General features: G+C 72.6%; 50 protein-coding genes and 2 pseudogenes (2 of these 52 running past the window's edge). 18 read left to right on the top strand and 34 right to left on the bottom strand.

The genetic code is table 11. The features are described from left to right. From treS to glgB, 3 genes are all read left to right on the top strand, one after another. A protein-coding gene (gene treS / locus AC3EVP_RS12420) for a maltose alpha-D-glucosyltransferase (RefSeq protein ID WP_335974589.1) crosses the window boundary here: on the top strand, positions 1-1,123 show its 3' portion. The gene continues 578 nt to the left of window position 1, outside the view; only the last 1,123 of its 1,701 coding nucleotides appear in the window; the start codon falls outside the window, past its left edge; it ends in the stop codon at positions 1,121-1,123. 236 nt (positions 1,124-1,359) lie between these two features. Further along, positions 1,360-2,835 carry a maltokinase N-terminal cap-like domain-containing protein gene (locus tag AC3EVP_RS12415; protein ID WP_435129191.1) on the top strand — a complete coding sequence of 492 codons (1,476 nt, stop codon included), beginning with the start codon at positions 1,360-1,362 and terminating at the stop codon, positions 2,833-2,835. Next, on the top strand, positions 2,784-5,360 hold the full coding sequence (glgB, locus tag AC3EVP_RS12410) for a 1,4-alpha-glucan branching enzyme (protein WP_435129427.1): 2,577 nt from the start codon (positions 2,784-2,786) through the stop codon (positions 5,358-5,360). The genes AC3EVP_RS12415 and glgB overlap by 52 nt, the downstream gene beginning before the upstream one ends. 49 nt (positions 5,361-5,409) lie before the next feature. Here the strand turns inward: glgB and AC3EVP_RS12405 are convergent, their stop codons facing one another. Beyond that, positions 5,410-6,435: an ATP-dependent 6-phosphofructokinase gene (locus AC3EVP_RS12405; protein ID WP_335974603.1), complete on the bottom strand. Its 1,026-nt coding sequence runs from the start codon at positions 6,433-6,435 to the stop codon at positions 5,410-5,412. Between the two features lie 88 nt (positions 6,436-6,523). Then, complete coding sequence (locus AC3EVP_RS12400) at positions 6,524-7,522, bottom strand: 2-hydroxyacid dehydrogenase (RefSeq protein ID WP_435129188.1); 999 nt, start codon at positions 7,520-7,522, stop codon at positions 6,524-6,526. A gap of 295 nt (positions 7,523-7,817) precedes the next feature. On the opposite strand from AC3EVP_RS12400, the gene pta reads away from it, so the two are divergent. The 3 genes from pta (at position 7,818) to pyk (ending at position 12,541) form a co-directional block, all read left to right on the top strand. After that, positions 7,818-9,899, top strand: coding sequence for a phosphate acetyltransferase (gene pta / locus AC3EVP_RS12395; protein ID WP_335974610.1), 2,082 nt, complete (start codon positions 7,818-7,820; stop codon positions 9,897-9,899). Next, positions 9,896-11,047 (top strand): acetate kinase, encoded by a 1,152-nt coding sequence (locus AC3EVP_RS12390; RefSeq protein ID WP_335974615.1) that lies wholly within the window; start codon positions 9,896-9,898, stop codon positions 11,045-11,047. Before pta ends, AC3EVP_RS12390 begins: the two co-directional genes overlap by 4 nt. Positions 11,048-11,122: 75 nt before the next feature. After that, entirely contained in the window at positions 11,123-12,541 is a 1,419-nt protein-coding gene (gene pyk, locus AC3EVP_RS12385; RefSeq protein WP_335974618.1) for a pyruvate kinase, read from the top strand. A gap of 99 nt (positions 12,542-12,640) precedes the next feature. Here the strand turns inward: pyk and AC3EVP_RS12380 are convergent, their stop codons facing one another. The 4 genes from AC3EVP_RS12380 to AC3EVP_RS12365 all read right to left on the bottom strand — a co-directional run bounded on the left by AC3EVP_RS12380 (position 12,641) and on the right by AC3EVP_RS12365 (position 16,920). Then, on the bottom strand, positions 12,641-13,972 hold the full coding sequence (locus AC3EVP_RS12380) for a hypothetical protein (RefSeq protein WP_435129183.1): 1,332 nt from the start codon (positions 13,970-13,972) through the stop codon (positions 12,641-12,643). Then, positions 13,962-14,579 (bottom strand): DUF6114 domain-containing protein, encoded by a 618-nt coding sequence (locus AC3EVP_RS12375; protein WP_435129180.1) that lies wholly within the window; start codon positions 14,577-14,579, stop codon positions 13,962-13,964. The genes AC3EVP_RS12380 and AC3EVP_RS12375 overlap by 11 nt, the downstream gene beginning before the upstream one ends. Before the next feature lie 115 nt (positions 14,580-14,694). Continuing rightward, entirely contained in the window at positions 14,695-15,324 is a 630-nt protein-coding gene (locus tag AC3EVP_RS12370; RefSeq protein WP_335974628.1) for a DUF6230 family protein, read from the bottom strand. 621 nt (positions 15,325-15,945) lie between these two features. Beyond that, on the bottom strand, positions 15,946-16,920 hold the full coding sequence (locus AC3EVP_RS12365) for a tetratricopeptide repeat protein (RefSeq protein ID WP_435129176.1): 975 nt from the start codon (positions 16,918-16,920) through the stop codon (positions 15,946-15,948). 280 nt (positions 16,921-17,200) lie between these two features. Between AC3EVP_RS12365 and AC3EVP_RS12360 the strand changes: the two genes are divergently transcribed. Next, positions 17,201-17,833 carry a TetR/AcrR family transcriptional regulator gene (locus AC3EVP_RS12360; RefSeq protein WP_335974635.1) on the top strand — a complete coding sequence of 211 codons (633 nt, stop codon included), beginning with the start codon at positions 17,201-17,203 and terminating at the stop codon, positions 17,831-17,833. A gap of 25 nt (positions 17,834-17,858) precedes the next feature. On the opposite strand, the gene AC3EVP_RS12355 is transcribed toward AC3EVP_RS12360, so the two are convergent. The 9 genes and pseudogenes from AC3EVP_RS12355 to AC3EVP_RS12315 all read right to left on the bottom strand — a co-directional run. After that, positions 17,859-18,089 carry a DUF397 domain-containing protein gene (locus tag AC3EVP_RS12355; RefSeq protein ID WP_435129173.1) on the bottom strand — a complete coding sequence of 77 codons (231 nt, stop codon included), beginning with the start codon at positions 18,087-18,089 and terminating at the stop codon, positions 17,859-17,861. Positions 18,090-18,209: 120 nt separating this feature from the next. After that, positions 18,210-19,910 carry a coenzyme B12-dependent isobutyryl-CoA mutase large subunit gene (gene icmA / locus AC3EVP_RS12350; RefSeq protein WP_435129170.1) on the bottom strand — a complete coding sequence of 567 codons (1,701 nt, stop codon included), beginning with the start codon at positions 19,908-19,910 and terminating at the stop codon, positions 18,210-18,212. A 135-nt stretch (positions 19,911-20,045) separates the two neighbouring features. After that, positions 20,046-20,390: a DUF3817 domain-containing protein gene (locus tag AC3EVP_RS12345; RefSeq protein WP_335974645.1), complete on the bottom strand. Its 345-nt coding sequence runs from the start codon at positions 20,388-20,390 to the stop codon at positions 20,046-20,048. Between the two features lie 250 nt (positions 20,391-20,640). After that, entirely contained in the window at positions 20,641-21,147 is a 507-nt protein-coding gene (locus tag AC3EVP_RS12340; protein WP_335974648.1) for a MarR family winged helix-turn-helix transcriptional regulator, read from the bottom strand. Between the two features lie 73 nt (positions 21,148-21,220). Further along, positions 21,221-21,703 carry a MarR family winged helix-turn-helix transcriptional regulator gene (locus AC3EVP_RS12335; RefSeq protein WP_335974652.1) on the bottom strand — a complete coding sequence of 161 codons (483 nt, stop codon included), beginning with the start codon at positions 21,701-21,703 and terminating at the stop codon, positions 21,221-21,223. An 88-nt stretch (positions 21,704-21,791) separates the two neighbouring features. Next, the gene (locus AC3EVP_RS12330) at positions 21,792-22,487 is read right to left on the bottom strand and encodes an AIM24 family protein (RefSeq protein WP_335975238.1); all 696 of its coding nucleotides are present in this window, start codon (positions 22,485-22,487) and stop codon (positions 21,792-21,794) included. A 41-nt stretch (positions 22,488-22,528) separates the two neighbouring features. After that, positions 22,529-23,179, bottom strand: coding sequence for an AIM24 family protein (locus AC3EVP_RS12325; protein ID WP_335974653.1), 651 nt, complete (start codon positions 23,177-23,179; stop codon positions 22,529-22,531). Further along, complete coding sequence (locus AC3EVP_RS12320; RefSeq protein ID WP_335974656.1) at positions 23,179-23,817, bottom strand: AIM24 family protein; 639 nt, start codon at positions 23,815-23,817, stop codon at positions 23,179-23,181. Before AC3EVP_RS12320 ends, AC3EVP_RS12325 begins: the two co-directional genes overlap by 1 nt. Positions 23,818-23,997: 180 nt before the next feature. Beyond that, positions 23,998-24,750, bottom strand: a pseudogene (locus tag AC3EVP_RS12315) (DUF2127 domain-containing protein); the annotation flags it as partial. Between the two features lie 277 nt (positions 24,751-25,027). Between AC3EVP_RS12315 and AC3EVP_RS12310 the strand changes: the two are divergent. Then, positions 25,028-25,417 carry a DUF3817 domain-containing protein gene (locus tag AC3EVP_RS12310; protein ID WP_335974660.1) on the top strand — a complete coding sequence of 130 codons (390 nt, stop codon included), beginning with the start codon at positions 25,028-25,030 and terminating at the stop codon, positions 25,415-25,417. After that, positions 25,414-25,707: an MTH1187 family thiamine-binding protein gene (locus AC3EVP_RS12305; RefSeq protein WP_335974666.1), complete on the top strand. Its 294-nt coding sequence runs from the start codon at positions 25,414-25,416 to the stop codon at positions 25,705-25,707. The genes AC3EVP_RS12310 and AC3EVP_RS12305 overlap by 4 nt, the downstream gene beginning before the upstream one ends. 84 nt (positions 25,708-25,791) lie before the next feature. On the opposite strand, the gene AC3EVP_RS12300 is transcribed toward AC3EVP_RS12305, so the two are convergent. Further along, positions 25,792-26,781: an ArsR/SmtB family transcription factor gene (locus AC3EVP_RS12300; protein ID WP_335975242.1), complete on the bottom strand. Its 990-nt coding sequence runs from the start codon at positions 26,779-26,781 to the stop codon at positions 25,792-25,794. A gap of 70 nt (positions 26,782-26,851) precedes the next feature. On the opposite strand from AC3EVP_RS12300, the gene AC3EVP_RS12295 reads away from it, so the two are divergent. Beyond that, positions 26,852-28,168 carry an MFS transporter gene (locus AC3EVP_RS12295; RefSeq protein WP_335974670.1) on the top strand — a complete coding sequence of 439 codons (1,317 nt, stop codon included), beginning with the start codon at positions 26,852-26,854 and terminating at the stop codon, positions 28,166-28,168. A gap of 96 nt (positions 28,169-28,264) precedes the next feature. Here the strand turns inward: AC3EVP_RS12295 and meaB are convergent, their stop codons facing one another. Next, complete coding sequence (meaB, locus tag AC3EVP_RS12290) at positions 28,265-29,230, bottom strand: methylmalonyl Co-A mutase-associated GTPase MeaB (protein ID WP_335974673.1); 966 nt, start codon at positions 29,228-29,230, stop codon at positions 28,265-28,267. Between the two features lie 52 nt (positions 29,231-29,282). Further along, positions 29,283-30,494, bottom strand: a complete 1,212-nt coding sequence (locus AC3EVP_RS12285) for an acetyl-CoA C-acetyltransferase (protein ID WP_335974677.1) — start codon at positions 30,492-30,494, stop codon at positions 29,283-29,285. Positions 30,495-30,631: 137 nt separating this feature from the next. Here AC3EVP_RS12285 and mce point away from each other — a divergent pair, with 137 nt between their 5' ends. From mce to AC3EVP_RS12260, 5 genes and pseudogenes are all read left to right on the top strand, one after another. Beyond that, a complete protein-coding gene (gene mce, locus AC3EVP_RS12280; protein ID WP_335974682.1) occupies positions 30,632-31,081 on the top strand; it encodes a methylmalonyl-CoA epimerase in 450 nt (149 codons plus the stop codon). Positions 31,082-31,322: 241 nt separating this feature from the next. After that, the gene (gene scy / locus AC3EVP_RS12275; RefSeq protein WP_435129160.1) at positions 31,323-34,880 is read left to right on the top strand and encodes a polarized growth protein Scy; all 3,558 of its coding nucleotides are present in this window, start codon (positions 31,323-31,325) and stop codon (positions 34,878-34,880) included. Positions 34,881-34,985: 105 nt separating this feature from the next. Then, a complete protein-coding gene (locus AC3EVP_RS12270; protein ID WP_335974688.1) occupies positions 34,986-35,924 on the top strand; it encodes a coiled-coil domain-containing protein in 939 nt (312 codons plus the stop codon). A 101-nt stretch (positions 35,925-36,025) separates the two neighbouring features. Beyond that, positions 36,026-37,003, top strand: a pseudogene (locus AC3EVP_RS12265) (ABC transporter ATP-binding protein); the annotation flags it as partial. A 262-nt stretch (positions 37,004-37,265) separates the two neighbouring features. Next, positions 37,266-38,039: an ABC transporter permease gene (locus tag AC3EVP_RS12260; protein ID WP_335974691.1), complete on the top strand. Its 774-nt coding sequence runs from the start codon at positions 37,266-37,268 to the stop codon at positions 38,037-38,039. Positions 38,040-38,101: 62 nt separating this feature from the next. On the opposite strand, the gene AC3EVP_RS12255 is transcribed toward AC3EVP_RS12260, so the two are convergent. Continuing rightward, positions 38,102-38,413 (bottom strand): ATP/GTP-binding protein, encoded by a 312-nt coding sequence (locus AC3EVP_RS12255; RefSeq protein WP_335974695.1) that lies wholly within the window; start codon positions 38,411-38,413, stop codon positions 38,102-38,104. A 218-nt stretch (positions 38,414-38,631) separates the two neighbouring features. On the opposite strand from AC3EVP_RS12255, the gene AC3EVP_RS12250 reads away from it, so the two are divergent. After that, on the top strand, positions 38,632-39,657 hold the full coding sequence (locus AC3EVP_RS12250) for an LLM class flavin-dependent oxidoreductase (RefSeq protein ID WP_335974698.1): 1,026 nt from the start codon (positions 38,632-38,634) through the stop codon (positions 39,655-39,657). 214 nt (positions 39,658-39,871) lie between these two features. On the opposite strand, the gene AC3EVP_RS12245 is transcribed toward AC3EVP_RS12250, so the two are convergent. After that, entirely contained in the window at positions 39,872-40,264 is a 393-nt protein-coding gene (locus tag AC3EVP_RS12245) for an SCO5389 family protein (protein ID WP_335974700.1), read from the bottom strand. Positions 40,265-40,490: 226 nt separating this feature from the next. Here AC3EVP_RS12245 and nucS point away from each other — a divergent pair, with 226 nt between their 5' ends. After that, complete coding sequence (gene nucS / locus AC3EVP_RS12240; RefSeq protein ID WP_335974704.1) at positions 40,491-41,153, top strand: endonuclease NucS; 663 nt, start codon at positions 40,491-40,493, stop codon at positions 41,151-41,153. A 126-nt stretch (positions 41,154-41,279) separates the two neighbouring features. Here the strand turns inward: nucS and AC3EVP_RS12235 are convergent, their stop codons facing one another. The 3 genes from AC3EVP_RS12235 to AC3EVP_RS12225 all read right to left on the bottom strand — a co-directional run bounded on the left by AC3EVP_RS12235 (position 41,280) and on the right by AC3EVP_RS12225 (position 46,203). Then, positions 41,280-44,588, bottom strand: coding sequence for an ATP-binding protein (locus AC3EVP_RS12235; protein ID WP_435129153.1), 3,309 nt, complete (start codon positions 44,586-44,588; stop codon positions 41,280-41,282). Positions 44,589-44,901: 313 nt separating this feature from the next. After that, positions 44,902-45,201 (bottom strand): STAS domain-containing protein, encoded by a 300-nt coding sequence (locus AC3EVP_RS12230; protein WP_335974715.1) that lies wholly within the window; start codon positions 45,199-45,201, stop codon positions 44,902-44,904. 153 nt (positions 45,202-45,354) lie between these two features. Further along, complete coding sequence (locus AC3EVP_RS12225) at positions 45,355-46,203, bottom strand: 3-hydroxyacyl-CoA dehydrogenase family protein (protein ID WP_435129149.1); 849 nt, start codon at positions 46,201-46,203, stop codon at positions 45,355-45,357. A 194-nt stretch (positions 46,204-46,397) separates the two neighbouring features. On the opposite strand from AC3EVP_RS12225, the gene AC3EVP_RS12220 reads away from it, so the two are divergent. Next, entirely contained in the window at positions 46,398-46,970 is a 573-nt protein-coding gene (locus AC3EVP_RS12220; protein ID WP_335974726.1) for a cob(I)yrinic acid a,c-diamide adenosyltransferase, read from the top strand. 30 nt (positions 46,971-47,000) lie between these two features. On the opposite strand, the gene AC3EVP_RS12215 is transcribed toward AC3EVP_RS12220, so the two are convergent. The 11 genes from AC3EVP_RS12215 to AC3EVP_RS12165 form a co-directional block, all read right to left on the bottom strand. Then, positions 47,001-47,450 (bottom strand): DUF2550 domain-containing protein, encoded by a 450-nt coding sequence (locus AC3EVP_RS12215; protein WP_435129423.1) that lies wholly within the window; start codon positions 47,448-47,450, stop codon positions 47,001-47,003. Between the two features lie 184 nt (positions 47,451-47,634). Next, a complete protein-coding gene (locus AC3EVP_RS12210) occupies positions 47,635-48,009 on the bottom strand; it encodes a F0F1 ATP synthase subunit epsilon (RefSeq protein WP_335974732.1) in 375 nt (124 codons plus the stop codon). 153 nt (positions 48,010-48,162) lie between these two features. Beyond that, positions 48,163-49,605 (bottom strand): F0F1 ATP synthase subunit beta, encoded by a 1,443-nt coding sequence (gene atpD / locus AC3EVP_RS12205; protein WP_335974734.1) that lies wholly within the window; start codon positions 49,603-49,605, stop codon positions 48,163-48,165. A gap of 4 nt (positions 49,606-49,609) precedes the next feature. Then, positions 49,610-50,554, bottom strand: coding sequence for a F0F1 ATP synthase subunit gamma (locus AC3EVP_RS12200; RefSeq protein ID WP_435129144.1), 945 nt, complete (start codon positions 50,552-50,554; stop codon positions 49,610-49,612). Positions 50,555-50,558: 4 nt separating this feature from the next. Next, positions 50,559-52,130 (bottom strand): F0F1 ATP synthase subunit alpha, encoded by a 1,572-nt coding sequence (gene atpA, locus AC3EVP_RS12195; RefSeq protein ID WP_335974741.1) that lies wholly within the window; start codon positions 52,128-52,130, stop codon positions 50,559-50,561. 84 nt (positions 52,131-52,214) lie between these two features. Beyond that, the gene (locus AC3EVP_RS12190; protein WP_335974745.1) at positions 52,215-53,030 is read right to left on the bottom strand and encodes a F0F1 ATP synthase subunit delta; all 816 of its coding nucleotides are present in this window, start codon (positions 53,028-53,030) and stop codon (positions 52,215-52,217) included. After that, entirely contained in the window at positions 53,027-53,587 is a 561-nt protein-coding gene (locus AC3EVP_RS12185) for a F0F1 ATP synthase subunit B (RefSeq protein WP_435129139.1), read from the bottom strand. Before AC3EVP_RS12185 ends, AC3EVP_RS12190 begins: the two co-directional genes overlap by 4 nt. 42 nt (positions 53,588-53,629) lie before the next feature. Further along, the gene (atpE, locus tag AC3EVP_RS12180) at positions 53,630-53,875 is read right to left on the bottom strand and encodes an ATP synthase F0 subunit C (RefSeq protein ID WP_037913419.1); all 246 of its coding nucleotides are present in this window, start codon (positions 53,873-53,875) and stop codon (positions 53,630-53,632) included. A 78-nt stretch (positions 53,876-53,953) separates the two neighbouring features. Further along, positions 53,954-54,760 (bottom strand): F0F1 ATP synthase subunit A, encoded by an 807-nt coding sequence (atpB, locus tag AC3EVP_RS12175; RefSeq protein WP_435129135.1) that lies wholly within the window; start codon positions 54,758-54,760, stop codon positions 53,954-53,956. A 285-nt stretch (positions 54,761-55,045) separates the two neighbouring features. Beyond that, positions 55,046-55,507, bottom strand: coding sequence for a Cg1360 family ATP-synthase-associated protein (locus AC3EVP_RS12170; RefSeq protein ID WP_335974757.1), 462 nt, complete (start codon positions 55,505-55,507; stop codon positions 55,046-55,048). Between the two features lie 301 nt (positions 55,508-55,808). Next, on the bottom strand, positions 55,809-56,785 hold the 3' portion of the coding sequence (locus AC3EVP_RS12165) for an MraY family glycosyltransferase (RefSeq protein ID WP_435129131.1). The gene runs 376 nt beyond the window's last position; 977 of the gene's 1,353 nt are visible here — the last part of the coding sequence; the start codon falls outside the window, past its right edge; its stop codon occupies positions 55,809-55,811.

Here is a 56,785-nt window from a genome sequence, read left to right as displayed (position 1 = left end):
CCCGGCCGTGCAGGAGGAGATCCTCGCCGCCCTGAAGTTCTGGCTGGACCTGGGCATCGACGGCTTCCGGCTGGACGCGGTGCCCTACCTGTACCAGGAGGAGGGCACCAACTGCGAGAACCTGCCGCGCACCCACGGCTTCCTGAAGAAGGTGCGCGCCGAGATCGACGCGCACTACCCGGACACCGTGCTGCTCGCCGAGGCCAACCAGTGGCCCGAGGACGTGGTCGACTACTTCGGCGACTTCCCGGCCGGCGGCGACGAGTGCCACATGGCGTTCCACTTCCCGGTGATGCCGCGGATCTTCATGGCGGTGCGCCGCGAGTCGCGCTACCCGGTCTCCGAGGTGCTGGCCAAGACCCCGGCGATCCCGGCGAACTGCCAGTGGGGCATCTTCCTGCGCAACCACGACGAGTTGACGCTGGAGATGGTCACCGACGAAGAGCGCGACTACATGTACGCGGAGTACGCCAAGGACCCGCGGATGCGCGCCAACATCGGCATCCGCCGCCGGCTGGCCCCGCTGCTGGACAACGACCGCAACCAGATCGAGCTGTTCACCGCGCTGCTGCTGTCGCTGCCCGGCTCGCCGATCCTCTACTACGGCGACGAGATCGGCATGGGCGACAACATCTGGCTCGGCGACCGCGACGGGGTGCGCACCCCGATGCAGTGGACCCCCGACCGCAACGCCGGGTTCTCCTCCTCCGACCCCGGCCGCCTCTACCTGCCGACGATCATGGACCCGGTCTACGGCTACCAGGTCACCAACGTCGAGGCGCAGATGAGCTCCCCCAGCTCGCTGCTGCACTGGACCCGGCGGATGATCGAGATCCGCAAGCAGAACCGGGCGTTCGGCGTCGGCTCCTTCACCGAGCTGTCGTCGAGCAACCCGGCGGTGCTCGCCTTCCTGCGCGAGGACGGCGACGACCTGGTGCTGTGCGTGAACAACTTCTCCCGCTTCGCCCAGCCCACCGAGCTGGACCTGCGGCAGTTCGCGGGCCGGCACCCGGTGGAGCTGATCGGCGGGGTGCGCTTCCCGGCGATCGGCCAGCTGCCGTACCTGCTCACGCTCGCCGGGCACGGCTTCTACTGGTTCCGGCTGCGCCGCGACCCGTCCTGACGGCGGGGGGCCGGCCGGACCGGCCCCTCGGCCTGACCCGCCGTCCGAGGTGCGCGGGCACCGCACCTTTGGGACGATCGAGCGAAACCCGCAGCAGCCCGTACGGCGGTTTCCTGTCACCCGCCCGGGGCAGGCTCCCCGTGTCGCCGGACAGCCCGTACCCGTCATCCGGGAGGCTGGCGCATCCGCCGCTCCACCACCGCGGCCGGTGCGCGACTCCCCGGGGAAAGGACGTCATGTCGGACAGCTCCTGGACCCGCGTTCCCGCCACCACCGGCCGCGCTGTCGTGCCGGGACTGCTGCGCTCCCTCGATCCGCTGCTGCGGCGCTGGCTGCCGCGGCAGCGCTGGTTCGCCGGCAAGGGCCTGCCGATCGGCGACTTCCGGCTGGCGGCGGCGACCGAGCTGGTTCCCCCGGGTGGCCGACTCGGGCCGCTCGGCCTGCTGCACATCCTGGTCGACGTGGAGCAGCCCGGGCGGCCGCCGGACTGCTACCAACTGCTGCTCGGCGCGCATCCGCTGCTGCCGTCCGCACTGGTGCGCGCCGCGCTCGGCCCGGCCGTCGGCGGCCCCTACGACGGGCTGACCCTCTACGACGCGCCGCACGACCCCCGGATGGCGGCACTGCTGCTGGAACGCCTCAAGCTCCCCGGCCGCACCGGGAACCTGCGCTTCACCACCGAGCCGTCCGCGCAGTTCCCGCCCGGGCTGACCCCGCGGGTGTCCACCGCGGAGCAGTCCAACACCTCCGTGGTGTACGGCGACCGGTACATCCTCAAGCTCTTCCGCCGGGTCTCGCCCGGCAGCAACCCGGACCTGGAGCTGTCGCTCGCGCTGGCCCGGGCCGGGTCCCGCCGGGTGGCGGAGCCGGTGGCGTGGTTCGAGGCGCTGGACGCCGACACCGCCGACGCCATGGACGCCATGGACCCCAAGGACGCCGCCGGCACCGGCGGCCCGGCCGCCGCGCCGCCGGGCGGCCGGGAGCCGATCACCCTCGGGGTGCTCCAGCGCTTCCTGCCCGGCTCCAGCGACGGTTGGGCGCTCGCCCTGGCGTCCGTGGCCGAGGACGGCGACTTCCGCGCCGAGGCCGCGGCGCTGGGCCGGGCCACCGCCGAGGTGCACCGCGCGCTGGCCGACGCGCTGCCGGTGCGCCGGCTGGACGGCGGCACCCTGGAGCGGGTCGCCGCGGCGATGACGCGCCGGCTGGAGGAGACCGCCGCCGAGGTGCCCGGGGTCCGCCCGTTCACCGGTGCGCTGCGCGCCGCCTACGACGACCTCGCCAAGCTCGGCGCGGGCACCGGGCCCGGCGGGGCGGTGTTCGCCCAGCGCATCCACGGCGACCTCCACCTCGGGCAGGCGCTGCGCGGGCCGGACGGCGCGTGGGTGCTGATCGACTTCGAGGGCGAGCCGGCCCGCCCGCTCGCCGACCGGCGCCGCCCCGCGCCGCCGGTCCAGGACGTCGCGGGCATGCTGCGCTCCTTCGACTACGCCGCCCACCACAGCGGCAACGGCCCCTGGGCCGCCCGGCACCGCGCCGCCTTCTGCACCGGGTACGCCGCGGTGGCGGGCACCGACCCCCGTGAACAGCCCGTGCTGATACGGGCCTTCGAAACCGACAAGGCGGTGTACGAAGCCCGGTACGAGGCCCGCCACCGCCCGGCCTGGCTGCCCATCCCGCTGTCCGCCCTCGCCCGCCTGTCCACGACCCCCTGACGAGACCCCGAGGAGTGCTTGCCGTGACCCCCGCCGCACAGCCACCGCGCCAACCGTCACCCGGTGACGGCGCCCTCCCGGAAGCCGCCGCCCGCGGCTACGACGCGACGACGCCGCACCCGGCGGCCTCGGGTACGGCGCCCAAGGAGCGCGATGCGCCCCACTCCACGCCGGTGGTGCGGGGCGAACCAGGCGGCCCCACCCGGCCGGTGAGGGACCGCGGCGCCGTCGCGGCCGGTCGCGCAGTTCTTCCCCCAGAGCCTGGCCTGGGAGGTACCCCCAGCGCCGCTGGGTCTTCCGGGGACGCCCCCGAACGCAGCGGCGGCCGCAACTGCGGGGGGACCGGGCTCAGCGCCGAGGAGAGGGGGCGGCTGGTGGGGGGCACCCATCACGACCCGCACGCGCTGCTCGGCGCGCATCGCGAGGCGGAGGGCGTACGGGTGCGGGCGCTGCGCCCGTTCGCCCGCGCCGTGGCGGTCGTGCTGGACGGCGAGCGCACCGAACTGGCGCCGGAGGGCGACGGGTTGTTCTCCGCGCTGCTCCCGCTGACCGAGATCCCCGCGCGGTACCGGCTGGCGGTGTCCTACGACGCGGGCGAGACGGTGGTCGACGACCCGTACCGCTTCCTGCCGACGCTGGGGGAACTGGACCTGCACCTGATCGGCGAGGGGCGGCACGAGCAGCTGTGGAAGGTGCTCGGCTCGCACCCGATGACGCACGGCGGGGTGCCCGGCACGCGCTTCGCGGTGTGGGCGCCGAACGCGCGCGGGGTGCGGCTGGCCGCGGACTTCACGTACTGGGACGGCTCCGGGCTGCCGATGCGCTCGCTCGGCTCGTCCGGGGTGTGGGAGCTGTTCGTCCCCGGGGTCGGCCCAGGTACGGCGTACAAGTACGAGATCATCCGGCCCGACGGCTCGCGCGGCATGAAGGCCGACCCGATGGCGCGCGCCACCGAGGTCCCGCCGGCCACCGCGTCGATCGTCACCGAGTCGTCGTACGCGTGGGGAGACGCGCAGTGGATGGCGCACCGCGCGGACGTCCCCGTGCACCGCGCGCCGCTGTCGGTGTACGAGGTGCACCTGCCGTCCTGGCGGCCGGGTCTGGACTACCGGGGCCTGGCCGAGCAGTTGCCCGCCTACGTGCAGGAACTGGGCTTCACCCACGTGGAGTTGATGCCGGTCGCGGAGCACCCGTTCGGCGGCTCGTGGGGCTACCAGGTCACGTCGTACTACGCGCCGACCTCGCGGCTGGGCTCGCCGGACGACTTCCGGTACCTGGTGGACGCGCTGCACCGGGCGGGCATCGGCGTGATCATGGACTGGGTGCCGGCGCACTTCCCGAAGGACGAGTGGGCGCTGGCCCGGTTCGACGGCGAGCCGCTGTACGAGCCGGCCGACCCGCGCCGCGCCGAGCACCCGGACTGGGGCACCCTGGAGTTCGACTTCGGCCGCACCGAGGTCCGCAACTTCCTGGTGGCCAACGCGGTGTACTGGTGCGAGGAGTTCCACATCGACGGTCTGCGGGTCGACGCGGTCGCCTCGATGCTCTACCTCGACTACTCCCGTGAGCACGGGCAGTGGCTGCCGAACGCGTACGGCGGCCGGGAGAACCTGGACGCGGTGGCCTTCCTCCAGGAGATGAACGCCACCGTCTACCGGCGCTGCCCGGGCGTGGTCACCATCGCCGAGGAGTCCACCGCGTGGGACGGGGTGACCCGGCCCACCCACCAGGCCGGCCCGACCGGCTTCGGCGGCCTCGGCTTCGGCCTGAAGTGGAACATGGGCTGGATGCACGACACGCTCCAGTACATGGCGCACGAGCCGGTGCACCGCAAGTACCACCACGACGAGCTGACGTTCTCGATGGTGTACGCGTACAGCGAGAACTACGTGCTGCCCATCTCGCACGACGAGGTGGTGCACGGCAAGCGGTCGCTGGTGGAGAAGATGCCCGGCGACTGGTGGCAGCGGCGGGCCGGCGCCCGCGCGTACCTGGGCTACATGTGGGCCCACCCGGGCAAGCAGCTGCTGTTCATGGGGCAGGAGTTCGCGCAGGGCGCGGAGTGGTCGCACGACAGCGGCCCGGACTGGTGGCTGCTCGCGCCGGACTACCCCGCGGCCGGCGACCACCGCGGGGTGCGCGACTGGGTGCGCGACCTGAACGCGGTGTACGGCGCGACGCCCGCGCTGTGGCAGCGCGACACCGACCCGGGCGGCTTCGAGTGGATCGACGGCGGCGCCGCCGAGGACAACACGCTGTCCTTCCTGCGCCACGACACCGCGGGCAACCCGCTGATGTGCGTCAGCAACTTCTCCCCCGTGGTGCGCCGGGACTACCGGATCGGCTGCCCCGAGGGGGTGTGGGTCCAGGTGCTCAACAGCGACGAGACCCGCTACGGCGGCAGCGGCGTGTCGGTCGGGGGGCCGGTCAAGAGCGAGCCGACGCCCTGGCACGGCCGCCGGCACAGCATCACGCTGACCGTGCCGCCGCTGGCCACGGTCTGGCTGCGGCCGGCCGCGGGCTGAGCCGCGGCGGCCGGTCGCGGCTCGGCCCGCGACCGGCCGGGCGGGGCTCTCAGAAGACCGACTCGGCCTCCTCCATCCGGTCCTCGGGCACCGTCTTGAGGTGGGTGACGGCGTCGGCGAGCGGCACCATCACCACGCGGGTGCCGTGCAGCGCCGTCATCTGCCCGAAGGAGCCGGCGTGCGCGGCCTCCACGGCGTGCCAGCCGAACCGGGTCGCCAGCACCCGGTCGTAGGCGGTGGGGACGCCGCCGCGCTGGACGTGGCCGAGGATGACCGGGCGGGCCTCCTTGCCCAGCCGCCGTTCCAGCTCGCGGGCGAGCGTGGTGCCGATGCCGTTGAACCGCTCGTGGCCGTACTTGTCGATCGCGCCGACGCCGTACTCCATGGTGTCCTTCGCCGGGTGGGCGCCCTCGGCGACGCAGACCACCGCGAAGCGCTTGCCGCGGGCGAAGCGCTTCTCGACCATGTCCACCAGGTCGGCCGGGTCGAAGGGCCGCTCGGGCACGCAGATGCCGTGCGCGCCGCTGGCCATGCCCGCCTCCAGGGCGATCCAGCCCGCGTGGCGGCCCATCACCTCCACCACCATGACCCGCTGGTGCGACTCGGCGGTGGTCTGGAGCCGGTCGATCGCCTCGGTGGCGACGGTGACGGCGGTGTCGAAGCCGAAGGTGCGGTCGGTGCCGTTGATGTCGTTGTCGATGGTCTTGGGCACGCCGACCACCGGCATGCCGGCGTCGGAGAGCATCCGGGCGGCGGTCAGGGTCCCCTCGCCGCCGATCGGGATGAGGACGTCGATCCCGTACTGGGCGCACAGCTCGTCGGCGTTGTCGGCGGCCTCGCGCAGCCGGGCCCGCTCCAGCCGGGCCGAGCCGAGGATGGTGCCGCCGCGGGCCAGGATGCCGCTGACGGAGTTGAGGTCGAGTTCGCGGAAGCGGCCTTCCAGCAGCCCGACGAAGCCGTCCTCAAAACCGATCACCTCGTCGGTGTGGCCGGTCAGCGCGCGGTGGACGACCGAGCGGATGACGGCGTTGAGGCCGGGGCAGTCGCCGCCGGCGGTGAGCACTCCGATACGCATGGCGATCTCCAGGAGACACGGGTAGCGGGTCGCGGACCGGGTGCGGGTCCGCGCCGCCGCACGGGCCGGGCGGGCCGGGCCCCCGGTGTCACGGGGACTTCGGGATCAGCGTGCACTCAGTGATCCGCCCCGCGAGGTAGTCGTCCACATTGCGGACGGTGGCCGTGGCGATCTCCTCGACCGCGTCCACCGTGAAGTACGCCTGGTGCGAGGTGATCAGCACGTTGGCGAAGGTCAGCAGCCGGGCCAGGGTGTCGTCGGTCATCACCTCCAGCGACTTGTCGTAGAAGAAGACCCCGGCCTCCTCCTCGTACACGTCCAGGCCGACGCCGCCGAGCCGGCCCTCGCGCAGCGTGGCCACCAGCGCGTCGGCGTCGATCAGCGCGCCGCGGCCGGTGTTGACCACGATCGCGTCGTCCTTCAGCTCCGCCAGCCGCCGCGCGCCGAGCAGGTGGTGGGTGGAGGGCATCAGCGGCACGTGCAGGCTGATCAGGTCGGACTCGCGCAGCAGCCGGTCGAGTTCGACGTACTCCAGGCCCATCTCCTGGCACTGCGGGTTGACCGAGATGTCCCAGCCGAGCAGCCGCATGCCGAAGCCGCGGGCGATCGCGGTGAAGGCCGCGCCGATCCGCCCGGTGCCCACGATCCCGGCGGTGCGGCCGTGGAAGTCGCGGCCGAGCAGCCCGTCCAGCCGGAAGTCGAAGTCGCGGGTGCGCGAAGCGGCCCGCACGATACGGCGGTTGAGCGCCATCGCCAGCGCCCACGCGAACTCCGCCACCGCGTACGGGGAGTAGCGGGCCACCCGGGCCACGGTCAGCCCGAGCCGCTCGGCGTGCGCGAGGTCGATGTTGTTGTAGCCGGTGGAGCGCTGGGTGATCAGCCGGGTGCCGCCGCGCACCAGCGCCTCCAGCGCGGGCGCGTCCAGGGCCGCGTTGACGCTGGTGGACACCGCTTCGTAGCCCGCGGCCAGCGGCAGCGTGTCGGCGGTCAGGACGGTCTCCAGGCAGCGCACGTCGTGCCGCGGCGCGAACGCGCGCTCCAGCAGGGGCCGTTCGTCACGCTGCACTCCGGTAGCCAGGACCTCCATGGCACCGCCCTCCGTCTCCGATCTGCCCTCACTGTACGGGTACGGCCCGTTCCGTCCGGTGGACCCGCCGAACCGGCCGCGCCGCGCTGCCGCGCGCTGCCCGAACGGCCCAGAAACGCATCCCGCGCACCGCGTGTCCGCCGACGCGACGTCGGCACGCCCCGCCCTCGTCGGGCATTCGCCCGGTTGGCGCGTTAGCGTCTGCTGTGCGCACGCACGTACGCACTTCCCGCGCCCCGCGGGCCGGCAGCGGTCCGCGGCACGGGGTTCGGCAGCACAGGAACGGAGCACAGGGGTGACGCGCAGCGTCTATGTCACGGGCATCGGCCGTGGCGACGGCCGTCAGGTCGTGGAACTCGGAATGATGGAGCTGCTGACCCGCCAGGTGGACCGGGTCGGCCTCTACCGCCCGCTGGTCCACGACGCCCCGGACCGGATCTTCGAGCTGCTGCGCGGCCGCTACCGGCTCGCCCAGGACCCGGCGACGTACTTCGGCCTGGGGTACGAGGAGGCTGCCGCGCTCCAGGCCGAGCAGGGCGAGGCGGCGCTGATCGGGCGGCTCGTCGAGGGCTATCTGCGGGTCGCGGAGAGCTTCGAGACGGTGCTGATCCTCGGCTCGGACTTCGCCGCCACGAACCTGCCGGCCGAGTTGGGGGTCAACGCCCGGCTGGCGAACGAGTGCGGCGCCTCGGTGCTGCCGGTGGTCGGCGGCCGGGACCAGAACGCCGAGTCGGTGGTCGCGGAGGTCCGCAACGCCCACCACGCCTACACCAACCTCGGCTGCGACGTCATCGCGATGGTCGCCAACCGGGTGGCCCCGGACCAACTGGAGGCGTCCACCGAGCAGTTGCGGCGCAGCCTGGACGTGCCGGTGTACGTGCTGCCGGACGAGCCCGCGCTGTCGGCGCCGACGGTCCGGCAGATCGTGCAGACGCTCGGCGCGGAGGTGCTGCTCGGCGACGACGCGGGGCTGGCCCGCGACGCGCTGGACTTCGTCTTCGGCGGCGCGATGCTGCCGACGTTCCTGCCCGCGCTGACCCCCGGGTGCGTGGTGGTCACCCCGGGCGACCGCGCCGACCTGATCATAGGAGCGCTGGCCGCGCACTCGGCCGGGTCGCCGCCGATCGCGGGCGTGCTGCTCACGCTGGGCGAGAAGCCCGGCCAGGACATCCTGCAACTGGCCGAGCGGCTGGCCCCGGGCACCCCGGTGGTGGCGGTGCCGACCGGCTCGTTCCTCACCGCCACCGAACTGTTCGGGCTGGACGGCAAGCTGGGCGCGGGCACCCCGCGCAAGGCGGAGACCGCGCTCGGCCTGTTCGAGACGCACGTGGACACCACCGAGCTGACCGAGCGGCTGTCGGTGGCCCGCTCGGCCCGGGTCACCCCGATGATGTTCGAGCACGCGCTGCTGGAGCGGGCCCGGAGCAACAAGCGGCGGATCGTGCTGCCCGAGGGCGCCGAGGAGCGCATCCTGCGGGCCGCGGAGGTGCTGCTGCGCCGGGGCGTGTGCGAGCTGACCCTGCTCGGCGAGGAGGACGCGGTCCGCAAGAAGGCGGGCGACCTCGGCATCGCGCTGGACGACCCGGCGCTGGACATCCTGGACCCGCACACCTCACCGCTGCGGGACCGTTTCGCCGCCCTGTACGCCAAGCTCCGCGCGCACAAGGGCGTCAGCTACGAGCTGGCCTACGACGTGGTCGCCGACGTGTCGTACTTCGGCACGCTGATGGTCCAGGAGGGCCTGGCCGACGGCATGGTGTCGGGGGCGGTGCACTCCACGGCGGCCACGATCCGCCCGGCGTTCGAGATCATCAAGACCCGGCCGGGCGCGGCCATCGTCTCCTCGGTGTTCTTCATGTGCCTGGCCGACCGGGTGCTGGTCTACGGCGACTGCGCGGTCAACCCGGACCCGGACGCCGAGCAGCTCGCGGACATCGCGATCCAGGCGGCAGGCACCGCGGCCCGCTTCGACGTGCAGCCGCGGGTGGCGATGCTGTCGTACTCCACCGGCACCTCCGGCTCGGGCGCGGACGTGGACAAGGTGCGGGCGGCCACCGAGCTGGTCCGGCAGCGCCGGCCCGACCTGCTGGTGGAGGGCCCGATCCAGTACGACGCGGCGGTCTCCCCGGTGGTCGCCGCCGCGAAACTGCCGGGTTCGGCGGTGGCCGGGCGGGCCACGGTGCTGGTCTTCCCGGACCTGAACACCGGCAACAACACCTACAAGGCAGTCCAGCGCTCGGCGGGCGCGGTCGCGGTCGGCCCGGTCCTGCAAGGACTGCGCAAGCCCGTCAACGACCTGTCGCGCGGCGCGCTGGTGCAGGACATCGTCAACACGGTCGCGATCACCGCGATCCAGGCCCAGGGGGACCCACGGTGACCGCCGCGACCCATGTACTCGTGCTCAACTCCGGCTCCTCGTCGGTGAAGTACCAGCTGCTCGACATGGCCGACGGGGCCCGCCCCGCGTCCGGGGTGGTGGAGCGGATCGGCGAGGAGGGCGGCGTCGCCGACCACGCCGAGGCGCTGCGCCAGGTCGCCCGCGAACTGGACGGGCAGGGCCTGGGCCTGGACTCGCCGCGGCTGGCGGCGGTCGGGCACCGGGTGGTGCACGGCGGCACCCGCTTCACCGAGCCGACCCTGATCACCGACGAGGTGGTCGCGGAGATCGAGAAGCTGGTGCCGCTCGCCCCGCTGCACAACCCGGCGAACATCACCGGCATCAAGGTCGCCCGCCAGTTGCGCCCGGACCTGCCGCAGGTGGCGGTCTTCGACACCGCCTTCCACGCGAGCATCCCGGAGGCGGCCGCCCGCTACGCGATCGACGCGGCCACCGCCGAGCGGTACGGCATCCGCCGCTACGGCTTCCACGGCACCTCGCACGCCTACGTCTCCCGGGCGACGGCCGCGCTGCTCGGCAAGGAGCCCGCCGAGGCCAACGTGATCGTGCTGCACCTGGGCAACGGCGCCTCGGCGTCGGCGGTGCGCGGCGGGGTGTGCGTGGACACCTCGATGGGGCTGACCCCGCTGGAGGGGCTGGTGATGGGCACCCGCTCCGGCGACATCGACCCGGCGGTGGTCTTCCACCTCCAGCGGGTGGCCGGGATGCCCACCGACGAGATCGACACGCTGCTCAACAAGCGGTCCGGGCTGCTGGGCCTGTGCGGCGCCAACGACATGCGGGAGATCGGCCGCCGGATGGGCGCGGGCGACAAGGACGCGCAGTTGGCCTTCGACGTCTACGTGCACCGGCTGCGCCGCTACATCGGCGCGTTCACCGCGGTGCTGGGCCGGGTGGACGCGGTGGCGTTCACCGCGGGCGTGGGCGAGAACTCCGCCGCGGTGCGCGCCGCTGCGCTGGACGGGCTGGCGGGTCTGGGCATCGAGCTGGACCCGGTGCGCAACGCGGTGCGCGCCTCGGGCGGCCGGCTGGTCTCGGCCGCGACCAGCCGGGTGGCGGTGGCGGTGGTCCCCACTGATGAGGAGTTCGAGATCGCACGGGATACTTATGCCTTGGCGCGCGCTTAAGGACCTGACGCCGAAGGCACCAGCAACGCAGCCCCACATTATTCCGGAGCGGAACAAACCGATAGGATAGTGCCCATGCGCCGAGCCAAGATCGTCTGCACCCTGGGTCCCGCCGTCGACTCGTACGACCAGCTCAAGACGCTGGTCGACGCCGGTATGAACGTGGCCCGCCTCAACTTCAGCCACGGCAGCCACGCCGAGCACGAGAGCCGCTACCAGCGCGTGCGCAAGGTCGCCGAGGAGACCGGCCGCGCGGTCGGCATCCTCGCCGACCTCCAGGGGCCGAAGATCCGGCTGGCCACCTTCGCCGACGGGCCGGTGGAGCTGGTGGCCGGCGACGAGTTCGTCATCACCACCGAGGACGTGCCCGGTGACCGCACCATCTGCGGCACCACCTACAAGGGCCTGCCCGGCGACGTCTCGCAGGGCGACCCGATCCTCATCAACGACGGCAACGTGGCGCTGCGCGTCATCGAGGTCGAGGGCGCCCGGGTCCGCTCGCTGGTGGTCGAGGGCGGTGTGATCTCCGACCACAAGGGCATCAACCTGCCCGGCGCCTCGGTGAACGTGCCCGCGCTGTCCGAGAAGGACATCGAGGACCTGCGCTTCGCGCTGCAGATGGGCGTCGACATGGTCGCGCTGTCCTTCGTCCGGGACGCCAAGGACGTGCGCGACGTGCACCGGGTGATGGACGAGGAGGGCCGCCGGGTCCCGGTCATCGCCAAGGTGGAGAAGCCGCAGGCGGTGGAGAACATGGAGGACGTCGTCATGGCGTTCGACGCCGTGATGGTCGCCCGCGGCGACCTCGCGGTGGAATACCCGCTGGAGAAGGTGCCGGTGGTGCAGAAGCGGCTGATCGAGCTGTGCCGCCGCAACGCCAAGCCGGTGATCGTGGCGACCCAGATGATGGAGTCGATGATCACCAACTCCCGGCCGACCCGCGCCGAGGCGTCCGACGTGGCCAACGCGATCCTGGACGGCGCGGACGCGGTCATGCTCTCGGCGGAGTCCTCGGTCGGCAAGTACCCGATCGAGACGGTCAAGACGATGGCGCGGATCGTGGAGGCGGCCGAGCAGGAGCTGCTCTGCCGGGGCCTCCAGCCGCTGGCGCCGGGCAAGAAGCCCCGCACCCAGGGCGGCGCGGTGGCCCGCGCGGCCGCCGAACTGGCCGACTTCCTCGACGCGCGCACCCTGGTGGCGTTCACCAAGTCCGGTGACACCGCCCGCCGGCTGGCCCGCTACCGCGTGCCCGAGCCGGTGGTGGCCTTCACCACCGACCCCGCCACCCGCAACCAGCTGGCGCTGACCTGGGGTGTGGAGACGTTCGTGGTCGAGCACGTGGACAACACCGACGCGATGGTGGAGCTGGTCGACCGGGAGATGCTCAAGCTCTCGGAGTACGCCAAGGGCGACACCGTGATCATCACGGCCGGCTCCCCGCCCGGCGTGCCCGGCACCACCAACCTGGTCCGGGTGCACCACCTGGGGAACTGACCCGCCCCGCACGAGCAGCGGCCACGTACCCCTGTGGGAGGGGGTGCGTGGCCGCTTCGTGCGTCCTGCCGCGCGGCCGGGGCCGCGCGCGGGGTGCGGTCAGGGCTGGCCGGGCAGCACCTGCATGCCCGGCACGTGCAGGTTGCCGCCGAACTGGCCGGCGTTGATGACCGTCACGTTGGTGAAGAACAGCTCCGGCAGCGTCAGCGGCGGCGGGGACTTCGGCGTGAAGGTGATCGGGATCAGGCCGAGCAGGTTGCCGCTGAGCGACTCGGTGTAGAGCGTCGTGGTGCCGCCGGTGATCGTGGACGTGGAGCCCTTGGCGGCCTTGACCTCGGTATGGCCCTTGCCGCGCGGGCCGACCACGAACTGGTCGAGGTCGCCGATGTCGATACCGGTGGTGGTGAACTTCAGGACGTCCTTGACCTCGCCGCTGGCGGTCTTCACCTGCACGATGCCGTCGTAGTTCAGGCCGTGCAGGGTCAGGATGCTGCTCTTGAGGGTCCACGGCTCGTCGGGCAGCAGCGGTATGCCGCCCTCGGTCTTCGCGTCCGCGAGCGCCTTGGCGTCGTAGGTCGGGCAGGGGTAGCCCTGCTTGCCGTCGGAGGCCGTGGTGGACGGCGACGGGGTGGCCGTCGCCTTCGGGGTCGCCGTGGCGTCCGTGAGGCCCTTGACGGCCTTCTCGACGGTGTCCGTGGTGGACTTGGTGTCCTTGCTGTCCTTGGTGCCCGTGCTGCTCTTGCTGCTCGTCGTGCCGCTGCCGGACGTCTTGGACGTGGACGTCGGGTCGGGGGCCGGCGTGGTGGCGCTCGCCGTCGGCGTGGGGTCGGCCGTGGTGGGCGTCGCCGTCGGCGTCGGGTCGCTCTTCTTGCCGCCGAGCAGCCCGCTCAGCAGGTCGCCCAGCCCCAGCGGGTCGAGCGGGTTGTACGACGAGGTCGCCGTCGGCGTCGGGCTCGCGGTGGCGGCCGGCGTGGACTTCTTGGCCGAGTCACCGGACGTGGCGGTCGGGCTCGGGCTCGCGGTCGCGGCCGGCCGGTCGCCCTCGGGGCTGGCCGTCGGCGTCGGGGTGGCGGTACCGGACGTGCTGTCCTGGTCCGCCTTCTTGGTGCTCTTCGCGCTGTCCTTGGCGCTGCTCTTCGAGCTGTCCTTCGTGTCCTGCCCGGAAGCCGTCGGGGACGGCGTCTCGGACTGGGAGACGCAGGCGCCGGGCGCGAACGACGGCGTCGAGGGCTCGTCGGCCTGCGCGAGATGCGGGGTCAGGCCCATGCCCATCAGCACCGCCGTGGGCATCGCGGCGAGCGCCACCGCCTTGCCGGCGGGGACATGCAGCTTGGTCAGCAGCGACTTGCGCGGAGCCGCGTGGCGCGGCCCCGAGGTCGCCCTGGCGCGTGGCCCGTCGCTCGTGGCCGGCTGAGCGTCGTCACCCAGCACGGTGCCTCCCGTTCTTCTCCTTGGTGGTCTCTTCGTCGCCGCGTCCGCCGGCCAGTACCGGCTCCTCGGCGCGTTGCGGCGTCTCGCCCCGCGGCTGGGCGGGCACGAACGGGTCGCCCGGACGCGCGCCGCCGGGGGCGCCCTCGTCCTCGCCGGCCGGTCCCGGGTCGCCGTCGGGCAGTTCCGCCTTCTCACCGGGCTCGTCCGCCGCCGGGACGCCGGGCGCCCAGGAGACCGCGAGCGCACCGCCGAGCAACGCGAGCACGAAGCCCATCAGGAAGCCGCCGACGTTGGAGACCGGCAGCGACACCAGCGCGAGCAGGATCGAGGCGACCCCGGCGAAGATCCGTACCGCGGACTGGAACCACATGGTCAGCCCCAGCACGAACAGCAGCACGCCGATGATCAGCGAGGCGGACCCGGTGGTGGTGGACATCCGCACGGTCAACTGGCCGAGCGTGAGGTTCTCGTACGGGAAGTACGCGATGGGCAGGCCCGCGATGAGGGTCAGCAGTCCGGCCCAGAAGGGGCGTTGCCACCTCCAGTGACGGAACGCCAGACGTCCTTTCCGGAACCCGGCACGCAGTCCTGTCGACTCGGCGCTCATCGAAAACAGCTCCCTGGGACTGGCTTGGTGCGGTGGAAATACGTACGGCGGCCTGGGCGAGCCGCGTCCCGCGCGACTCGCCCGCGGCCACACGGCGCGGCTCTCGCCTGATCGCCTAGTAGCACTCGACTCCGGAACCGGAGCCCTTCTTCACGCTCATGCTCAGCCCGGCGAGCTTGAAGGTGCCCGCGCTGGTCGCCCAGGCGGTCTGGTCCACGTTCGTCAGGACGGCCCGGTCGGCCTCCTGCGCGAACGACCCCGGGTCGGCCTTGTCGCCCGCCGCGACGCCAGGGCCCTTCTGGCTGTCACCCGCCGCGACACCGATGTTGATGTCGTAGAAGGTGGCGTCGGCGTTGAGCTGGTTCAGGTCGATGTAGAGGTTGCTGGCCTTGACCTTCTTGCCGTTGTTGCCGGCCGTCAGCTTCAGCGTCACGTCGCCGACCAGCGGGATCTTCGGCAGGACCACCGACTGGCACAGCCCGGTGATGGTCGCCGACTTGAAGGCCGAGACCGCGACCGGCTGCGCGGTGCCGCCGTGCTGGACGTCGACCGCGCCGTACTGGATGAACCCGGTGCCGTTCAAGGTGTCGGCGTGCACCTTGAACTCCTGGCCCGACACGCTGAAGGACGCGGCCAGCGCCCCCTGGGCCAGCGCCACGCCTATCGCCGCGGTGGCCGCGACGCTCGGCACCATGACGACGGCGAACCGCCGCCATCTGGTACCGCCACGAACGATCGACTCCATACTTCCTCCTTCTCGGACGTACATCTCCGGCCGGGTCGTTCGGGCCCGGCCCGGGATGGGAGAAGTGCTACGTCCTCGGGAAGGAGAGCGCCGGTGGTCGGGAGGCCGTCCCCTCCCGGGGGAGTCGCGGACGGCGCTGTCCGAACGTCGGCGATCACCCCCGAGCGACAACCACTGGCCACGCTCTCGCGCAACCTTGGGGACAGGCTCCATCCGGTTCCATCCGTGGACGGAGACCCCCCTGTCCCGGGGCGACGGCGGTCACCGCGCACCCCGCCCGGCGGGGACCCGCGGCCGTCGCACCGGCTGGCGGCCGGACGCACGGTTACGGGACCGAGCTTGGCCGATCGTGGTCCATTCGGGGGCTGTGCACAAGGGGGTTCGTTACCAGCGGGTAACGGCAGAGCGTCACCAACATGATCGCCACAGCGCCTTTTCTGACGCAGAGTGACCGAAATCCGGGGGCGCGAATCCGGCACCCCGGGACAACGGCCCCCAAACGGGGGCGGGCTTCCTACCGGAAGTAACAGCGGCCGCGCATTGTCACGGTTTGATAAAGTGCGGCCGCCGTATCGCTAAATCCGTGAGTGCCCGCAGGTCCGCGCGCGGGTCACGCGCGGGTCAGAAGAGCACCCGGGCCAGCGCGGTGCGCGCCGCGACCACCCGCGGGTCGTCCGGGCCGATCACCTCGAACAGCTCCAGCAGCCGCAGCCGGACCCGGTCGCGGTCCTCGCCCGCGGTGCGCCGCACCGCGTCCACCAGCCGGCCGAAGGCGTCCTCCACATGACCGCCGACCAGGTCGAGGTCGGCGGCGGCCAGTTGGGCGTCGACGTCGGCGGGGGCGTCGGCGGCCGCCTTGCGCACCTGCTGCGGGTCCGCGCCCTCCACCCGCTGGAGCAGCTCCGCCTGCGCCAGGCCGAGCTTCGCCTCGGCGTTGCCCGGCTCGTCCGACAGTACGTTGCGGTACGCCTGGATCGCACCGGCCAGGTCTCCCGCGTCCAGCGCCTCGTGCGCCGCGGTCAGCGCGAGCTCCTGCGGGGTGGCGGGGCGCGGCGGGGCCTGCTCGGCGGGCTCCGCGGCCGCGTCGGCCGGGTCCACCTCGGCGCCGACGATGCCGAACCGCTGCTCGGCGACGGCGATCACCTGGTCGAGCACCTCGGTGATCTGCTCCTCGGGCGCGGCGCCCTGGAAGAGCGGCATCGCCTGCCCGGCCAGCACCGCGAAGACCGCGGGCACCCCCTGCACGCCGAACTGCTGGAAGAGCAGCTGGTTGGCGTAGACATCGGCGGTGGCGAGGACGAAGCGCCCCCGGTACTGGCCGGCCAGCCGCTCCAGCACCGTGTTGAGCTGCTTGCTCTGCTCGGCCTGATCGGCCCAGAAGCTGATGACGACCGGGACCTCGGCGGAGCGCTGGAGGACGTCGCTCTCGAAGGTCGCCTCGGTCACCTCGATGACGAGCGGGGCGGCGGGGGCGGCGCCGGGTCCGGCCTCCTGGCGCTGGGCGCGGGCCTGTTCGGCCTTCGCCTTGGCCTCGGTGGCCGCCTTCACCGCGGCGAGGTCGACCACGCCGCTCATGGACATGTTCCGTGGCTGCATGAGGCAATCCTCCCCCGTCGCGGAGCAAAGCGTGTACAGACCCCGATACCCGCCGGATTGCGGGAGGGGCCGGTGGCCGGTCGCGGCGGGGAACGCCGCCGCGGGTGTCCTCGGTACGGAGTCCCCGTCCGTACGGTGTGGCTGTCGCGTCGGCGGGCTCGCAGGCCCACCCTTTCGCTACGAGTCGTAGCGTAACTGCCGGGCGCGGGGCGCGCAGTGGCGCCTGGTGTGACAACGATCACGCGCGCCGCGGTGGCTACCGGCGGGTAAGGTCCGGCCTATGTCCCCCACTCCGCCGGCCGGCCCGAGCAGGCGCACCGGTCGGCCCAGAAGCGCCGAGGCGGACCGCGCCATCCTGGACGCGACCCGCGCGGCGCTGGTGGAGCTGGGCTACGGCGGGTTGACGCTCGGCGACGTGGCGGCCCGCGCGGGCGTGGCCAAGACCACCTTGTACCGGCGCTGGGCGGGCAAGAACGAGTTGGTGGTGGACGCGCTCGCGGCGCTCTTCGACGAGCAGCTCGAACTGCCCGACCTCGGCAGCCTCCAGGCCGACATCGAGGGCGTGGTGCTGCGCTTCGCCGAGGTGCTCGACCGCCCGGAGACCCGCACCTCGCTGATGGCGGTGGTCGCGGAGGCGGGGCACGACGAGGCGCTGCGCGCCCGCATCCGGGAGGCGATCGTCGACCGGCAGAAGCACCTGGTGCTGCTCGGCCGGGCCCGCGCCCAGCTGCGCGGCGAGCTGCCCCCGGACGAGGGCGCCGCCGACCCGGCCCGGGACGACCTGATCTTCGACGTGGTGGCCGGGGCGGTGGTGCACCGGGTGATGGTCAGCTCCGAGCAGGTGGACCGGGAGTGGGCCGACCGGCTGGCCCGGCTGCTGGTGAGCGGGCTGACCGCGGCGCCGGACCGCTGAGCCCGGCCGGCGGGCGGCCCGGCCGTCAGCCCGTCTCCGTCGCCCGGCCCGCGTCGGCCCCCTTCCCCGGGTCCGTGTCCGATTCCGCGTCCGTCTCCGCCTCCGCCTCCGTCACGAAGTGGTCGAACTCCCCGGCCTTGACGCCCTTCACGAACGCCTCCCACTTCGCGGGCGTGGTCACCGCGACCACGTCGGGCCGCCGCGTCTCCCGGATGTAGATCATCCCGTCGTCACCGACGGTCGCTTCGAGGGCCACGCGGTTCCTTCCGCAGGGTTGCCGGGCTGGGTGCGTATGAGACTAAGGGCGCAGCCAGTAGCATCCCGTGGCCAACTCGGCTTCAGGAAGGGGGCGTTGGTCCGATCAGGTGACGGAAGATCAGAATCGGGCCGGTTCGGTGTACGAACCCCACTCCTCCCGCAGCACCCCGCAGACCTCGCCGAGCGTGGCCTCGGCCCGGATCGCGGTGAGCATCGGCTCGATCATGTTGGAGCCGTCGCGGGCGGCGGCGGTCATCGCCTCGAGCGCGGCGCGCACCGCGGCGCCGTCCCGCGCGGCCTTGCGGTCGGCCAGCACCCGCACCTGCTCGCGCTCCACCTCGTGGCTGACCCGCAGGATCTCCAGGTCGCCGGTGACCGAGCCGGTGTGGCAGTTGACGCCCACCACCTTCTTCTCGCCCTTCTCCAGCGCCCGCTGGTACTGGAAGGCGGACTCGGCGATCTCCCCGGTGAAGTAGCCGTCCTCGATGCCGCGCAGGATGCCCGAGGTGATCGGGCCGATCGGGTGCTCACCGGTCGGCACCGCCCTGGCGCCCAGCTCCCTGATCCGCTCGAAGATCTGCTCCGCGTCGGCCTCGATCCGGTCGGTGAGCGCCTCGACGTACCAGGAGCCGCCGAGCGGGTCGGCCACGTTGGCCACCCCGGTCTCCTCCATCAGCACCTGCTGGGTGCGCAGCGCGATCTCCGCGGCCTGGGCGCTGGGCAGCGCCAGCGTCTCGTCCAGTGCGTTGGTGTGCAGGGAGTTGGTGCCGCCGAGCACCGCCGACAGCGCCTCGACCGCGGTGCGCACCACGTTGTTGTATGGCTGCTGGGCGGTGAGCGAGACCCCGGCGGTCTGGGTGTGGAAGCGCAGCCACTGCGCCTTGTCGGAGGTGGCCCCGTACACGTCGCGCATCCAACGGGCCCAGATCCGGCGGGCGGCGCGGAACTTGGCGATCTCCTCGAAGAAGTCCAGGTGCGCGTCGAAGAAGAAGGAGAGCCCCGGCGCGAAGGTGTTGACGTCCAGGCCGCGGGACAGGCCCAGCTCCACGTATCCGAAGCCGTCGGCGAGGGTGTACGCCAGCTCCTGCGCGGCCGTCGCGCCCGCCTCGCGGATGTGGTAGCCGGAGACCGACAGCGGCTTGTAGGCGGGCACCGAGCGGGCGCAGTGCTCCATCAGGTCGCCGATCAGCCGCAGGTGCGGGTCGGGCGCGAAGAGCCACTCCTTCTGCGCGATGTACTCCTTGAAGATGTCGGTCTGGAGCGTGCCGTTGAGCACCGCGGGGTCGACGCCCTGGCGCTCGGCGGCGACCAGGTACATGCAGAAGACCGGCACCGCCGGGCCGGAGATCGTCATCGAGGTGGTGACGTCGCCGAGCGGGATGCCGCCGAAGAGGACCTCCATGTCGGCCGCGGAGTCGATCGCGACCCCGCAGTGGCCGACCTCGCCGAGCGAGCGGGGGTCGTCGGAGTCGCGGCCCATCAGCGTCGGCATGTCGAACGCGACGGACAGCCCGCCGCCGCCGGCCTGGAGGATCATCTTGTACCGCTCGTTGGTCTGCTCGGCGTTGCCGAAGCCGGCGAACTGGCGGATGGTCCAGGTCCGGCCGCGGTAGCCGGTGGCGTGCAGGCCGCGGGTGAAGGGGTACTCCCCCGGCCAGCCGATGCGGTCGAAGCCGGGTACGTCGGCGCCGGGCAGTGGCCCGTAGACCGGCTGTACGGGGTCACCGGAGAGGGTGGTGAAATCGGCGTCCCGGGTGCGCGCGGAGTCGTAGCGCGCCTGCCAGCGCCGGCGGCCTGTCTCGATCTCGTGGGCGTCCATGCCTCAAATTTACTTGGACGTCCTAGTAAATGTCGACGGCAGTCGGCCCGCACCCGGGTGATTCCGGGGTGGACGGCGCCGACCTGCGGCGGAGCGGCAGATCCTGGGGCTTTCTTTACCGGGCGGCGCCCCGGGTCAGACCTCGACCGGCTCGGCGGCCTGCTCGGCGCGGACCACCTTCGGGGCCAGCTCGCGGGTGACGCGGCGCTCGACGAAGAAGGCGGCGGTCGGCACGGTGCCGGCCAGCAGCACCCAGGCCATCCGGCTCAGCGGCCACTTCGCCTTGGTGCTCAGGTCGAAGGCGAAGACGAGGTAGACCACGTAGAGCCAGCCGTGGGCGAAGCCCACGATGCCGGTCGCGGTGCTCGCGCCGTCGATGTGGAGCACATACTCGGCGATGACGCTGAGGGTGAGCACGATCAGCAGCACACCCGTCACATAGGCCATCACCCGGTAGCGGGTCAACACGCTGGATTTCATGGGACGAGCGTAAACCGCCCCGAACCTCCCCCCGAATCCGGGGCGGGCCAGGCCCTCCCAGCAACGCTATTCCGGCTGGCCCCTTTGTCGCTCGGTCCTCCTGCTCGCAGCCTCCGCGGACGACCTCCTCCGTCGGCCTTCCACTCCGGCTGCTCGGGCGTCAGCCCACACCTCACCCCACTCGGTCCTCCTGCTCGCAGCCTCCGCGGAAGACCTCCTCCGTCGGCCTTCCACTCCGGCTGCTCGGGCGTCAGCCCTCGAAGTCCCCTGCCGCTATCCGCAAGGGGCGCAGGAGCGCGAAGATCTCGCCGCACTCCTCCTTGTCGTACACGCCCAGGCCGAAGTCCATGGCCATCAGGTCGCGGGTGGCCGCCTCGACGATCTCGCGGCCCTTGGGGGTGATGGAGGCCAGCGTGCCGCGCCCGTCGTTGGGGTTGGGGCGCTTGGCGACCAGACCCGCCGAGACCAGGCGGTCGACGGTGTTCGTCACCGAGGTCGGGTGGACCATCAGCCGCTCGCCGATCTTGGACATCGGCAGCTCGCCCTCCTGGGAGAAGGTGAGCAGCACCAGCGCCTCGTAGCGGGCGAAGGTGAGGCCGTACGGCTTGACCACCGCGTCGACCTGGCCGAGCAGGATCTGCTGGGCGCGCATGATGGAGGTGATCGCGGACATCGAGGGCACACCGCCCCAGTGCCGCGTCCACAGCTCGTCGGCGCGGGCGATGGGGTCGAAGGGCAGGCTCAACGGCTTTGGCACGGCCCCGAGCCTACCCGTCGGTCACATACTGGGCACAAGTGTCCATCGTGTGGGCGCTTTCCCCGCCGCCCGGCTACCGGGGGCGCTCGGCCCGCAGGTGGTCGGCCACCGGCTGGAGCGCCTCGCGGTAGGCGGTCAGCGACCCGGGGGTCAGCATGTCGATGAAGTGCCGGCGGACCGAGGAGACATGGCGCGGGGCCACCTCGCTCATGGTCTCCCAGCCCTGGTCGGTGAGGACCGCGTACAGCCCGCGGCGGTCGGACTCGCAGTCCTCCCGGCGTACCAGCCCGGTGCTCTCCATCCTGGTGATCTGGTGGGAGAGCCGGCTCTTCGACTGGAGCGTGGACTTCGCCAGGTCGCTCATCCGCATCCGCCGGTCGGGGGCCTCGGAGAGGTTGACCAGGATCTCGTAGTCGTTGTTGGTCAGGCCGAACGGCTGGAGGTCGCGCTCGAGTTGGTGCATCAGCAGGCGGCTGACGTCCAAGTGGAGTCGCCAGGCGCTCTGTTCTGCCTCGCTGAGCCAGGTGGTGGGGGCATCCTCGGTCTCGGTCTCCATGCCGCCATGTTACCGGGGATCGCACCCCGCGACGGCTGCCAGGGTAGCCGCCCGGTCACCCTGTGGAACGAGCCCGGGGGCGTGCGGGTTACGTGCCGGGCGCCGGTTCCGCGCCGGTCGCGCGCTGCGCGAGCACCGACTCGGTGGACTGGAGCAGCACCTGCCCGGCGCCGACGAACTCGTACTGGTGCTCCTCGCCCGAGGCGCCCCCGATCCCGGTGAGCGCCCGGATGCCGCCGAGCACGCCGCGCAGGTACGCGTGGTCGTAGTGGTGGCAGGGCGAGGGGCAGTCGGCCCAGCCGACGAGCGCCTGCGGGTCCACCCGGATCGGCGGCTCCACGAAGTGCACGGCGCCGTTGGAGGCGGCCACGAACGTGCCGGTGCCGATCAGGGTGAGGAAGCCGGGGATGATCGACTGCTTCAGCGACAGCCCGGGCTGGAAGGCGAGCAAGTTGCCCGAGCGGATGGTGAGGTTGCCGTTGTCGAGGTCATAGGAGTTGATGTCGTACGACCGGTCGGCGAGCAGCATCTTGCCGCGGCCCTGGGCGACGACCCAGTCCGCGGCGTGCGTCGGGGAGTGGAAGTTCGCCGCGATGAGGTGGTCGAGCGGCCCGGCGCCGATCCCCTGGAAGTCGATCTGCCCGTAGTAGGCGATCATCTTCCCCTTCTGCAGGAACCACTGGCCGTCCAGGGCCACGCTGAAGGCATAGGGGTTGACGTTGTCGCCGGAGGGCAGCGTCCACGCGTCGTGGACGACCGGCCCGGACGGCGGTGTGCCCGGCAGCGGCGGCCGGGACGGGGGCGAGGGGGGCGGGGGCGGGTAGCTCACAGTTTCTCCTCCGACGCCTGCACGTAGACCGTTCCGCTGCCGGACAGCTCCAGTTGGAACGCCTCGCCCGAGCCGCGGCCGACCATCTCCCGCCAGCCGATCGCCGCGGTGAGCTTGTTGCGGACGTCGCCGCGGTGCGCGACGTACGCCTGCGGGTCGACGTGCACCGGGCCGCGCGCGGTGATCGGCAGCTCGATGACGCCGCCGTGCGCCATGAACGCCACCGAGCCCTTGCCCGCCAGCGTGGTGGTGAACAGGCCCTGCCCAGTGACCTGGCCGCGTATCACGCCCATCACGCCGCCCTGCGAGCCCATGAACATGGTGCCCTGCTGGAGCGAGCCGTCGAAGGCGAGCAGCCGGTCGGCCTCCACGTAGAGCGTCTCGCCGGCGAGGTCCACGGTGTGGATGTGGTGGCCGCCGTGCCCGAACATCACCGAGCCCGAGCCCTCGACGGTCATCAGCGGGGTCGCCTCGCCCGCGACGCGGCGGCCGATCATCGACATGACCCCGCCCTGGCCGCCGACGATGCTGGGGGTGAAGGTGACCTGGCCGCGGTAGGCGAGCATGGCGCCGCGCTGGCTGAACAGCCGCTGCCCGGGCGCCACGGCCGCCTCGACCATCTTGGAGTTGATCCGGGTGAACGGCACTACAGCTGCCCTCCCACGGTGTCGCGTTCGCTGGGCTGCACGTAGACCAGGCCCTCGCCCTCGAAGCGGAGCTGGAAGCTCTCGCCGGAGCCCTCCCCAACCAGGGTGCGCCAGCCGACCGCCGTCTGGAGCTGCTGGCGCAGGCCGCCGGTGTGCGCGACGTACGCGCCGGGGTCCACCACGAGCGGGGTCTGCGCGGTGACCCGCAGCACGATCGCGGGCCCGTCGGACAGGATGGCGGCCTGCCCGGTGCCCTCGACGGTGGTGGTGAACAGGCCGTTGCCCTGGGAGGCGCCGCGCAGCCCGGTGAAGGTGGTGCCGGTGCGCAGCGACGGCTCGGTGACCAGCAGGTTGGACGCCTCGACGTAGAGCTTCTCGCCGCCCAGCCGCACCAGGTTGATCTCGGTGGCCCGGTCGGCGAAGTAGCAGGTGCCGTGGCCCTTGACCTCCATGACGGCCATCGACTCGCCGGTGATCCGGCGGGTCATCAGGCCGCGCAGGCCCTCGCCGCCGCCGGTCATCTTCTTGAAGGTCATCTCGCCGTCGTAGGCGACCATGGCGCCGTTCTTCGCCTTGACCGCCTCACCCGCCAGGTCCACGGCGAGCACACGGGTGCCCTGGAGCCGGAAGTTCGCCATGGCTCACACGGTATCGGCCGACGAGGCCGGCGAGGCCGGGGAAGGCGAGGAAGCCGAGGCCGGGCCCGGAGAGGCGCCGGGGTGCCGGACCGGCAGCGGCGGCTTGGCGGCGGCGCCCGGCAGCCCGGCACCGGCCCTGGCGGCGGGCGTACGGGCGGGGGTGCCCGCGGTGTCGACCGCGCCGGCCGCCGCCTCGACCTCCAGCAGCGACTCCTCGCGCCGGGACGCCTCGAACGCCGCGTGGCCGCCGCGCAGCCCGAACAGCCGCTTGCCGACGAGGATGTAGAGGACCGCGACGATGTTCAGCGCCAGGGTGCCGACCTTGAACCAGCTCATCTTCTCGGTCAGTTCGTAGACCTCGATCGGCAGGAAGGCGGCGGTGGCGACCACCGCCAGGTACTCCGCCCAGCGCTTGCCGAACCACAGCCCGACGCCCTCGACCGTCTCGATCAGCGCGTAGCCGAGCAGACCGCCGGCCACCACGTGCAGCGTCGACTTCTTGTAGTCGAAGGTCTTCTGGATGGTGTCGACGACCGGCGAGTGGTCCAGGTCGTAGCCGAAGTGGTTCGCGACCGGGCGGAAGACGGTGAGGTCCTGCTCGAAGAGGCGGCGCACCGCGTCCTGGGAGTTGGAGAACTTCCACACCGCCCAGGCGGCCAGGATCACCAGCACCCCGCGCAGCACCCGCTCGACGGCGAGGAAGCGCAGGATGAACAGGTCGCGCAGCGCCCGGCCGCGCGGCACCAGCGGCGCCCGGTCGGCCGGCCCGGAGCCGTGCGGCTCGCCGAGGACGAAGTCCCCGCAGCGCAGGCAGCGCCACACGGTGCCCAGCGCGGTCGGCGCCTGGAGCAGTTCGCGCAAGGCCGGCTCGTCGGGTGCGTAGGTGATGTGTCCCTTGCTGGCGCAGTGCCTGCGGTTCCAGTCTCTGCTCATCGGTGTCGGTCCCCGTGGGTCGTCGCTCGGCAACGGAAGGTGGGCGGAAAGCTCCAGGCAGGAGGGCCGCCCGGGCGGTGCGCCGGGGCTCCGGCCCGGCCGCGCTCCCTGGACTGGGACGTTATCGCCCGCCGTACGGTTGCCGACCCCGGCCACCGGTCATCGATACGGTCCGGTGATAATGGAAACGCCTTTGTGATCGCCTTCACAAGAGCTACGCATCCGCCCCGGCCGCCCGGCGGCGGCCCCGCACGACCGTCCCGACAGCGAGGTTCCCGTGGAACTCAAGACCGCCGCCGCTCTGCGCAGGCTGCGCCTGATCTCCGCCCCGGAGGCGGCGTCCTTCGTGATCCTGCTGGTGTGCGTGGTGCTCAAGAGCACCACGGACTTCAACGCCGTGCCCGTGATGGGCATGGTGCACGGCATCCTCTTCATCATCTACGTGCTGTTCTGGGCCGACGCCTGGAACCGGGCCCGCTGGCCGCTGGGCCGCTCGGCGCTCTACCTGGTGCTGTCGGTGCTGCCGACCGGCGGGTTCTTCGCGGAGCGGATGCTCGCGAAGGAGAGCGAGCGCGCGGTGGCGGTGGCCCGGGCCGCGCAGCAGCAGGGCGCGGCCGGCCCGGACGCGTCCGACGCCTCGGACGCCGAGGCGGTGACCTCCGCGTGATCGTCGCCTTCTCCGTGACCCCGCTCGGCGTCGGCGAGGACGTCGGGGAGTACGTCGCGGACGCGGTGCGCGTGGTCCGCGAGTCCGGGCTGCCGAACCGCACCGACGCGATGTTCACCTCGATCGAGGGCGAGTGGGAGGAAGTGATGGACGTGGTGCGGCGCGCGGTGGCCGCCGTCGAGGCCCGCGCGCCCCGGGTGTCCCTGGTGCTCAAGGCCGACATCCGGCCCTCGGTGACCGACGGGCTCACCTCCAAGGTGGAGACGGTGGAGCGCTTCCTCGCGCAGTGAGGGCGCGGCGGGGCTCGCCGTACGTACGGCCCGGTCGTACGCCGGGCGGTACGGGTACGGGTACGGGTGCGGGCAGTAGTACGGCTACAGCAGGCCGCCGGTCGCCATCGCGATGCCCAGCGGGGTGCGCTCGTAGAGCACCTGGTGGCCGTAGCGGCGGGATCTGAGCAGCCCGGCGTCACGCAGCACCGCCAGATGGGCGGAGACCGAGGACATCGCCAACTCGTGCCGGTGGGCGAGGGCGGTGGTGGTGGTCGGGGCGTCGAGCCCGGTGAGGATCGCCGCCCGGTTGGCGCCCAGCAGCCGGACCAGCGCGGCGGACGCGCTGGGCCCGCTGCGCGCCCACAGGCCGCCGACCCCGCGGGCGGGATACACCACGGTCGGCTGCCACGGCGGGTCGAACGCGCTGCCCGCCTCGGGCCAGAAGAAGACGCTCGGCACCAGCACCAGGCCGCCCTCGGTCGCCGGCTGCCGTGTCTCGGGCAGCGCCCCGCCCACCGCCAGCGCCCCGTCCGACCAGCTGAGCAGCGGGTGCAGCCCGGTGAACAGCCGCTGCATGCCGCCGTCGGTCAACCGCCGTGCGTGGTAGGCGACATCGGCCTCCAGGACGGCCCGCAGCCGCGGCCAGTGCGGCGCGAGCAGCGCGGTCCACACGTGTTCGTAGAGCGCCGCCAACTGCCCCACGGTGCCGGCCGGGTCGGCGAGCATGGCGCGGCCGCGCCGGGTACCGGCCGCGCCCGGGGTCTGGGCCAGCGCCTCGGCGATCTGCTGCCGGGCGAGGTCGGGGCCGGTGGCCCTGATCGCGGCGGTCTCGTCCTCCAGCGCGGCCAACGGCAGTGCCGGCACCGGGTGGAGGAAGCCCGGGCCGTGGCCGCCCACCGGGGCGAGCAGCCGGAACGCGCTCAGATCCAGGCCCGCGACTGCCGTGCGGACCTGGCGCAGCCACGGCAGGTGGTAGCCGTTGCGGTCGGGGTGGGAGAGGGTCCGGATCGCTCCCTGCACCTCGCGCAGCGGCGAGATCGCGAAGCGGCAGCGCAGCAGTTCGTCGGCGGTGAACCGCAGGCGCGACGACACCACACCCCCCAAGATTCGGCAGCAGCCGAAAGACTACGACGGGTGGGGCCCCTGCCACCAGTGTGATGTCATGACAACGGACAGCGAGCACCCGTCGCACGGGGAGCACCCCTCCCCGTCGGCGGACTCGGGCCACTCCTCCGGCACCACGGAGCGGGAGAACGAAAGCGCCGGCTACGGCGCGGTGTTCGCGGTCCGGGAGTTCCGGGCGATGTTCGCCGCCCATGTGCTCTCCATGCTCGGCACCGTCTTCTGCGAAGTGGCCCTGGCGGTCCTGGTGTTCCGACAGACCGGCTCGGCGCTGCTGACCGCGCTGGTCTTCGCGCTGACCACGCTGCCGTACGCGCTGAGCGGGCTGCTGCTGTCGGGCATCACCGACCGCGCCCCGGCCCGCCGGGTGCTGGTCACCTGCGACCTGCTGTCGGCGTCCTGCGTCGGGCTGATGGTGATCCCGGGGATGCCGGTCGCCGCGCTGCTGGTGCTGCGGATGGGCGTCTCGATCATCTCGCCGCTGTTCACCGGCACCCGCGGCGCGAGCCTGTCGGAGATCCTGACCGGGGACCTGTTCGTGCTGGGCCGCTCGCTGATCTCGATGGTCTCCCAGTCCTCGCAGATCGTCGGCTTCGGGGTGGCCGGCGCGGTCGTGGCGTGGCTGTCCCCGCGCGAGACGCTCTATGTGACGGTGTGCACGTTCCTGTGCTCGGCGCTGCTGCTGCGGTTCGGCACGCTGCGCCGGCCCGCGCGCGGCGGCCCGGGCACGGCGCTGATGCGCGAGTCGCTCGCCGCCAGCGGCCGGCTGTTGTCGCACCCGCGGATCAGGGCGCTGCTGCTGATGTGGTGGGTGCCGCCGATGTTCTTCGGGGTCGCCGAGGGCGTGGCGGTGCCGTTCGCGTCCGACGCCGGGGCCGGCTCGGTCGGCTACGGCATCTTCCTGGCGGCGATGCCCGTCGGGACCGTCGTCGGGCAGATGGTGGCCGGTTCGCTGCTCGGCCCGGCGACCAGGGACCGGATCACGGTGCCGCTGGCGGGCGTCGCCCTGCTGCCGCTGGCCGCGTTCGCGTTCCACCCGCCGCTGCCGGTGGCGGTCGGGCTGCTGATGGTCACCGGGCTGTGCGGGGCCTACGCGCTGGGCATGGACCGGTGGTTCGTGGAGGCGGTGCCCCCGCAGATGCGCGGCCGCGCCATGACGCTGCTGGGCACCGGGCTGATGACCCTTCAGGGGGTCGGGATGACCGCCGCGGGCGCCGTCGCCGAGGCGCTGCCGCCGTACGCGGTGGTCTGCGGCGGCGGGCTGGTCGGGACGGCGGGGGTGCTGCTGGTGCTGCGGGCGGTGCGCCGGACCGTCCCGCCGGTGGAGGCATCCGCCCCGCAGGGCGAACCCGCGTGAACTTACAGGCGTACAGCTACGGCCGCAAACGTACGGCCGGTAGCCGTACGACCCGTGACCTTACGGGCGTAAGCTTCCGCGCGTACAAGCGCTTCGCTACGCCTCGGTGAGGCCCGCGACGAGGTCGTCCGCCGCCGCGTAAGGGTCCAGGGCGCCGCCGGTGACCTTCGCGGCGAGGGCGGAGAGGCGGGCGTCGCCGTGCAGGGTGCCGATGCGGCGGCGCAGCGCGGTCACCGCGATGGTCTCGATCTCGCGGGCGGCGCGCTCGAGGCGCCGGTCGGCGAGGGCTCCGCGCTCCTCGGCCCAGCCGCGGTGCTTGTCGAGCGCGTCGAGGAGTTCGTCGACGCCCTCGCCGCGGCTGGCGACGGTCCGGACGATCGGCGGCCGCCAGTCGCCGGGTGCGCGGGCCTCGCCCAGGCCCAGCATGTGGTTCAGCTCGCGGGCGGTGGCGTCGGCGCCGTCGCGGTCGGCCTTGTTCACCACGTACACGTCGCCGATCTCCAGGATGCCGGCCTTGGCGGCCTGGATGCCGTCGCCCATGCCGGGGGCGAGCAGCACCACGGAGGTGTCGGCCTGGGCGGCGATCTCCACCTCGGACTGGCCGACGCCGACGGTCTCCACCAGCACCACGTCGCACCCGGCGGCGTCCAGCACCCGGATGGCCTGCGGGGCGGCCCAGGCCAGGCCGCCGAGGTGGCCGCGGGTGGCCATCGAGCGGATGTAGACGCCGGGGTCGGAGGCGTGCTCGGACATCCGCACCCGGTCGCCGAGCAGGGCGCCGCCGGAGAACGGCGAGGACGGGTCCACCGCGAGCACGCCGACCCGGCGGCCGGACCTGCGGTACGCGCTGACCAGCGCCGAGGTCGTGGTGGACTTGCCGACGCCGGGCGAGCCGGTCAGCCCGACGACATAGGCGCCGCCGGTGAGCGGGGCGAGCGCGGCCATCACCTCGCGCAACTGCGGGGAGTCGCCCTCCACCAGCGAGATCAGCCGCGCCACCGCGCGCGGCCGCCCCGCCCGTGCCTGCTCGACCAGCGTCCCGACGTCCTGTCCGTGGCTCACCGCGCGTGCTCTCCCTCTCGACCCGGCGCGCCCCGCGGCGCCCCGTGCGACGTCAGTTGCCCGGCACCCGGATGATCAGCGCGTCGCCCTGCCCGCCGCCGCCGCACAGGGCCGCCGCACCGGTGCCGCCGCCGCGCCGCTTCAGTTCGAGTGCCAGGTGCAGCACGATACGGGCGCCGGACATGCCGATGGGGTGGCCCAGCGCGATCGCGCCGCCGTTGACGTTCACCTTTTCCGGTGTCACGCCCAGGTCCTTCATGGACTGCACGGCCACGGCGGCGAACGCTTCGTTGATCTCGATGAGGTCGAGGTCGGCGACGGTCAGCCCGGCCTTGCCGAGGGCGTGCTCGATCGCGTGGGAGGGCTGGGACTGGAGCGAGTTGTCCGGCCCCGCCACGTTGCCGTGCGCGCCGATCTCCGCGATCCAGGGCAGCCCCAGCTCCTCGGCCCTGGCGCGGCTCATCACGACGACCGCGGCGGCCCCGTCGGAGATCTGCGAGGAGGTGCCGGCGGTGATGGTGCCGGCCCCGTCGGCGCCGGCGAAGGCGGGCCGCAGCCGGCTCAGCGACTCCGCGGTGGTCTCCGGGCGGATGCCCTCGTCCTGCGAGAAGACCACCGGCTCGCCCTTGCGCTGCGGGATCTCCACCGGGGTGATCTCCGCGTCGAACAGGCCGTTCTTCCGGGCGGCCGCGGCCCGCTGGTGCGACAGCGCGGCGAACTCGTCCTGCGGGGCGCGCTCGATGCCCAGCCGGGTGTTGTGCCGCTCGGTGGAGGCGCCCATCGCGATCTCGTCGTAGGCGTCGGTCAGCCCGTCGTACGCCATGGAGTCGAGCATCTCGATCGCGCCGTACTTGTGGCCCTCGCGGGACTTGGGCAGCAGGTGCGGCGCGTTGGTCATCGACTCCTGGCCGCCGGCCACCACAACATCGAACTCGCCGGCCCGGATCAGCTGGTCGGCCAGCGCGATCGCGTCCAGGCCCGACAGGCACACCTTGTTCACCGTGAGCGCGGGCACGCTCATCGGGATGCCGCCCTTGACCGCCGCCTGCCGGGCCGGGATCTGGCCGGCGCCGGCCTGGAGCACCTGCCCCATGATCACGTACTCGACCTGGTCGCCGGCGATGCCGGCCCGGTCCAGCGCGGCCTTGATCGCGATGCCGCCGAGCTCCGCGCCGGAGAAGGCGCGCAGGCTGCCGAGCAGCCGCCCCATCGGGGTGCGGGCGCCGGCGACGATCACGGAGGTGCGGGCTTCCTGACTGCTCATGGTGCGGCCCCTTCGACAGAAGAGAGGTTAACGAGGGTTACCGTCAATGTACTGAGCGGTAGCCTCCGGGTCACGAGGCGGAACGTGTGATGGCGCGCACGTTGCGTGACCATGCGCGCGTACGGTCAACTGGTCGCATGCTGACGCGCATCGACCACATCGGGATCGCCTGTTTCGACCTGGACGCGACCGTCGAGTTCTACCGTGCCACCTATGGCTTCGAGGTGGAGCACACCGAGGTCAACGAGGAGCAGGGCGTTCGCGAGGCCATGATCAGGATCAGTGGGACGGACGACGGCGGGGCCTCCTACCTGCAACTGCTGGAGCCGACCCGGGAGGATTCCGCGGTCGGGAAGTGGCTGGCGAAGAACGGCGAGGGCGTGCACCACATCGCCTTCGGCACCGACGACGTCGACACCGACTCCGAGGCCGTCCGCGACAAGGGCGTCCGCGTGCTCTACAAGGAGCCGCGGCACGGCACCTCCGGCTCGCGGATCACCTTCCTGCACCCGAAGGACTGCCACGGGGTCCTCACCGAGCTGGTCACCTCCGCCCCGGGCACCCCCGCGGCCCACGACGAGCACTAGCGATCCCGCCTGCGGACCGCCGAACAGGCCCGAGACCACTGACCCAACCCCGGTGCCGCCCGGTAGAGTGACCGGAGGCCGACCGGGGTGGGCGGCCGGGAGCACGCTCCTGGGTACGCTCCCGCTCCGCGACGCTGATCTGACACCATTCTCCGTACGGCTCCGTTCTTTCGAAACGGAGCTGCGGAGAATCTCACCCGGTTGGCGGGTGAGGACGCCAGGAGACCGATGGGACCGCGGAGTGCGGGGCAACGACAGCTACCGGGCTGACGACCAGCTCTCTCGACTCGACGCCGAGATGGACCGGCTGCGTACCGAGCGCGGCAAGGCCGTCGATCACGCCGACGACCTCGGCTACCAGGTCGAGGTGCTGCGCGCCAAGCTGCACGAGGCACGCCGCAACCTCGCCTCCCGTCCCGCCTACGACAACATCGGCCACCAGGCCGACCAGCTGCTCCGCAACGCCCAGATCCAGGCCGACCAGCTGCGGGCCGACGCCGAGCGGGAGCTGCGCGAGGCCCGCGCCCAGACCCAGCGGCTGCTCCAGGAGCAGGCCGAGCACCAGGCGCGGTTCGAGTCCGACTGGCACGCCGAGGCGATCGCCCGCCGCCGCCAGCTCGACGAGGAGCTGGCCGAGCGGCGCGCCACCGTCGAGACCCACGTCAACGAGAACGTGGCCTGGGCCGAGCAGCTGCGCGCCCGCAGCGAGTCGCAGGCCCGGCGGCTGATGGACGAGACCCGCGCGGAGGCCGAGGCGGCCCTTTCCGCCGCCCGCGCGGAGGCCGCCCGGATCACCGAGCAGACCGCCCAGCGGCTGGCCGGGGAGGCCGAGACGGCCCGCGCCGAGGCCGAGCAGCTGCTGCGCCGGGCGCGCGCGGACGCCGAGCGGCTGCTGGCCGGCGCCACCGCGCAGGCCGCCGAGGCGGCCAGCGAGGCCGAGCAGCTGCGCACCACCTCCCGCAGCGAGTCCGACGAGGCGCGCTCGCGCGCCACCGAGCTGTCCCGGCTCGCCGACGAGCGGGCCCGCAGCGCCGAGGAGACGCTGCGGCAGGCCCGCGCCGAGGCCGAGAAACTGCGCGAGGAGGCCGCGGCAGGGGCCGCGAAGCGGCTGGCGGCCACCGAGACGGAGAACGAACAGCGCACCAAGACCGCGCGCGCCGAGATCGCCCGCATGGTCGCCGAGGCCACCAAGGAGGCCGAGGCGGCCAAGGCGGAGGCCGAGCAGACCATCGCCGACGCCCGCGCCGAGGCCGACCGGATCAGGACCGAGACGCAGGAGAGCGCCCGCGCCAAGGCCACCGAGGACGCGGCCGCGCAGCTCGCCCAGGCGGCCCGGTCCGCCGAGGAGATCCTCACCAAGGCGTCGGAGGACGCCCGCTCCGCCACGAAGGCCGCCGCCGAGGAGGCCGAGCGCATCCGGCGCGAGGCCGACGCGGAGGCCGAGCGGCTGCGGGCCGAGGCGGAGGCGTCCGCGCAGGAGCTGCGCGGCGCCGCGCAGGACGACACCGAGGAGTACCGCGCCAGGACCGTCGAGCTCCAGGAGGAGGCCCGGCGGCTGCGCGGCGAGGCCGAGCAGCTGCGGGCCGACGCTGTCGCCGAGGGCGAGCGCATCCGCGGCGAGGCGCGGCGCGAGGCGGTCGGGCAGATCGAGGAGGCGGCGAGCAAGGCCGAGGAGCTGCTCGCCAAGGCCAAGGCCGACGGCGACGAGGTGCGCCAGAGCGCGGCCACCGAGGCCGACCGGATGCGCACCGAGTCCGTGGAGCGGGCCTCGGCGCTGAACGCCAAGGCCGAGGAGGCGCTGCGGCAGGCCCGCGAGGAGGCCGAGGAGCTGCACGCGGAGTCGGTCCGCCAGGCCGAGGCGGCCAGGGCGGCGGCCGAGCAGACCCTCGCCGACGCCCGTACCGAGGCCGAGGCGGCCGCGGCCCGGCTGCACGCGGAGGCCGAGGAGGACCTGACCCGGCTGCGCACGGAGGCCGAGGCGCGGGTGGCCGCGGCCGAGGAGGCGCTGCGCGAGGCGGCGGCCGAGGCCGACCGGCTGCGCGCGGAGGCCGCCGAGGAGGCCGAGCGGCTGCGGGCGGAGACCGCCGAGCGGGTGCGCGCGCTCCAGGAGCAGGCCGAGGCGGAGGCGGTGCGGCTGCGCGACGAGGCGGCCTCGGACGCGGCGCAGACCCGCGCGGAGGGCGAGTCCGTCGCCGTACGCCTGCAGGCCGACGCGGCCGCCGACGCCGAGCAGCGCAGGACCGAGGCGCAGGAGACCGCGGACCGGCTGCGCGCGGAGGCCGCGGCCGCGGCCGAGCGGATCGGGGTGGAGGCCGCCGAGGCGCTGAGCGCCGCGCAGGAGGAGGCGGCCCGCCGCCGCAGGGAGGCCGAGGAGGTGCTGGGCGCTGCCCGCACCGAGGCCGAGCAGGAGCGCACCCAGGCCCGCCGGGAGAGCGAGGAGTTGCTCGCCGCGGCCCGCAAGCGGGTGGAGGACGCCGGTACCGAGGCGGACCGGCTGGTCGCCGAGGCGGAGCAGCGGGCCGCGGAGCTGGTGGGTGCGGCCGAGAGCACCGCGCAGCAGGTGCGCGACTCGGTCGCGGGGCTGCGGCAGGAGGCCGAGGAGGAGATCGCCGGGCTGCGGTCGGCCGCGGAGCACGCCGCGCAGCGGCTGCGGGCCGAGGCGCAGGGCGAGGCGGACCGGCTGCACGCCGACGCCAACTCCGAGCGGGAGCGCGCCGGTGAGGACGCCGCACGGGTGCGCCGCGAGGCGAACGAGGAGGCCGACGCGGCCCGCGCGCTGGCCGAACGCACCGTCGGCGAGGCGATCGAGGAGGCCGACCGGCTGCGGTCGGAGGCCCGCGGTGACGCGAACCGGATGCGCACCGACGCGGCGAACCAGGCCGACCAGCTGGTCGGCAAGGCCCGGGAGGAGGCCGAACGCCTCGGCGCCCAGGCCCGGGAGGCGCTGGCGAGCGCCGAGCAGAACGCCGAGGACTCGCGTGCGCAGGCGCAGCGGGTGCTGGACGAGGCGCGCGAGGCGGCGAACAAGCGGCGCAGCGAAGCCGCCGAGCAGGCCGACGAGTTGATCGGCAAGGCGCAGGCGGAGGCGGTCAAGACGCAGGCCGCGGCCGAGCAGCATGCCGACGCGATGGTGGGCGCCGCCCGCGGCGAGGCGGAGCGGATCGTCGCCGACGCCACCAACGAGGGCAACGCGATGGTGGAGCGGGCCCGTACCGACGCCGATAACCTGTTGGCCGAGGCGCGCAACGACGCCACCAACACCCGTAACCGCACCGCCGAGTTGCGGCAGCGGGTGGAGTCCGAGGTGGAGGAGCTGCACGAGCGGGCCCGCAAGGAGGCCGCCGAGGCCATGAAGGTGGTCGGGGAGCGCGTCGACAAGCTGGTGGCCGCCGCGACCGAGCAGTTGGGGGAAGCGGAAGCGAAGGCCGCCGAGATCAAGAGCACCGCGACGTCCGAGGCGAGCAAGGTGCGGATCGCCGCGGTGAAGAAGGTCGAGGGCCTGCTCAAGGAGGCGGAGGCGAAGAAGGCCGCGGCCGAACGCGAGGCGGAGCGGGTCAGGAGCGAGGCCCGTGCCGAGGCCGAGCGGATCGTGTCCGAGGGCAGACGAGAGCTGGAAGTCCTGGTGCGCCGCCGGGAGGACATCAACGCGGAGATCTCCCGTGTCCAGGACGTGCTGGAGGCGTTGGAGTCGTTCGAGGCACCCGGCAGCGGGGGCGGCAAGAACGCGGTCGCGGCCGGCGCGGGCATTCCCGCCACCCGTACCGGCGGCAAGCGTGCCGACGAGGCGCCACTCGATTGAGCGGACATTCTCCATACCGAATACGCAATGGCCCGGTGACACGCCGCCGCGGCCCCTAGGATTCCCCCTATCACCTCACCGGTCTGAATCATCGACAGGAACCCCATGAGCGACACTTCCTCCCCCTTCGGCTTCGAGCTCGTGCGTCGCGGATACGACCGCGGACAGGTGGACGACCGCATCACCAAACTCGTCGCCGACCGCGACAGCGCGCTGACCCGCATCACCGCGCTGGAGAAGCGCATCGAGGAGCTGCACCTCGAAACCCAGAACGCCCAGGCCCAGGTCACCGACTCCGAGCCGTCCTACGCGGGCCTCGGTGCCCGGGTCGAGAAGATCCTCCGCCTCGCCGAGGAGGAGGCGAAGGACCTGCGCGAGGAGGCCCGGCGCGCGGCCGAGCAGCACCGCGAGCTGGCCGAGTCGGCCGCCGCCCAGGTCCGCAGCGACGCCGAGTCGTTCGCCGCCGACCGCAAGGCCAAGGCGGAGGACGAGGGCGCGCGGATCGTCGACAAGGCCAAGGGCGACGCGACGCAGCTGCGCGCGGACGCCCAGAAGGACGCCTCGGCCAAGCGCGAGGAGGCCGACGCGCTGTTCGAGGAGACCCGCGCGAAGGCCGCCCAGGCCGCCGCGGACTTCGAGACCAACCTCGCCAAGCGCCGTGAGCAGTCCGAGCGGGACCTGGCGTCCCGTCAGGCGAAGGCGGAGAAGCGGCTGGCGGAGATCGAGCACCGCGCGGAGCAGCTGCGGCTGGAGGCCGAGAAGCTGCGCACCGACGCGGAGCGCCGGGCCCGCCAGACGGTGGAGACCGCGCAGCGCCAGTCCGAGGACATCGTCGCGGACGCGAACGCCAAGGCCGACCGGATTCGCAGCGAGTCCGAGCGCGAGCTGGCGGCGCTCACCAACCGCCGCGACAGCATCAACGCCCAGCTGACCAACGTCCGCGAGATGCTGGCGACGCTGACGGGTGCCGCGGTCGCCGCGGCGGGCTCCCCCGCCGACGACGAGCCGGTCTCCCGTGGCGTTCCGGCGCAGCAGTCCCGCTGACCTGCGGTTCTACCTGCCGACAGCGGTCGGCGGCCTGTTTTTCCACAACCCCCGCCCTCTCCTCGGGCGGGGGTTGTGCGTTCTGAAGTAGCCTCGGGCGCATGATTGAGTTGCAGGGGCTCACCAAGCGGTACGGGGACAAGACCGCAGTCGACCATCTGACCTTCACCGTGCGCCCCGGCGTGGTGACGGGCTTCCTCGGGCCGAACGGCGCGGGCAAGTCCACGACGATGCGCATGATGCTCGGGCTGGACAACCCCACCAGCGGCGACGTCCGTATCGACGGCAAGCACTACGCGCAGCTCAGCGAGCCGCTGAAGTACATCGGCGCGCTGCTGGACGCCAAGGCGATCCACGGCGGCCGCACCGCGTACAACCACCTGCTGTGCATGGCGCAGTCCAACCGCATCCCCCGGCACCGGGTGGACGAGGTGCTGGAGACGGTCGGGCTGAGCGCGGTGGCCAGGAAGCGGTCCAAGGGCTTCTCGCTCGGCATGGGCCAGCGGCTGGGCATCGCCGGGGCGCTGCTGGGCGATCCGGAGATCCTGATGTTCGACGAGCCGGTCAACGGACTGGACCCGGAGGGCATCCACTGGATCAGGAATCTGATGAAGGGTCTGGCCGCCCAGGGCCGCACCGTCTTCGTCTCCAGCCACCTGATGAGCGAGATGGCGCTGACCGCGGACCATCTGATCGTCATCGGCCGCGGGCGGTTGATGGCGGACACCTCGATGTCGGACTTCATCGAGAAGAACTCGCGGTCGTACGTGCGGCTGCGCACCCCGCAGCGGGAGCAGTTGCGGGACCTGCTGAGCAGGAGCGGGCAGACCGCGGTCGAGACGGCCGACGGCGCGTTCGAGATCGCGGACGGCGACGCGGCCGCGCTCGGCGAGCTCGCGGCGAAGCACCAGTTGGTGCTGCACGAACTCAGCCCGCAGCGGGCGTCGTTGGAGGAAGCCTTCATGCAGCTCACCGCGGAGTCGGTGGAGTACCACGCGCACGGGCAGGTGGGCGCGCCCCCGCCCGGCGGGCCCGGGGCGCCGGTGCCCGGCGCGGGTCCGGGGCAGCAGCCCGGGGCGCCCGCGGGCCAGCCGCCGTACGCCGGCTCGCCCTACGGCGGCTCGCCGTACGGCCAGTCCCCGTACGGCCAGTCCCCGTACGCGCCCGGCCAGGGCGCACCGCAGGGGCAGGGCGCACCGCAGGGGCAGGGGTGGCAGGCGCCCGGGCAGGGCGGGCAGGCGGCGCCGCCGCAGGCTCCTCCGCAGGCGCCACCGGCACCTCCAGGCGCCCCGGAGTGGGGCGCGCAGTGGCGTGACCAGGGCAAGAAGAAGGGTCGCTGACATGGCTTCCACCTCCGCGGTCCTCCAGTCCGAGTGGACCAAGATCCGTTCGGTGCGCTCCACCGTGTGGACCCTCGCGCTGGCCTTCCTGGTCACCCTCGCGCTGGGCGCGATCATCAGCGCGGTCTTCAACAGCCAGTGGAGCTCGATGTCCATGTCGGACCGGGCCACCTTCGACCCCACGAACACCAGCTTCTTCGGCATGACCCTCGGCCAGCTCGCGCTGATCGTCTTCGGGGTGCTGGTGATGTCCAGCGAGTACAGCACCGGCATGATCCGCACCTCGCTCGCCGCGGTCCCGCAGCGCGGCCACTTCTACGCCTCGAAGGTCGCGGTCGCCGGTGTGCTCGCCCTGGTCGTCGGCATGGTGACCAGCTTCCTGACGTTCTTCGTCGGGCAGGCGCTGCTCGGCTCGCACAGCGCCTCGATCAGCGACCACGGCGTGCTGCGCGCGGTCTTCGGCGCCGGCCTGTACATGACGCTGATCGTGCTGTTCTGCGTCGGCGCCGCGGCCATGCTGCGCAGCCCGATGCTGGGCCTGGGCATCCTGATGCCGTTCTTCTTCCTGGTCTCGCCGATCCTGAGCGCGGTGCCGAAGGTCAAGTCGGTGGCCCGCTACTTCCCGGACCAGGCCGGCCAGAAGATCATGCAGGTGGTGCCGGGCGACGGCGACCACACCTCGTACGGCCCGTGGGGCGGCATCCTCATCATGGCGCTGTGGGTGGTCGCGGTGCTCATCGGCGGCTACGCGGTGCTCAAGAACCGCGACGCCTGAGGCCGGTCCGGTCCGCCCGGGACCTGCCCCGGGGCTCCTTCGGGCCGAGGCGGGCCGACGGCTCAGTAGCGCGGCGCGTTACGGGACCGCTGCACCTTGCTGGTGCGGCGGTCCCGCGCGTTCCAGCAGGCGCGGTGCCAGTGCCGCCGGTCGTCCACGCCGTTGTACTCGCGCCAGGCCACCACATGGCCGACGCCGGGCGGGATCTCCTGGTCGCAGCCGGGGCAGCGGTAGTGCTTCGCCGAGGCGCTGCCGGCGATCGGCCGCACCACCCACTCCTCGCCCTGCCACTGCTCGGTCCGGCCACTGCCCAGGCCGGGTTCCCACTGCTGGGCGGACTCCCGCTGGTAGGGGCGGTTACGTCGCGGCGACACGGGACACCTCGCGCTCTGCCCGGCCGGAACCCGGGCTGCACTGGCTCGACAGCGGACCGGTCCGAGCCGCCGGAGGGGACGGACCGTTCCCACCAGGTTACGCGTACGCACAAGGACCGGCCGAACACCCCACACGCTGCCGAAAATCATGAAAACTCCCGCACCAGGCCGTGCCTTTGGCACGTGCCAGGCGTTGGACGGGGAAAAGGGGGTGCGTGATGCGGATCGGGACGTTCGTCCTCGCGGCCCAGTTCCCCGGTCAGGGACAGGGCGAGGCGCTGGGCCGGGCGATATCCACGGCCGACGCGGCGGAGGCCGCCGGACTGGACGCGGTGTGGCTCGCCGAACACCACTTCGTGCCGTACGGGGTCTGCCCGTCGGCGGTCACCCTGGCCGGGCTCATGCTCGGCCGCACCTCCCGGATCGGGGTCGGCACCGCGGTGAGCGTGCTGCCCAACGTGCACCCCGTCGCCCTCGGCGAGCAGGCCGCGCTGCTGCACCTCGCCTCCGGCGGCCGCTTCACCCTCGGTGTCGGCCGCGGCGGCCCCTGGGTGGACCTGGAGGTCTTCGGCGCCGGGCTGGACGCCTTCGAGACCGGCTTCCCGGAATCACTCGATCTGCTGATGCGCTGGCTGCGCGAACCGGCCGTCGGGGCCCGCGGCACCCGCTACGCCTTCCCCGAAGTGGCCGTGGTGCCGCGGCCGGACGAACTCGACGGGCAGCCGGGCCCCCCGGTGGTCGTGGCCTGCACCTCCCCCGGGACCGTGCGCGAGGCCGCCCGCCGCTGCCTGCCGATGCTGCTGGGCATGCACTGCGGCGACGACGACAAGGCCGCGATGGTCGCGATGTGGCAGCAGTCCGCCCGCGAGGCCGGGCACCCGCCCGAGGCGGTCTCGGCCGCCGGCCATGTCTCCGCGGGTGTGGTGCAGGTCGCCGACAGCCGCGCGGACGCCGTGGAGACGCTGGCCAAGGCGATGCCCGGCTGGCTGCGCGAGGGCCTGGCCGCGCACCGCACCTACGACGGCAGCCCCCGCCGGATGCGCGACCCGCACGGCTACACCGAACTCCTCTGCGACCTGCACCCGGTGGGCCCGCCCCGGCTCTGCGCCGACCGGCTCGCCGCCACCGCGGAACGCACCGGCATCACCCGCTTCGCACTGCTCGCCGAGGGCTCCGGGGACCTCGCCGCCACCATGGAGAACATCGCCCGGCTGGGCGGCGAGGTGCTCCCGGAACTGTCCTGATCCGGTGTGGACCGCCCCGCACCGCCGCACGCCTGGTTGTGCGCGGCACCGTTGATCGGTTACGGGTGGCTGCCGATCAACGACGGAGCGTGCACCGCCGACCTGCCCCACCGGCGGTGCACCGGCCGCGACCAGGCGCCTCGCCCCGGCGCGGGACCGCCCGCCGCCCGGCCCCGCGAACGGGTCGGCCGGCGCGGGCGGCGCGGCGGACGCCTCAGCAGTCCCGCAGCTCCGGCGACTGGTTCAGCACCTGCGACCGCAGCGAGGTGAACTCGGCGTGGCTGCGCTCCACCGCCGGGTCCAGCGGGAAGACCGCCACCCGGTGGCAGTTCTGGAAGGCCAGCCGCACCCCGAAGTGCCGCTGGAGCGCGCCGCGTATCGCGTCACTGGCCAGCGCGCGCAGCAGCTGGCCGCGCTCCTTCTCACTCGGCGGCGGCACCTGATTGTCGGCGAACTCCCCACCGTCGACCTTCAGTTGCGCCACCAGCGAGCTGATCATCTCCCACGCGTAAGGGAGGGACGTCCGGACGCAGTCGACGAACTCTCGCTCGTCGACCTCGCCTCGCTCGGCCTGTTCGAGAAGGGCCGGTGAGACGTCGAGCGACATGGGTACTCCTCTCGTGACCACGCGTCCGGCGGGACGGGGGTCTGCGGGCACCGCGCACGGCCGTAACCGCCGTGCGGGAGGACATGTTGCCCGGAGGCCGCCCAAGCTGTGCGGGTCGGCCCCGGCACGTCAACCGTAGGCGTCACCTGCGCGGCCGCACCAGGCGGCGGCACCCACAACCGGCCAATTTTCCGGGCGGGGCCGGGGTCGGATAGCGTTGCGCACCATGCGCCTCGTGATCGCCCGCTGCTCCGTGGACTACGCCGGCCGGCTGTCCGCCCATCTCCCGTCCGCCACACGGCTGTTGCTCATCAAAGCCGACGGCAGCCTCTCCGTGCACGCGGACGACCGCGCCTACAAGCCGCTCAACTGGATGTCCCCGCCCTGCTCGCTCAAGGAGGGCGACGACGGGGTGTGGACGGTCACCAACAAGGCCGGCGAGCAGCTGATCATCACGATCGAGGAGATCCTGCACGACTCGTCGCACGAGTTGGGGGTCGACCCGGGGCTCATCAAGGACGGCGTCGAGGCGCACTTGCAGGAGTTGCTGGCGGACCGGATGGAGGTGCTCGGCGCCGGCTGGAGCCTGATCCGCCGCGAGTACCCCACGCCCATCGGCCCGGTGGACATCCTCTGCCGGGACGGCGCCGGCGCCACCGTGGCGATCGAGATCAAGCGGCGCGGGGAGATCGACGGGGTGGAGCAGCTCACGCGCTACCTCGAACTGCTCAACCGCGACACCCGGATCGCGCCCGTGAAGGGCGTGTTCGCCGCGCAGGAGATCAAGCCGCAGGCGAGGGTGCTCGCCACCGACCGCGGGATCGACTGCGTCGTGCTGGACTACGACGCCCTGCGCGGCATCCAGGACGACAAGCTCCGCCTGTTCTGATGTGAGGGTGGGGGTGCGGGACCGCCCGGGCTGCCCCGTCCTGTCGGTTCCCGGACCGTCCGCCGGTGATGGGCTGGTCGCGCAGTTTCCCGCGCCCCTTCTAAAACCGTGCGTACGCTTGCTCGCCTACGGGGCGGGGGAATCGGCGGTGGCTGAGGGCGTGGGGGTGTCCGCCACGGGCGAGGACGGTGCGCTGAGGCTCTTGGTCTCCGACGGGCTGTCCGTGGGTGTGCCGGTCGGGCTGTCGGTGGGCGACGACGTGTCGGTCGGCGGGCTCGACGCGGTGGTGGGGGGCGGGGTGTGATGCGTCGGCGACGTCGTCGGCTTACCGCCCCCGCCGCTGCTGCCGCTCCCCGCATGGGTGGGGCTGGTGGTGGTCGAAGGGGTGGTCGGCGGGGTGGTGGTGGGTTCGGCCGTGGGGCTGGTGGTGCCCGCGGCAGTGGTGGACGTGGTGGAGGGCGACGGGGAGGCGCTGGAGGCCGTGGTGGAGGGCGCGGCCGTCGTCGTGTCCTGAGCGGGCTCCGAGGACTGCGGCGGGTCCTCCTGGACGGACTCGATCGGCTTGACCTGGTTGTCCGGGTGGCTGTCGCCGCTGCCCGAGGTGGCGCCGAGGGTGACGATCGTGCCGACCACGGCGGCGATCAGGACCCCGGTGCCCGCGGCCACGAGATTGCGGCGGGACCCGGCCGCCGCGAGCTTGCGCACTCCCGGCCCGGCCGGGGCGGAGGCGGGGACCGCGGCGGGCGCGGGCCTGCTGATCAGCACCGGCGGCGCCGGCGGCGCCAGTTCGGGCAGCGTGAGCGTCCCGTCGGCGGCCGGCTGCGGCACGGCCACCGGGGCCAGCACCTCCGTCGCGTCCTCGGCGCCGATCAGGTCGGTGACGAGCGCGAGCGTACGGCGGCCGACGACCGTGCCCTGCCGGTCGGCCAGCGCCGAGCGCAGCGCGATGGACGCCTCCAGGTCGGCGCGGGCCCGCTGGAGGTTGCCGCCGCACAGCGCGAGGACGCCCAGTTCGTGCAGGAAGTACGCCTCCTCGCCGACCTCGCCCGACAGCCGCGCGGCCTCCTGGCCGACCCGCAGCGCCCGTTCCCAGGCGCCCCAGTGCAGCGCGGCGGCGAACGCGGGCGCGACCGTACGGGCCAGCAGCACCGCGGCGCTCGCGTGCCCGCCGTCACGGCAAGCCGTCATCGCCGCGAGGATCGCCTCGGACTCGGCGGTGGCCCGCTCGGGGGTGACCGAGGGGTGCCCGGTCCACCAGGCGTAGTGCAGCGCCGCGGTGTGCGCCTGGACGTCGGACAGCTCACCGTCGACCGACAGGCTCGGGGCGAGCTGCGCCACGACCCCGGCCGCCAGCCGGAAGTGCGCGGCGACCGGCACCGCGAGCCCCACCGACGTCAACTCGCCGAGCGCCGCGTCCCCGTGGGTGTCGCCGACCAGCGCGGGCAGGTGCGAGGGGTGCGGGCACTCGCCGTCGAGCGCGACCGCGAAGGCCAGCGCCTCCCGGGCGGCCTCGCTCAGCCGCGACGCCAGCAGGTCCGCGGGGGCGGCGCTCTGCGCGAGCGAGGGCAGCGGGACCCGCGCGGGCCGCGCGCCCGCCGCGGACGGGTCGGCCGCGGGCGCGCCCTTCCGCCAGACCGAGTCGTCCCACTCCCCCGCCTCGGGCTCCTCCACGGCCGTCCGCAGCACGTCGCGCTGCCGCAGCAGCGCGCCCGCCTGCACGAAGCGCAGCGGCAGCCCCTCGGACTCGAACCACAGGTCGGCCGCCCACGCCACCTCGTCGTCGGCCAGCGGCCGTCCGGCGGCCAGGTGCAGCAGGTCGAGGCTGGCGGCGCGGCTGAGCCCGGCGAGGAGGACCTCCTCGACCCCGGACTCGGCGGCGGGTGCGGGCACGTCGGGCGTGGCGGCGGTCAGGAAGGCGCACTCGGGGGCCGCGGCGAGCAGCTCCTCCAGCGCGGCGCCGCCGAACTCCAGGTCGTCCACGACAACCACGGCGCCGACCTCGCGCAGCAGCCCGGGCAGTTCGGCGCGGCCGGGCCGGTAGCCGTCCCCGGCGTAGACGACGCTGTACAGGTCCTGGAGGACGTCGCCGACGGTGCGGTGGTAGCCGGACAGCCACAGCACGCCGTCGGGCGCGAGGTCGCCGCAGGCGTTGGCCACGGACTCCAGCAGGGCGGTGCGGCCGGCTCCGGACGAGCCGGTGACGCGTATGGAGCGGCCGCGGGCCAGCAGCCGGATCACCCGCTCCCGCTCCTCGTCACGCTCCAGCAGCGGCAGTTCGGGGCCGGGCGGGCCGGGCGGCGGGGTGGGCCGGGCGCCGGCGGTACGCGCGCCCAGCTCGGCCTTGCCGCGGCGCACCGGCACCCGCGCCTCCTCCGGCGGGCAGGCGACGACCTCGGTGCCGTCCACGTGGTTGATGGTGAGCAGGTAGTCCGCGGCCACCACCCGCTCGACCTTGCTGCTCGGGCCGCTGCTGCCGACCATGTCGGGCGCGAGCGGGTCCCGGGCGGGCCGGGTCGTGCGCGGCACGGGCGCGGTCGCGTCGAACAGCGAGGGGGTACTGCTCTGGCGCAGCGCGGGCAGCCGGTCGTCGGACCCGCCGCTGCCGCTGCCGCTGACCGCGCCGGCGGCGAACCCGTCGAAGCTGCCGCCCTGGCGCGCGGAGCGGCCGAAGGCGTCGGACGTGCCGAAGGCGTCGAAATCGTCGGACGGGTCGGAGCTGCCGGAGCTGCCGGAGCTGTGCGCGGCGCCGCTCAGGTCGCGGTCCGCGGGTGCCAGTCCGCCCGGCCCGCTCACGTCCCCGCCGAAGGGGACGAGGCCCGTGCCGGGGTCGCCCTGCCCCTCGGGGGCGTACGGCGCCACGGCACCGAAGTCCCCGCCCGAGCCGACGCCGACCACCGGCCCGACCCCGACCACCGGCCCGACCGCCGTATCGGCGTCGGCCGCGCCGACCGCGCCACCCGAGCCGACCGCTCCATCCGAGCCGGCCGCACTACTCGTGTCGGCCGCGCCGCTCGGCTCCTGGCCGTCCGTGCGGTCCGGGGTGGGGCGGCGGTTGCCGAACGCGTCGAAGCTCGCGGCGCCCTCGAGCCGCGCGACGGCACCCGCACCGGCGGCGAGCCCGAGGCCGTCGTCCGCCTCGTCGACCGGTGCCTGCGGGACGGCCCCCGGCCCGGCGAGGGCACCGGAACCGTCGAAGCCGTCGGGGTTGTCGAAGCCGTCGGGGCTGTCAGAACCGTTCCCGCCGTGGGGACGCGCCTCGGGGCGGCGCCGGTCGGACCGGCCGAGCGGTCGCGGCGCACCGGCGGCGAACGCGTCGAACGCCCCGGCGGGCCGCTGACCGGCAGCGGAGCCGGGGCCGTGGGGCCGCGGCGCGGAGCCGTGTGCGCCGTCGCCGTCCGGGCCCTCGACGGGCTCGAAGCGCTCGGTGTCATCCATGTCGTACGCCCCCAAGGTGCGTCACGGGCGGGGGCCGTCACGGGCTGCCGCGGGTCCGCGCATACGGACCGCCGCCCGGTTTCCCCTCTGCGGCGTGCGCGGTGGCACGCCTCCTGGCCATCGATGCGCAAACTCTAAAGGTTCGCACACCGCCGTTGAAGTGCCGGGGTGCCCCACCGGGGAAAAGCGGGGAACTCCCGGGGGGTACCGGCGGAAAACCGGGGAACAGCGCCGTTCGTCCGCTTTGCCCGGCCGATGCCGGCCGCTCGGCCCCCCGGCCGCTCGGCCCCCGCCTGCTCGGCTCCCGGCCGCGCTACTTCTCCGCCTCGATCGCGAGAATCCGGTGCAGCCGGGTGGCGACCAGCAGCCGCTGCATCTGCGGGGGCACCCCGCGCAGCACCAGCCGGCGGCCACCGCGACCGGCCCGGCGGTGGGCGCCCATGATCACGCCGAGGCCGGTCGCGTCCCACGAGTCGAGTTCGGTGAGGTCCAGCACCAGGTCGCCCTGCCCCGCGTCGAGCGCGGTGTGCAGGGCGGTACGGGCGTCCGCGGCGCTGCGCACGTCGAGGCGCCCCCCGACGACCAGCTCGGCGTGGTCGCCCCTGATGTGCATAGTCACTCTCCCCGTGCGGTGGTCGGACGACGCCCTGCGCGCGGCGCGAACGCGTCGGTCCGTCAGTCCTCACACAACTGACGGTCCGTTGCATACAGAAGTTGCCAGCTGTGAGCGAACCGATACCGAATTCACTCCTCCGAGTGAATTCCGTTAGTGCGTGTAGAACCCTTGCCCGCTCTTGCGGCCCAGATCACCCGCGTCCACCATCCGCCGCATCGACTCCGGCGGGGCGAACTTCTCGTCCTTGGACTCGCTGTAGACGGTGTCGAAGGCGTGCAGCAGGATGTCCACGCCGGTCAGGTCGGCGGTGGCGAGCGGGCCCATGGCGTGGCCGAAGCCGAGCTTGCACGCGATGTCGATGTCCTCCGCGGAGGCGACCCCGGACTCGTGCAGCCTGACCGCCTCCACCACCAGCGCGGCGATCAGCCGGGTGGTGACGAAGCCCGCCACGTCGCGGTTGACCACGATGCAGGTCTTGCCGACGCCCTCGGCGAACTCCCGGGCCCGGGCGAGCGTCTCGTCGCTGGTCTTGTGGCCGCGGACCAGTTCGCACAGCCCCATGAGCGGCACCGGCGAGAAGAAGTGCGTGCCGACGACGCGTTCGGGGTGCTGCGTGGCCGCGGCGATCTTCGTGATCGGGATCGCGGAGGTGTTGGAGGCGAGCACCGTGTCCTCGCCGACCAGCCGGTCCAGGGTGCGGAAGACGTCCCGCTTGACGTCGACGTCCTCGAACGCGGCCTCCACCACGAAGTCCGCGTCGGCGGCCGCGTCGAGGTCGGTGGTCGTGGTGATCCGGGCGAGCGCCGCCTCGGCGTCGTCCGCGGCCAGCCGGCCCTTCGCCACGAACTTCTCGTAGGACGCGGCGATCGCGCTCCGGCCGCGGGCCAGCGCCTCGTCGGTCACGTCGCGCAGCACCACCTCGTAGCCCGCCTGCGCGGACACCTGCGCGATACCGGCGCCCATCAGTCCTGCTCCGACGACGGCGAGCTTCTTCGGCACGGCACACACCTCTCCGTTGGGGTATCTGGCCGGACCCTAACGCCCCTTCAGCACCCGCCGCAGCACCATGTCGGCCGCGTCACCCTGTGTCCTTGGTCGCACAGTTGACGTCCCGGGACGCCACTGCGACGCCGCCGCGGGCGCGGGCGCGGCACCGTGGGCGGCCGCCCACGGCAGGCCCTACGCTCGTCGGCATGGTCAACCTCACCCGTATCTACACCCGTACCGGCGACGACGGCAGCACAGCGCTCGGCGACATGAGCCGCACCGCCAAGACCGACACCAGGATCGGCGCGTATGCCGACGCCAACGAGGCCAACGCGGTGCTCGGCGTGGCGCTCGCGCTCGGCGACCTGGCCGAGCCGGTGGCCGCCGTCGTGACGCGGGTCCAGAACGAGCTCTTCGACGTGGGCGCGGACCTGGCCACCCCGGTGGTGCCGGACCCGAAGTACCCGCCGCTGCGGGTGGAGCAGCCCTACGTGGACCGGCTGGAGGCCGACTGCGACCGCTTCCTCGCGGGCCTGGACAAGCTGCGCAGCTTCATCCTGCCCGGCGGCACCCCCGGCGCGGCGCTGCTGCACCAGGCCACCACCGTGGTCCGCCGCGCGGAGCGCTCCACGTGGGCGGCGCTGGCGGAGTACGGCGACACGATGAACCCGCTCACCGCGACCTATCTCAACCGGCTCTCGGACCTGCTGTTCATCCTCGCCAGGACCGCCAACGTCGCGCGCGGCGACGTGCTGTGGGTGCCGGGCGGCGACCGCTGAGGGGACGGCGGCCGGGAGCAGGGAAAACCGTCAGGCGACGTTGACCCGCTGGCCGGGCGGGGCCGCCTCCAGCCAGGCGAGGAAGCCGGTCAGCGCGTCGTCGCTCATCGCCAGCTCCAGCGCGGTGCCGCGGTGCACGCAGCACAGCACCACCGCGTCGGACAGCAGCGCCAGTTCCTCGGAGCCCTGCGGCTCGCGGCGGCCGGTGACCTCGATCGCGGGCCGCTCCAGCACCCGGCGCGGCCGCACCGCGTACGAGAAGACCCGGAACCACTCGACCCGGTCACCGCTGTAGCGGGCCACCCCGTAGACCCAGCCCTTGCCGGCCGCGGAGTCGCCCTCGCCGGTCGGAACCGTGCGCAGCGAGCAGTCGAAGGTGCCGCCGGGGCGCTGGATGAGGCGGCGGCGCAGGCCGAAGAGGAAGAGGCCGAGCAGCGCTGCCACCAGGACGGCGCCACCCACTTCGAAAGCGAGGATCACGTCCATCGACCTCCTCGCCTCACCATGGTTGCCGCCCTTGCTGCGTGCGGTGCCGCGGTCCGCCCTTGCGGGCGTTCCGCGGCACCGTGGGTCCTGCCGGGTCCTGCGTGGTCCTGCTTGTGGGTGCTGCTGTGTGGGTCCTGCTGCCGTCGTACTCGGGGTACGCCGTGCGGGACTACGTCGTTCAGTGTGCGCCCGCCGCGGCGGCGAGCCGCACCTCCGCCCGCCGCTCGGCCGCGGCGTCGGACTCGGACTTCGAGCGCTGGAGCGCCCGCTCGGCCCGGTCGACGTCGATCTCCTCGGCGAGTTCGGCGATCTCCGCGAGGACGGAGAGCTTGTTGTCCGCGAACGAGATGAACCCGCCGTGCACGGCGGCGACGACGGTGCCGCCCTCGCTGGTCCTGATGGTGATCGGACCGGACTGGAGCACCCCGAGCACCGGCTCGTGGTTGGCCATGATGCCGATGTCACCCGACTTGGTACGGGCGACGACCAGGTTGGCCTCGCCGGACCAGACGTTGCGGTCCGCGGCGACCAGCTCGACGTGAAGATCGGCCAAGACGGCTCCTCGGGTTGGCACCCACCGCCTGCGGAGGATGCATAGGACACAGAATAAGGGGTGCGACCGGAAGGCCGGTCCGGGGACCCCGTACGGAGTCCCGCGGACCGCCCCCCGGCCGCGTGGGCCTGGCGGCCCGGGTGGTGCGAGGCGTCAGCTCACGCCGAGCTTCTTGGCGTTGGCCTTGAGGTCGTCCAGGCCACCGCACATGAAGAACGCCTGCTCCGGGAAGTGGTCGAACTCACCGTCGGCGATCGCGTTGAACGCCGTGATCGACTCGTCCAGGGACACGTCCGAGCCGTCCACACCGGTGAACTGCTTCGCCGCGTGGGTGTTCTGCGACAGGAAGCGCTCGATCCGGCGGGCCCGGAAGACGGTGAGCTTGTCCTCCTCGCCCAGCTCGTCGATGCCGAGGATGGAGATGATGTCCTGGAGGTCCTTGTACTTCTGCAGGATTCCCTTGACGCGGGAGGCGCACTCGTAGTGCTCCTGCGTGATGTAGCGCGGGTCCAGGATGCGCGAGGTGGAGTCCAGCGGGTCCACCGCGGGGTAGATGCCCTTCTCCGAGATCGGCCGGGAGAGCACGGTCGTCGCGTCGAGGTGCGCGAAGGTCGTGGCCGGGGCCGGGTCGGTCAGGTCGTCCGCGGGGACGTAGATCGCCTGCATCGAGGTGATCGAGTGGCCGCGGGTCGAGGTGATCCGCTCCTGGAGCAGACCCATCTCGTCGGCGAGGTTCGGCTGGTAGCCCACCGCGGAGGGCATCCGGCCGAGCAGCGTGGAGACCTCGGAACCGGCCTGGGTGAACCGGAAGATGTTGTCGATGAAGAACAGCACGTCCTGGTTCTGCACATCGCGGAAGTACTCCGCCATGGTCAGGCCGGCCAGGGCGACGCGCAGCCGGGTGCCCGGCGGCTCGTCCATCTGGCCGAAGACGAGGGCGGTCTGCGGGAGCACGCCGGACTCGGCCATCTCCTCGATCAGGTCGTTGCCCTCACGGGTGCGCTCGCCGACGCCGGCGAAGACGGAAACGCCCTCGTGCAGCTTGGCCACACGCATGATCATTTCCTGGATGAGCACGGTCTTGCCGACGCCCGCGCCGCCGAACAGGCCGATCTTGCCGCCCTTGACGTACGGGGTGAGCAGGTCGACGACCTTCAGGCCGGTCTCGAACATCTCGGTCTTCGACTCGAGGTCGTCGAACTTCGGCGCCTTGCGGTGGATCGCCCAGCGCTCGGTGACCTCGGACTCGGCCTCCGGCTCGTTGAGGATCTGGCCGAGGGTGTTGAAGACGCGGCCCTTGGTGACGTCGCCGACCGGCACGGTGATGCCGTCGCCGGTGTTGGTCACCGGGGCCTGGCGGACCAGGCCGTCGGTGGGCTGCATGGAGATGGCGCGGACCAGGCCGTCGCCCAGGTGCTGCGCGACCTCGAGGGTCAGCGTCTTGGTGGCGCCGTCCGCGGCCGGGTCGATCACGTCGACGTGCAGCGCGTTGTAGATCTCCGGCATGGCGTCGACGGGGAACTCCACGTCGACGACCGGGCCGATGACCCGCGCCACGCGCCCGGTGGCCGTGGTGGTTTCAACAGTGGTGGTCATGTGGTCAGTCACTCCCCGCGCTAGCGTCGGCGAGGGCGCTCGCGCCACCGACGATCTCGCTGATTTCCTGGGTGATGTCGGCCTGTCGGGCCGCGTTGGCAAGCCGCGTGAGCGACTTGATGAGGTCTTCCGCGTTGTCGGTCGCGGACTTCATCGCCCGGCGGCGGGCCGCGTGCTCGGAAGCGGCGGCCTGGAGCAGCGCGTTGTAGATCCGGCTCTCGACGTACCGCGGCAGCAGCGCGTCCAGCACGCCTTCCGCGGACGGCTCGAACTCGAACAGCGGCAGGGCCTCGCCCTTCTTGTGCTGCACGTCGTCGCCGTCGTCGCCGGCCGCGGCGGAGCCCGCCGCGCCGTCGAGGGTCAGCGGCAGCAGCCGCTTGGCCACCGGGTTCTGCGTCATCATCGAGACGAACTCGGTGAAGACGATGTGCAGCTCGTCCACCCCGCCCTCGGCCGTGTCCGTCAGCAGCGCCTCGATCAGGGGCGCCGCGACGGCCTTGGCGTCGGAGTACTGCGGGCTGTCGGAGAAGCCGGTCCAGGACTCCACGACCGGGCGCTCACGGAAGCTGTAGTACGCCACCGCCTTGCGCCCGATGACATAGGACTCCACCGACTTGCCCTGGGCGCTCAGCTGCTCGCCGAGGCGCTCCGCGGCCTTGATCGCGTTGGAGGAGTACCCGCCGGCCAGACCGCGGTCACTGGTCACGACCAGTACCGCGGCCCGGGTCGGGTGCTCCGCCTCGGTGGTCAGCGGGTGCTTGGTGTTGGAGCCGGTCGCGACCGCGGTCACCGCGCGGGTCAGCTCGTCCGCGTACGGGGACGAGGCCGCCACCTGGCGCTGGGCCTTGATGATCCGCGAGGCCGCGATCATCTCCATCGCCTTGGTGATCTTCTTGGTGGCGGAGACGGACCTGATCCGGCGCTTGTAGACCCGAATCTGTGCGCCCATGCGATCAGCCCTCGACCAGCAGCGTGCCCGAGGACGTCTCGAACTGCTTCTTGAAGGCGGCCACCGCGTCGGTCAGTGTCTCCACGGTCTCGTCCGGCAGCTTGCCGGTCTCGACGATCGCGGTCAGCAGCGACTTGTGCTCGCGGTGCAGGTAGTCCAGCAGCTCGCGCTCGAACCGGCGGATGTCCTCCACCGGTACGTCGTCGAGCTTGCCGGTGGTGCCGGCCCAGATCGACACGACCTGGTCCTCGATCGGGAAGGGCGCGTACTGGCCCTGCTTGACCAGTTCCATCATCCGCTGGCCGCGCTCGAGCTGGGCCTTGGAGGCCGCGTCGAGGTCGGAACCGAAGGCGGCGAACGCCTCCAGCTCGCGGAACTGCGCGAGGTCGAGCTTGAGCCGGCCGGAGACCTGCTTCATCGCCTTGATCTGCGCGGAGCCGCCGACGCGGGAGACCGAGATACCGACGTTCAGCGCGGGCCGCTGGCCGGCGTTGAAGAGGTCGGACTCCAGGAAGCACTGGCCGTCGGTGATGGAGATGACGTTGGTCGGGATGAACGCCGACACGTCGTTGGCCTTGGTCTCCACGATCGGCAGACCGGTCATGGAGCCGGCGCCGAGGTCGTCGGAGAGCTTGGCGCAGCGCTCCAGCAGGCGGGAGTGCAGGTAGAACACGTCGCCCGGGTACGCCTCGCGGCCCGGCGGGCGGCGCAGCAGCAGGGAGACCGCGCGGTAGGCGTCGGCCTGCTTCGACAGGTCGTCGAAGACGATCAGGACGTGCTTGCCCTGGTACATCCAGTGCTGGCCGATGGCCGAGCCGGTGTACGGGGCGAGGTACTTGAAGCCGGCCGGGTCGGACGCCGGGGCGGCGACGATCGTGGTGTACTCCAGCGCGCCGGCCTCCTCCAGCGCGGCGCGCACGCCGGCGATGGTGGAGCCCTTCTGGCCGATGGCGACGTAGATGCAGCGGACCTGCTTCTTCGGGTCGCCCGAGCGCCAGTTGTCGCGCTGGTTGATGATCGTGTCGATGGTCAGCGCGGTCTTGCCGGTCTGCCGGTCGCCGATGATCAGCTGGCGCTGGCCGCGGCCGATCGGGGTCATCGCGTCGACGGCCTTGAGGCCGGTCTGCATCGGCTCGTGCACCGACTTGCGCTGCATGACGGTCGGCGCCTGGAGCTCGAGGGCGCGGCGGCCCTCGGTCTCGATCTCGCCGAGGCCGTCGATCGGGTTGCCCAGCGGGTCCACGACCCGGCCGAGGTAGCCCTCACCGACTGCGACGGAGAGCACCTCGCCGGTGCGCTGCACCGGCTGGCCCTCCTCGATGCCGTCGAACTCGCCGAGGATGATCGCACCGATCTCGCGCTCCTCGAGGTTGAGGGCGAGGCCGAGGGTGCCGTCCTCGAACTTCAGCAACTCGTTCGCCATGGCCGAGGGCAGACCCTCGACCTTCGCGATGCCGTCACCGGCAACGCTGACCGTGCCGACCTCCTCGCGCGAGGCGGCGTCCGGCTGGTACGACTGGACGAAAGTATCCAGCGCGTCCCGGATCTCCTCCGGCCGGATCGTGAGCTCCGCCATCTGGGTTCCCTGCTCTCCTTGTTGGGCCCTGTATTCCTCACGGCCCAACTAGGGCCGCCTTCATGCTTGTTGCGTTGGTGGCTGTCAGCCGGCCATGCGGCGGGCGGCTTCGTCGAGCCGGTCCGCGATGGAGCCGTTGATGACCTCGTCGCCGACGCGGACCCGCACCCCGCCGAGGACCGAGGGGTCCACGTCCAGGTTCAGGTGCACCGGGCGGCCGTAGATCCGGGACAGCGCGTCTGCGAGCCGCTGCTTCTGCCGGTCACTGAGCGGAACGGCCGAGACCACTTCCGCCACCGTCCGGCCCCGGCGGGCCGCTGCCAGCTTGGACAGGGATTCGATCCCGCCCTCCAGGCTACGTCCTCGCGGCGCGGTGACCAGTCGTACGACCAGCCGTTCCGTGACCGGGTTGGCGCGGCCGCCGAGCAGGGTGCTCAGCAGCGTGCCCTTGGCCTCCGGGCCGGCGGCGCGGTCGGACAGCGCGGCGCGCAGCTCGGGGCTGCCCGCGGCGATCCGGCCGAACCGGAAGAGCTCGTCCTCGACGTCGTCCAGCGCGCCACCGCGCTGGGCGGCGATCAGGTCGGCGCTGTCGGCCAGCTCCTCCAGGGCGTCCACCAGGTCGCGCGAGCGCGACCAGCGGGACCTGACCATGCCGGCCACCAGGTCGAGCGCTTCACCGCCGAGCTGGGTGCCGAGCAGCCGGCGGACCAGGCCCGCCTTGGCCTCACCGGTCTGGGCCGGGTCGGTCAGCGCGCGGCGCAGCCCGCTCTCGCGGTCGAGCAGCGTGGTGACCGCGGCCAGTTCGCCGGCGAGCGCGGCCGGGTCGACCGACGTGCTGTCGGTCAACGCGTCCAGTCGCTCGCGTGCGGCGGCCAGCGCTTCGCGGCTCGCGCCATTCATCGTGCCGCCCCGGCCTCTGCGCCGTTGCCGGCCGCGCTCTGCTCAAGGCTGTCCAGGAAGCGGTCGACCACGCGGGACTGGCGGGCGGAGTCCTCCAGGGACTCGCCGACCACCCGGCCGGCCAGGTCGGTCGCGATCTTGCCGACCTCCTGCCGGAGGCTGACCGTCACCTGGCGGCGGTCCGCCTCGATCTGGGCGTGACCGGCCGCGATGATGGCGTCGCGCTGCCGCGAGCCTTCCTCGCGCATCTCCGCGATGATCTGCGCGCCCTGCTCGCGGGCCTGCTCGGTGATCCGGGCCGCCTCGTGACGGGCCTCGGCGAGCTGGGCCTTGTACTCCTCGAGCGTGCGATTGGCGTCGGCCTGGGCCTTCTCCGCCCGCTCCAGGCCACCCTCGATCGCGTCGTGCCGCTCGGCCAGGGTCTTCTGGATGTTCGGCAGCAGCTTCTTCCCGAGGATGCCGAAGACGATGAAGAAGCAGAGCAGGCCGACGATCAGTTCCGCGGTGTCCGGGATCAGCGGGTTCTGCTGCCCCTCCTCCGCAAGGAAGGTGAACATGTCTGAACCTTTCGTCGAGTGGCTACTGGTCGGGAGCCCAGGTCACTTCTGGAAGATGAAGGGGACGACCAGGCCGAGCAGTGCGAGGACCTCGCAGAGCGCGAAGCCGAGGAACATGTTGGTGCGGATGACCGGCATGGCCTCGGGCTGGCGGGCCATGGCCTCGATCGAGTGGCCGAAGACCAGACCGATGCCCACGCCCGGGCCGATGGCGGCGAGGCCGTAGGCGACCGCGCCCAGGCGGCCGGCGGTGGTGGCGGCGGCGAGGTTAACGAGCTCGGCAGACATTTCCCTGTCTTCCTTTGTGATGCGGTCCGTTGGGGGGCTTCCCAGCGGAAGTTTCGGTGGAGGGGCTCGTGGCGCGGGTCAGTGACCCTCTTCGAGCGCTCCCTGGATGTAGATCGAGGCGAGCAGCGTGAAGATGTACGCCTGGAGGAACTGGATCAGCACCTCGAGCGTGGTCATCAGGAGCGCGATGATGAAGGACGCTCCGGACACCGCCGTGAACAGCGACGGCGTCAGCAGATACCAGCTCGCCACGCTGAACATCACGATCAGCATGTGGCCGGCGAACATGTTGGCCCACAGCCGCACCGCGAGGGTGAACGGCCGGAGGATGACGTTGGAGAAGAACTCCAGCACCACGATGAGCGGCACCAGCGGCCAGGGCAGGCCGTCGATCCAGACGAGGTTCTTGATGCCGCCGCGGAAACCGTTGGTCTTGAACGTCAGGTACATGTAGGTGATGAACACCAGGGCGGCCAGGCCCACCGGGAACGCGAACCGCGAGGTGGCGGGGAACTGCGCGACCGGGATGATCGACATGATGTTCATGAGCCACACGAAGAAGAAGATCGACGTGAGGAAGGGGACGTACTTGTCGCCCTTCTTGCCGATCACTTCGCGGGCGATGCTGCGGGCCACGAACGTGTAGCCGATCTCACCGACCAGCTGGAGCTTCCCCGGTACGAGCTTCGGCTTGCGGAACGCAGCCCAGAAGAAGCCCACCACCAGCAGCATGCAGATGATCGCGAGCAGCATCGGCTTGGTGAAGTCGAAGCTGCCGATGCTGAAGATCGGCTTGAAGTCGAACGAGTTGAGGCCCGGAGCGGGGAATGCGCAACCGTGCTGGATATGGCATCCAGCTTCAGCGAGCAGCGTGTGGGCACTCACCCGTGACTCCTTCGTCGTGACGCATAAGTAACGGCAACCTTGTGTGTCAGCGCGGCTGGTGGGGCCGCTGTTCGGCACTGCGGGTAGGGCGTGGCGAAGCCCGCCCGGTCCGCTGAGAGCCCGCATCGCGTCGCGGGCATCCGTCGTCCGTGCCGCCGATGCGGTTCCGGTTCCGAATACACCGCAGGGCGCGGGGGCTTGACCCTCTGCATGTGCGAGGGGCCCTCACGTCCGGATGCGACTCCGGACGATAGCAGACCTGGATGAAGGCCCCTTACCCTCCCCTTACGTAGCATCGCGCGACCCCGTCCCGACCGCGTCCGCCTCCTGCTTCCGGGCGGCGGGGACCGAGGGTTCGGGATCGACGTAGAGCATCCGGCTGGTGAGCGTCTGCTTGATCTGGCCGCCCACCCAGGCGAGCGCGGTGACCAGCAGGGTCAGGCCGAAGGCGCGGCCGTTGAAGGCGCTGGTGTCCTTGAAGACGACGATGAAGACGCCGATCAGCAGGATCTGCACGGCGTAGACCAGCATGCCCGCGGACATCGCCACCTGCGGCCGGTTCTCGGTGATCCGCATCAGCGCCCAGGAGCCGGCCGCGAAGAAGACCGCCACGACGGCGACTGCCACCACACCGCCGACCAGGCCCTTCTCGCCTGCGACGAGGGCACTGACCACGGTGGCGACCACTCCGACGGGCCCGGCCACGAGGGCGGAGCCCCGGAGAATCCGGGCGTCGTTGGGCTGCATGGGGCGGCTCCTCCGGCGGGAGTTGGGGCGAGCGGGTGTCGTCGGAGACGAGCGAGGGCGAGGCGGAAAGGAAGCGCGGGTGTGCCTCTCGCCGGAAGACCGTGTCTCTCAAGGTCTTTCGGCGTGTCCCTGCTTTCGTGAACGCTATCACAAAGTTTTTGATGCGGTCTTTACCATGAAGATGTGCTGCCTGTCACACGCAGGAGGTAGCGACACGCCGCCCCATTTACCGGAGTTGTCCCCCACTCGGAAAAGGCCTTTTCACTGTCCGCGGTCGGACGCTCACGACCTCGCCGCCGTTTCACCGGCCGCTGTTCGCGGTCGGCGCGGGGCTGGGCGCGGAGTTGGCGGTCCCGGTCTGTGCGGCGGTGGAGCGCTCCGGCATGCGCGGCCGGTCGCCGACCGCGGTCGAGCCGTGCAGCGCCGGCCGGTCCGGGCCGTTCATCTCCCGCTCGGCCGCGGCCGCGGCGGCCGCCAGCCGGCGGCGCCGGCGGCGGTAGCGCGGCGGCACCACGGACTCCGCCCAGCGCGGCGCGTGCGGCCGGAAGGCCGGCAGCAGCAGCACCACCAGGCCGATCCCGCTGAGCGCCACGATCACCAGCACGATCCACAGGCTGGAGGAGCTGACCGAGAACGCCACCGCGGAGAAGGCGAACAGCGCCGCCCAGAAGTACATGATCAGCACCGCGCGGCTGTGGGTGTGCCCCAACTCCAGCAGCCGGTGGTGCAGGTGGCCGCGGTCGGCGGCGAACGGGGACTGGCCGCGCCAGGTCCGGCGCACCACCGCGAGCACCAGGTCCGCGGCCGGGATCGCGATCATCGTCAGCGGCAGCAGCAGCGGCATGTAGACCGGCACCATGAAGTGCACGGTCTGCCGGGTGGACCCGGTGAAGTCGGTGATGGCGTCCGGGTCGACCTGGCCGGTGATCGAGATCGCGCCCGAGGCCAGCACCAGGCCGATCAGCATCGACCCGGAGTCGCCCATGAAGATCCGCGCCGGGTGGATGTTGTGCGGCAGGAAGCCCAGGCACATGCCGATCAGGATCGCCGAGAAGAGCGTCGCGGGCGCGGCCTGCTCGATGCCGTAGCCGTACCACATGCGGTAGGCGTACATGAAGAACGCGATCGAGGCGATGCACACCATGCCGGACGCGAGGCCGTCGAGGCCGTCGACGAAGTTGACCGCGTTGATGGTGATCACCACCAGCGCGACGGTGAGCAGCGTGGACTGGACCGGGGTGAAGATGATGGTGCCGAAGCCCGGCACCGGCAGCCACA

Source organism: Actinacidiphila sp. bgisy144 (genome assembly GCF_057708105.1).
The sequence above is the reverse complement of the archived record's forward strand: the minus strand, read 5'-3'. Positions and strand labels throughout refer to the sequence as shown.

Coding starts and splice junctions, on each gene's coding strand:
- AC3EVP_RS12415 (WP_435129191.1), top strand. CDS start 1,360: ATGTCGGACAGCTCCTGGACCCGCGTTCCCGCCACCACCGGCCGCGCT.
- AC3EVP_RS12405 (WP_335974603.1), bottom strand. CDS start 6,435: ATGCGTATCGGAGTGCTCACCGCCGGCGGCGACTGCCCCGGCCTCAAC.
- AC3EVP_RS12400 (WP_435129188.1), bottom strand. CDS start 7,522: ATGGAGGTCCTGGCTACCGGAGTGCAGCGTGACGAACGGCCCCTGCTG.
- pyk (WP_335974618.1), top strand. CDS start 11,123: ATGCGCCGAGCCAAGATCGTCTGCACCCTGGGTCCCGCCGTCGACTCG.
- AC3EVP_RS12375 (WP_435129180.1), bottom strand. CDS start 14,579: ATGAGCGCCGAGTCGACAGGACTGCGTGCCGGGTTCCGGAAAGGACGT.
- AC3EVP_RS12370 (WP_335974628.1), bottom strand. CDS start 15,324: ATGGAGTCGATCGTTCGTGGCGGTACCAGATGGCGGCGGTTCGCCGTC.
- AC3EVP_RS12365 (WP_435129176.1), bottom strand. CDS start 16,920: ATGCAGCCACGGAACATGTCCATGAGCGGCGTGGTCGACCTCGCCGCG.
- AC3EVP_RS12360 (WP_335974635.1), top strand. CDS start 17,201: ATGTCCCCCACTCCGCCGGCCGGCCCGAGCAGGCGCACCGGTCGGCCC.
- icmA (WP_435129170.1), bottom strand. CDS start 19,910: ATGGACGCCCACGAGATCGAGACAGGCCGCCGGCGCTGGCAGGCGCGC.
- AC3EVP_RS12345 (WP_335974645.1), bottom strand. CDS start 20,390: ATGAAATCCAGCGTGTTGACCCGCTACCGGGTGATGGCCTATGTGACG.
- AC3EVP_RS12335 (WP_335974652.1), bottom strand. CDS start 21,703: ATGGAGACCGAGACCGAGGATGCCCCCACCACCTGGCTCAGCGAGGCA.
- AC3EVP_RS12320 (WP_335974656.1), bottom strand. CDS start 23,817: ATGGCGAACTTCCGGCTCCAGGGCACCCGTGTGCTCGCCGTGGACCTG.
- AC3EVP_RS12295 (WP_335974670.1), top strand. CDS start 26,852: ATGACAACGGACAGCGAGCACCCGTCGCACGGGGAGCACCCCTCCCCG.
- AC3EVP_RS12285 (WP_335974677.1), bottom strand. CDS start 30,494: ATGAGCAGTCAGGAAGCCCGCACCTCCGTGATCGTCGCCGGCGCCCGC.
- mce (WP_335974682.1), top strand. CDS start 30,632: ATGCTGACGCGCATCGACCACATCGGGATCGCCTGTTTCGACCTGGAC.
- AC3EVP_RS12270 (WP_335974688.1), top strand. CDS start 34,986: ATGAGCGACACTTCCTCCCCCTTCGGCTTCGAGCTCGTGCGTCGCGGA.
- AC3EVP_RS12260 (WP_335974691.1), top strand. CDS start 37,266: ATGGCTTCCACCTCCGCGGTCCTCCAGTCCGAGTGGACCAAGATCCGT.
- AC3EVP_RS12250 (WP_335974698.1), top strand. CDS start 38,632: ATGCGGATCGGGACGTTCGTCCTCGCGGCCCAGTTCCCCGGTCAGGGA.
- AC3EVP_RS12245 (WP_335974700.1), bottom strand. CDS start 40,264: ATGTCGCTCGACGTCTCACCGGCCCTTCTCGAACAGGCCGAGCGAGGC.
- nucS (WP_335974704.1), top strand. CDS start 40,491: ATGCGCCTCGTGATCGCCCGCTGCTCCGTGGACTACGCCGGCCGGCTG.
- AC3EVP_RS12235 (WP_435129153.1), bottom strand. CDS start 44,588: ATGGATGACACCGAGCGCTTCGAGCCCGTCGAGGGCCCGGACGGCGAC.
- AC3EVP_RS12230 (WP_335974715.1), bottom strand. CDS start 45,201: ATGCACATCAGGGGCGACCACGCCGAGCTGGTCGTCGGGGGGCGCCTC.
- AC3EVP_RS12220 (WP_335974726.1), top strand. CDS start 46,398: ATGGTCAACCTCACCCGTATCTACACCCGTACCGGCGACGACGGCAGC.
- atpD (WP_335974734.1), bottom strand. CDS start 49,605: ATGACCACCACTGTTGAAACCACCACGGCCACCGGGCGCGTGGCGCGG.
- AC3EVP_RS12200 (WP_435129144.1), bottom strand. CDS start 50,554: ATGGGCGCACAGATTCGGGTCTACAAGCGCCGGATCAGGTCCGTCTCC.
- atpA (WP_335974741.1), bottom strand. CDS start 52,130: ATGGCGGAGCTCACGATCCGGCCGGAGGAGATCCGGGACGCGCTGGAT.
- AC3EVP_RS12190 (WP_335974745.1), bottom strand. CDS start 53,030: ATGAATGGCGCGAGCCGCGAAGCGCTGGCCGCCGCACGCGAGCGACTG.
- AC3EVP_RS12185 (WP_435129139.1), bottom strand. CDS start 53,587: ATGTTCACCTTCCTTGCGGAGGAGGGGCAGCAGAACCCGCTGATCCCG.
- atpE (WP_037913419.1), bottom strand. CDS start 53,875: ATGTCTGCCGAGCTCGTTAACCTCGCCGCCGCCACCACCGCCGGCCGC.
- AC3EVP_RS12170 (WP_335974757.1), bottom strand. CDS start 55,507: ATGCAGCCCAACGACGCCCGGATTCTCCGGGGCTCCGCCCTCGTGGCC.